At 61.6% G+C, this 57,671-nt stretch carries 45 protein-coding genes, 1 tRNA gene and 1 pseudogene (1 of these 47 cut by a window edge); 20 read left to right on the top strand and 27 right to left on the bottom strand.

Going from position 1 to position 57,671, the window contains the following annotated elements; translation table 11 throughout:
* Positions 1-26: 26 nt before the first annotated feature.
* From VCJ09_RS16800 to VCJ09_RS16770, 7 genes and pseudogenes are all read right to left on the bottom strand, one after another.
* Positions 27-1,400, bottom strand: coding sequence for an IS1182 family transposase (locus VCJ09_RS16800; RefSeq protein WP_324731262.1), 1,374 nt, complete (start codon positions 1,398-1,400; stop codon positions 27-29).
* Positions 1,401-1,456: 56 nt separating this feature from the next.
* Positions 1,457-1,659, bottom strand: a pseudogene (locus tag VCJ09_RS16795) (NUDIX domain-containing protein); the annotation flags it as partial.
* A gap of 135 nt (positions 1,660-1,794) precedes the next feature.
* Complete coding sequence (locus VCJ09_RS16790; RefSeq protein ID WP_324731261.1) at positions 1,795-2,481, bottom strand: GNAT family N-acetyltransferase; 687 nt, start codon at positions 2,479-2,481, stop codon at positions 1,795-1,797.
* Positions 2,482-2,635: 154 nt separating this feature from the next.
* Positions 2,636-4,006 (bottom strand): sensor domain-containing protein, encoded by a 1,371-nt coding sequence (locus VCJ09_RS16785; protein ID WP_324731260.1) that lies wholly within the window; start codon positions 4,004-4,006, stop codon positions 2,636-2,638.
* A 236-nt stretch (positions 4,007-4,242) separates the two neighbouring features.
* Positions 4,243-4,779 (bottom strand): REP-associated tyrosine transposase, encoded by a 537-nt coding sequence (locus VCJ09_RS16780; protein ID WP_324731259.1) that lies wholly within the window; start codon positions 4,777-4,779, stop codon positions 4,243-4,245.
* 208 nt (positions 4,780-4,987) lie between these two features.
* On the bottom strand, positions 4,988-5,290 hold the full coding sequence (locus VCJ09_RS16775) for a type II toxin-antitoxin system RelE/ParE family toxin (protein WP_324731258.1): 303 nt from the start codon (positions 5,288-5,290) through the stop codon (positions 4,988-4,990).
* Positions 5,278-5,535, bottom strand: coding sequence for a type II toxin-antitoxin system Phd/YefM family antitoxin (locus VCJ09_RS16770; protein WP_090448084.1), 258 nt, complete (start codon positions 5,533-5,535; stop codon positions 5,278-5,280). Before VCJ09_RS16770 ends, VCJ09_RS16775 begins: the two co-directional genes overlap by 13 nt.
* Positions 5,536-5,970: 435 nt before the next feature.
* On the opposite strand from VCJ09_RS16770, the gene VCJ09_RS16765 reads away from it, so the two are divergent.
* Positions 5,971-9,549 (top strand): DEAD/DEAH box helicase family protein, encoded by a 3,579-nt coding sequence (locus tag VCJ09_RS16765; RefSeq protein ID WP_324731257.1) that lies wholly within the window; start codon positions 5,971-5,973, stop codon positions 9,547-9,549.
* A gap of 21 nt (positions 9,550-9,570) precedes the next feature.
* Here VCJ09_RS16765 and VCJ09_RS16760 read toward each other — a convergent pair whose 3' ends face one another.
* From VCJ09_RS16760 to VCJ09_RS16730, 7 genes are all read right to left on the bottom strand, one after another.
* Complete coding sequence (locus VCJ09_RS16760; protein WP_324731256.1) at positions 9,571-10,821, bottom strand: type II restriction endonuclease; 1,251 nt, start codon at positions 10,819-10,821, stop codon at positions 9,571-9,573.
* Positions 10,767-11,288, bottom strand: coding sequence for a very short patch repair endonuclease (locus VCJ09_RS16755; protein WP_324731255.1), 522 nt, complete (start codon positions 11,286-11,288; stop codon positions 10,767-10,769). The genes VCJ09_RS16760 and VCJ09_RS16755 overlap by 55 nt, the downstream gene beginning before the upstream one ends.
* On the bottom strand, positions 11,288-11,563 hold the full coding sequence (locus tag VCJ09_RS16750) for a hypothetical protein (RefSeq protein ID WP_324731254.1): 276 nt from the start codon (positions 11,561-11,563) through the stop codon (positions 11,288-11,290). Before VCJ09_RS16750 ends, VCJ09_RS16755 begins: the two co-directional genes overlap by 1 nt.
* A 4-nt stretch (positions 11,564-11,567) precedes the next feature.
* The gene (dcm, locus tag VCJ09_RS16745; protein ID WP_324731253.1) at positions 11,568-12,824 is read right to left on the bottom strand and encodes a DNA (cytosine-5-)-methyltransferase; all 1,257 of its coding nucleotides are present in this window, start codon (positions 12,822-12,824) and stop codon (positions 11,568-11,570) included.
* A 449-nt stretch (positions 12,825-13,273) separates the two neighbouring features.
* The gene (locus VCJ09_RS16740; RefSeq protein ID WP_324731252.1) at positions 13,274-13,570 is read right to left on the bottom strand and encodes a hypothetical protein; all 297 of its coding nucleotides are present in this window, start codon (positions 13,568-13,570) and stop codon (positions 13,274-13,276) included.
* Positions 13,571-13,625: 55 nt separating this feature from the next.
* Positions 13,626-14,876, bottom strand: coding sequence for a ribonucleotide-diphosphate reductase subunit beta (locus VCJ09_RS16735; protein WP_324731251.1), 1,251 nt, complete (start codon positions 14,874-14,876; stop codon positions 13,626-13,628).
* Between the two features lie 307 nt (positions 14,877-15,183).
* Positions 15,184-18,090 (bottom strand): ribonucleoside-diphosphate reductase subunit alpha, encoded by a 2,907-nt coding sequence (locus tag VCJ09_RS16730; protein WP_324731250.1) that lies wholly within the window; start codon positions 18,088-18,090, stop codon positions 15,184-15,186.
* An 888-nt stretch (positions 18,091-18,978) separates the two neighbouring features.
* Between VCJ09_RS16730 and VCJ09_RS16725 the strand changes: the two genes are divergently transcribed.
* Together VCJ09_RS16725 and VCJ09_RS16720 are read left to right on the top strand one after the other, a co-directional pair.
* Positions 18,979-19,704 carry a response regulator gene (locus VCJ09_RS16725; RefSeq protein ID WP_324731249.1) on the top strand — a complete coding sequence of 242 codons (726 nt, stop codon included), beginning with the start codon at positions 18,979-18,981 and terminating at the stop codon, positions 19,702-19,704.
* The gene (locus VCJ09_RS16720; RefSeq protein ID WP_079202675.1) at positions 19,701-21,305 is read left to right on the top strand and encodes an ATP-binding protein; all 1,605 of its coding nucleotides are present in this window, start codon (positions 19,701-19,703) and stop codon (positions 21,303-21,305) included. The genes VCJ09_RS16725 and VCJ09_RS16720 overlap by 4 nt, the downstream gene beginning before the upstream one ends.
* A gap of 79 nt (positions 21,306-21,384) precedes the next feature.
* On the opposite strand, the gene VCJ09_RS16715 is transcribed toward VCJ09_RS16720, so the two are convergent.
* The 4 genes from VCJ09_RS16715 to minC form a co-directional block, all read right to left on the bottom strand.
* A complete protein-coding gene (locus VCJ09_RS16715; RefSeq protein WP_324731248.1) occupies positions 21,385-22,020 on the bottom strand; it encodes an RluA family pseudouridine synthase in 636 nt (211 codons plus the stop codon).
* A 191-nt stretch (positions 22,021-22,211) separates the two neighbouring features.
* Positions 22,212-22,466, bottom strand: a complete 255-nt coding sequence (gene minE, locus VCJ09_RS16710; protein WP_079202673.1) for a cell division topological specificity factor MinE — start codon at positions 22,464-22,466, stop codon at positions 22,212-22,214.
* Positions 22,466-23,278 (bottom strand): septum site-determining protein MinD, encoded by an 813-nt coding sequence (gene minD, locus VCJ09_RS16705; protein WP_079202672.1) that lies wholly within the window; start codon positions 23,276-23,278, stop codon positions 22,466-22,468. Before minD ends, minE begins: the two co-directional genes overlap by 1 nt.
* A 98-nt stretch (positions 23,279-23,376) precedes the next feature.
* On the bottom strand, positions 23,377-24,117 hold the full coding sequence (gene minC / locus VCJ09_RS16700; protein ID WP_324731247.1) for a septum site-determining protein MinC: 741 nt from the start codon (positions 24,115-24,117) through the stop codon (positions 23,377-23,379).
* 155 nt (positions 24,118-24,272) lie between these two features.
* Here minC and VCJ09_RS16695 point away from each other — a divergent pair, with 155 nt between their 5' ends.
* The 10 genes from VCJ09_RS16695 to ltaE all read left to right on the top strand — a co-directional run bounded on the left by VCJ09_RS16695 (position 24,273) and on the right by ltaE (position 36,035).
* Complete coding sequence (locus tag VCJ09_RS16695) at positions 24,273-25,202, top strand: lipid A biosynthesis lauroyl acyltransferase (protein ID WP_324731246.1); 930 nt, start codon at positions 24,273-24,275, stop codon at positions 25,200-25,202.
* 210 nt (positions 25,203-25,412) lie between these two features.
* The gene (locus VCJ09_RS16690; protein WP_324731245.1) at positions 25,413-26,615 is read left to right on the top strand and encodes a patatin-like phospholipase family protein; all 1,203 of its coding nucleotides are present in this window, start codon (positions 25,413-25,415) and stop codon (positions 26,613-26,615) included.
* A 477-nt stretch (positions 26,616-27,092) separates the two neighbouring features.
* Positions 27,093-28,313 (top strand): aspartate aminotransferase family protein, encoded by a 1,221-nt coding sequence (locus tag VCJ09_RS16685; RefSeq protein WP_324731244.1) that lies wholly within the window; start codon positions 27,093-27,095, stop codon positions 28,311-28,313.
* Positions 28,314-28,494: 181 nt separating this feature from the next.
* Positions 28,495-29,511 carry an arginine/ornithine succinyltransferase subunit alpha gene (aruF, locus tag VCJ09_RS16680; protein WP_324731243.1) on the top strand — a complete coding sequence of 339 codons (1,017 nt, stop codon included), beginning with the start codon at positions 28,495-28,497 and terminating at the stop codon, positions 29,509-29,511.
* Positions 29,512-29,522: 11 nt separating this feature from the next.
* Positions 29,523-30,539: an arginine N-succinyltransferase gene (gene astA, locus VCJ09_RS16675; protein WP_079202666.1), complete on the top strand. Its 1,017-nt coding sequence runs from the start codon at positions 29,523-29,525 to the stop codon at positions 30,537-30,539.
* A gap of 96 nt (positions 30,540-30,635) precedes the next feature.
* Positions 30,636-32,099 carry a succinylglutamate-semialdehyde dehydrogenase gene (astD, locus tag VCJ09_RS16670; protein ID WP_324731242.1) on the top strand — a complete coding sequence of 488 codons (1,464 nt, stop codon included), beginning with the start codon at positions 30,636-30,638 and terminating at the stop codon, positions 32,097-32,099.
* A complete protein-coding gene (gene astB, locus VCJ09_RS16665; RefSeq protein WP_324731241.1) occupies positions 32,099-33,445 on the top strand; it encodes an N-succinylarginine dihydrolase in 1,347 nt (448 codons plus the stop codon). Before astD ends, astB begins: the two co-directional genes overlap by 1 nt.
* A gap of 79 nt (positions 33,446-33,524) precedes the next feature.
* Positions 33,525-33,809, top strand: a complete 285-nt coding sequence (locus VCJ09_RS16660) for a topoisomerase II (protein ID WP_079202663.1) — start codon at positions 33,525-33,527, stop codon at positions 33,807-33,809.
* Between the two features lie 10 nt (positions 33,810-33,819).
* Positions 33,820-34,836 (top strand): succinylglutamate desuccinylase, encoded by a 1,017-nt coding sequence (gene astE, locus VCJ09_RS16655; RefSeq protein ID WP_324731240.1) that lies wholly within the window; start codon positions 33,820-33,822, stop codon positions 34,834-34,836.
* A 194-nt stretch (positions 34,837-35,030) separates the two neighbouring features.
* Positions 35,031-36,035 (top strand): low-specificity L-threonine aldolase, encoded by a 1,005-nt coding sequence (gene ltaE, locus VCJ09_RS16650; RefSeq protein ID WP_324731239.1) that lies wholly within the window; start codon positions 35,031-35,033, stop codon positions 36,033-36,035.
* A gap of 325 nt (positions 36,036-36,360) precedes the next feature.
* Here ltaE and VCJ09_RS16645 read toward each other — a convergent pair whose 3' ends face one another.
* The gene (locus VCJ09_RS16645; RefSeq protein WP_324731238.1) at positions 36,361-37,794 is read right to left on the bottom strand and encodes a M48 family metalloprotease; all 1,434 of its coding nucleotides are present in this window, start codon (positions 37,792-37,794) and stop codon (positions 36,361-36,363) included.
* A 106-nt stretch (positions 37,795-37,900) separates the two neighbouring features.
* Between VCJ09_RS16645 and VCJ09_RS16640 the strand changes: the two genes are divergently transcribed.
* Both VCJ09_RS16640 and VCJ09_RS16635 read left to right on the top strand, forming a co-directional pair.
* Positions 37,901-38,152: a sulfurtransferase TusA family protein gene (locus VCJ09_RS16640; RefSeq protein WP_324731237.1), complete on the top strand. Its 252-nt coding sequence runs from the start codon at positions 37,901-37,903 to the stop codon at positions 38,150-38,152.
* 40 nt (positions 38,153-38,192) lie between these two features.
* Positions 38,193-39,260, top strand: coding sequence for an AI-2E family transporter (locus VCJ09_RS16635; RefSeq protein ID WP_324731236.1), 1,068 nt, complete (start codon positions 38,193-38,195; stop codon positions 39,258-39,260).
* 98 nt (positions 39,261-39,358) lie between these two features.
* On the opposite strand, the gene VCJ09_RS16630 is transcribed toward VCJ09_RS16635, so the two are convergent.
* On the bottom strand, positions 39,359-39,832 hold the full coding sequence (locus VCJ09_RS16630) for a peroxiredoxin (RefSeq protein ID WP_324731235.1): 474 nt from the start codon (positions 39,830-39,832) through the stop codon (positions 39,359-39,361).
* Positions 39,833-39,842: 10 nt separating this feature from the next.
* Entirely contained in the window at positions 39,843-40,400 is a 558-nt protein-coding gene (locus VCJ09_RS16625; protein ID WP_079202657.1) for a glycine cleavage system protein R, read from the bottom strand.
* A gap of 227 nt (positions 40,401-40,627) precedes the next feature.
* Here VCJ09_RS16625 and dapA point away from each other — a divergent pair, with 227 nt between their 5' ends.
* The 4 genes from dapA to VCJ09_RS16605 all read left to right on the top strand — a co-directional run bounded on the left by dapA (position 40,628) and on the right by VCJ09_RS16605 (position 43,957).
* Positions 40,628-41,506 carry a 4-hydroxy-tetrahydrodipicolinate synthase gene (gene dapA / locus VCJ09_RS16620; RefSeq protein WP_324731234.1) on the top strand — a complete coding sequence of 293 codons (879 nt, stop codon included), beginning with the start codon at positions 40,628-40,630 and terminating at the stop codon, positions 41,504-41,506.
* A gap of 17 nt (positions 41,507-41,523) precedes the next feature.
* Positions 41,524-42,642, top strand: coding sequence for an outer membrane protein assembly factor BamC (gene bamC, locus VCJ09_RS16615; RefSeq protein ID WP_324731233.1), 1,119 nt, complete (start codon positions 41,524-41,526; stop codon positions 42,640-42,642).
* 86 nt (positions 42,643-42,728) lie between these two features.
* On the top strand, positions 42,729-43,598 hold the full coding sequence (locus VCJ09_RS16610; RefSeq protein WP_324731232.1) for a phosphoribosylaminoimidazolesuccinocarboxamide synthase: 870 nt from the start codon (positions 42,729-42,731) through the stop codon (positions 43,596-43,598).
* Between the two features lie 269 nt (positions 43,599-43,867).
* Positions 43,868-43,957: transfer RNA gene (locus tag VCJ09_RS16605), tRNA-Ser, on the top strand.
* 708 nt (positions 43,958-44,665) lie between these two features.
* On the opposite strand, the gene VCJ09_RS16595 is transcribed toward VCJ09_RS16605, so the two are convergent.
* From VCJ09_RS16595 to VCJ09_RS16570, 6 genes are all read right to left on the bottom strand, one after another.
* On the bottom strand, positions 44,666-47,104 hold the full coding sequence (locus tag VCJ09_RS16595; RefSeq protein ID WP_407692974.1) for an efflux RND transporter permease subunit: 2,439 nt from the start codon (positions 47,102-47,104) through the stop codon (positions 44,666-44,668).
* A 30-nt stretch (positions 47,105-47,134) separates the two neighbouring features.
* On the bottom strand, positions 47,135-48,208 hold the full coding sequence (locus VCJ09_RS16590; protein WP_324731231.1) for a WD40/YVTN/BNR-like repeat-containing protein: 1,074 nt from the start codon (positions 48,206-48,208) through the stop codon (positions 47,135-47,137).
* Positions 48,209-48,304: 96 nt separating this feature from the next.
* A complete protein-coding gene (locus VCJ09_RS16585; protein ID WP_324731230.1) occupies positions 48,305-49,663 on the bottom strand; it encodes a DUF1329 domain-containing protein in 1,359 nt (452 codons plus the stop codon).
* A 37-nt stretch (positions 49,664-49,700) separates the two neighbouring features.
* Positions 49,701-51,674, bottom strand: coding sequence for a DUF1302 domain-containing protein (locus VCJ09_RS16580; RefSeq protein ID WP_324731229.1), 1,974 nt, complete (start codon positions 51,672-51,674; stop codon positions 49,701-49,703).
* Positions 51,675-51,751: 77 nt separating this feature from the next.
* Positions 51,752-52,915, bottom strand: coding sequence for a thiolase C-terminal domain-containing protein (locus tag VCJ09_RS16575; RefSeq protein ID WP_324731228.1), 1,164 nt, complete (start codon positions 52,913-52,915; stop codon positions 51,752-51,754).
* A gap of 185 nt (positions 52,916-53,100) precedes the next feature.
* Positions 53,101-55,758, bottom strand: coding sequence for a LuxR C-terminal-related transcriptional regulator (locus VCJ09_RS16570; protein WP_324734680.1), 2,658 nt, complete (start codon positions 55,756-55,758; stop codon positions 53,101-53,103).
* Positions 55,759-56,154: 396 nt separating this feature from the next.
* Here VCJ09_RS16570 and VCJ09_RS16565 point away from each other — a divergent pair, with 396 nt between their 5' ends.
* Positions 56,155-57,671 carry the 5' portion of an acyl-CoA synthetase gene (locus VCJ09_RS16565; protein ID WP_324731227.1) on the top strand. 118 nt of this gene lie beyond the right edge of the window, so the window shows 1,517 of its 1,635 coding nt (coding positions 1-1,517); it begins with the start codon at positions 56,155-56,157; the stop codon falls past the right edge of the window.

Genomic DNA, 57,671 nt, shown 5'->3' with positions numbered 1-57,671 from the left:
GGAATTCGAGCGGATTTTGCCCCTTTTTACACATGTTGGACGGATTGCGGGCGCAACGCGGCCATGCGTTTCAAGTTCCACGCCAGGCACACCAAGGTCCATTCGGTCTGGACATTCGCCAGCCCGCGCAGCAGGAACTGACGGAAGCCCATCACCGACTTGATGATCCCGAATACCGGCTCCACCGTCTGCTTGCGCAGTGCATAGGTCGCACGCCCGGCCTTAGTCTTGAGCCGGTGCTTCATTTGCTCGACCTGGCTGGCCGGCTCCGCCAGCGCTGTCGGCTCTTCAAAACGCTCGCGCCAGTGCGGATGGTGGGCGTCGCGGCCAACGGCAAGCAATGGCTCGATCCTCGCGGCGTGGCAGATTTCGACATTATTCTCGCTGAAGTAGCCGGTATCGCCCAGGATTTGCCCCGGCTGGTTCAGCCCCGCAGGGAGCGCCTGTAGCTTGGCCAGCATCGGCGCAACCTGTTCCTTGTCGTTGCCCGCCTGGGTCACATGAGGCGCCATGACCAACATGGATTCGCTATCGACCACCGCTTGGGCGTTGTAGCACTGCTCGAAACCGCCACCGGTCACCTTCATGATGCGCGAGTCTTCGTCGGTCAGATTGATCTGTTCGTGCGCGTGCGGGCCGGCCTGCGGCGGTTTCGGCGGCTTGCCGCCGGGCTTCTTGCCGCTGGCCTTGGCCTTGGCCTCACGCGCGGCCAGCTTGGCCTGATACTCGGCCTGCTCCCGCTCGAAGCGTTCCCTGGCCCGCGCTTCGATCTTGGCCTTGGCCTCTGCGATAGCGGTTAGACGGTCTTCGCGCCGCTTGATCTCGTCGGGCAGGCTGACCCCGTCGGGGAGGTCGCTCTGGTCGGCCGCTTCCGCCAGGTCGAGCATCTCCTGGACTTCGGCCTTTAGCTGGGCCTCGATCTTCTCGGCGTGGCCATAGGACAGGGCACTGTGCCGCGAGGCATTGGCGTGGATCTTGGTGCCGTCCAGACTGACCGTGCCAAAACGCGAGATTTGGTTCTCGCGTGCGATTTGCAGCACCTGCACAAAGGTCGCGGCGAACTGCTCGCCGTGGCGGCGGCGGAAACTGGCCAGGGTGTCGTGATCCGGGTGCTGGTCGCAGGCGATAAACCGAAACGCCAGGGAGTCATAGCTGGCTCGCTCGATCTTGCGGCTTGAATACGCACCCGTGGCATAGCCGTAGATCAGCAGCGACAACAGCATCGCCGGATGGTAAGCAACACTGCCACGGCCCGCATAGGCGCGCTCCAGCCTCGACAGATCCAGGCCCTCCACGACCTCCACCACGTAGCGCGCCAAGTGTGACTCGGGCAGCCAGTCTTGCACCGACGGCGGGAGCAGGTAGTCAGTTTCGCGGTTGATCGGTCGAAAGCGGCTCATACAGTCAGATTCCAGGAGCGATGCGCAATTCTACCGGCGACGGGGAAAGTCCGACAGGCTGCTAGCGGGCGCAATGCGTTGGCTGGCAGGCTGAGGTTGAGTTCTTCATTCAGTTCGCGGGTCAATGCGGCTATTGGGTCTTCGCCGGGCTCGGCTTTGCCGCCTGGCAGCATAAAGGCCAGGGTGTTGCGTTTGCGTACCAGCAGTAAGCGGCCGGCATCGTGAGCAGGCAGGCGGCTGCAATGGTCACGATGCACAGGGTGCATAGGTACCTTTGTTCATTTCGTTTTGGTTTTGGTCGTGTAAACACTGTTGGCCGTTCTGCTGGTTGCGTCCCGTTCACTGCCGGGTCACTCGGGGGCTTGCCTAGTCAAGCAACTGAAATTTATAGACATTAATGCAGAATAAGACGCTCGCGTACCAACGCCTGAGCTTGCTGGGCCATCTGGTCGAGCTGACGGTCGCGCTGTTTCTCCGCCTCGCTCATGGCCTTCTTGCCGTGCTGCTTCAGCAAATACGCGTGGATCTGCCGGACTTCCTGGGACTGGTAGATGGGGGCCAGGTCCTGCACTGCGACCATGCCGTCCGAGCCATGATCCTGGGTATTCATCAGCACTTGCGGCCCCCGCGCAGCCAGCACCTGAAAACCCATGGCCTCGAAGTACGGCACTTTGCTTGCCACACAGGCCAGTTCGGCATGGGCATGGCGAGTGATCATGTGCTGCAGCATGGCCCGGGCAATACCGCGCCGGCGGTGGCTGGCCTGGACGGCCATATAAGCCAGGGTGCAGGCTTCGGGGTCATCCTTGGCCGGCAGATAAAGGGCAAAGCCCAGCACCTGGGAAGGGTCCAGATCGTCCAGCGCCAGGATCAACTGCGCGGTGCTATCCAGGGCACTGTTCATGGCCTGTAGATACAGGTGCATCTCGTAGCCAATCACGTATTGGTACAACTGGTAGAGGGGATTGCTGGGCGTCAGCGACACCGGGCTGATGTCGCTGAGGTAATCCACCATCATCTGCAGAATCTGGCTTTTCAGCGACTCGGGTGGCGGGTTGTCCAGGTGTACAAGGGTGAACATCGTGAGTCTGGCTCCGGGGCGTGCCTGATTGGGGGAATCGGCGTTGGCGGCATTGTAACGCCCACCGATCGTTCCCACGTCGAGGCGTCGAACCGTCCGCGTGGGAACGATCTGAAATCCAAGCCATAACTCATCATGAATTGTGGTCGGTTGACTATTCCTTCGCGGGCTTCTCGACAACCACATAACGCTTGCCCCCACTGCGTTTGGCCACGTACATGGCTTCATCCGCGTGGCGAACCAGATGCAGATCACTCTGGCCGTGTTCTGGGTATATCGCGATGCCCAGGCTTGGAGCGCTAAGCAAGGTTTGCCCTTCCAGGAGGTAAGGCGCGCTTAGGCTGACAATGATTTTCTCGGCCACCACGGTGGCATCTTCCTGGCTGCTGATGTTGTCCAAAACAACCGCGAATTCGTCACCGCCTAAACGGCCAACAGTATCGGACTCCCGCACGCACTGCCTCAGGCGCCGAGCGACTTCTCGCAGCAGAAGGTCGCCTGTGGTGTGGCCAAAGGTATCGTTGATGTGCTTGAAGTTGTCCATGTCGAGATAAAGCACCGCCATCCGTAAGGCGTCTCTTTTTGCCCTTTGCAGGGCACTTCGCAAGTGATCCAGGAACAGCGTACGGTTTGATAGCTCAGTCAGTTGGTCGTACTGCGCAAGAAACTCCAGGCGCGAGTGCGTGCGCTTGCGCTCTATCGCAGCCGCTACCTGGCTCGACACAAATTGCAGCAGCTCCCTGTCCTGTTCGTTGTAACGCACGACCCCGGAATAGTTCTGAAGCACCAGCGCGCCGATGGTATGGGGGCCCGATATCAGCGGCACGCCAAGCCAGTCCAGGGCGTGTTTACCTGCCACGGCACCAATTTTTGCAAGCATCTGCTCGGCCGTCTCAGGCGTTAACAACAGGGCTTCAGCGGAGCGTATAACCTCGGCACTGAGGCTGCCGGCGCCCAGCGCCAAGGGTGATGGCGGCGCCTCAAATTGATCAACGTAATACGGGAAACTGAGCTGGTCATGCGTGGCGTCGTATAGCACCACCGAAAAATTCTCGGCGGGCAGCAACGGGCTAATTACCTCGTGCACTCGTTTATAGAGCGACTGCAGATCGCCAATCGCGTGAGCCGCTTCCGATATCGCATACAACGCGGCTTGCATCGCCTCGGCACGCTTACGCTCAGTAATATCGCGCGCCACCCCCACCCGCACCTGCTCGGCCTCAAGCCATTGGGCAGACCACATGATATGAACGACATGACCGTCTTTATGAATATAACGATTCTCATGATCCTGTGAGGGTTGGCCCAAGTTAATGCGCTCTACGAGTGTCCTAATTGCAGCGCGATCGTCCGGGTGCATCATTTCAAAGGTGGTTCGGCCAAGCATTTCTTCGGGCCGATAGCCGAACACGCGCTCGCTGGCCGCGCTGACTGATAGAAAACGACCCTCTTTATCCACTACGCAGACAACGTCCAGCAGCAGATCCAGCAGTTTGTCGTGGGGTAGGTGGGGGTTTGGCGTCATGGCAATAACTATACGGCCCGGCCTGCTGGGTTCGCTAGCGCGATGAGTTAGCTATGGCACGGTGTAAGGCCGAAATCAGTAATAGCTGTTAATGGACGTCTGTTCTCTATCTGCTGAGGTTCTGAAATCTGCCGCAACCCGGTAGGAGCGACCTTGGCCGCGATGCTCTGCTTTGATCGTTCCCACGTCGAGGCGTCGAATCGTCAGCGTGGGAACGCAGCCAGTGACACTCCGCGTCACGTATCCCACCGGTCGACCTCGATCAATCCTGCCTGCCCCGCGTAGTTCCTGGCACTGGAGTAACGCCAATGCTCCGCTCGATCCACGTAGCCTCGTTTGATTGGGTTGTGGTGGATGTAGTCGAGCTTTTCCCGCATCACCTTTGAGCTGTAAACCAGCTCCGCATTTGATCCCTCCTGCCAGAGTTGATGCACACGGTCGTCCTTGTGCGCACGTTTGGTAAAGCGCAGACGCTCCAACACACGTTCCGCGCCTCGGTCTTGCAGGTGATCAATGATCTGGCGTGCCGTGAATGACTTGAAGCCACTGACGCACTTGCTCAGGTCAGGGGCCTGGGCAACGAAGTGCAAATGGTTTTCCAGCACCACATAGCCGTAGAGGCGCAAGCCTTGGTTGGCCTGCTGATAGCGCCAGCAGTCGAGCAGGATTTCGACCAGAGCGGGGCGGGTGAATAGCGGTAGCCACTCCAGCACTGTGCAAGTGAGAAAGTGCGGTTTTTCAGGTTCGGTGATGACGTAGCGGCTGCGGCCCATTGGATTCTTCCTTGAATCGGCTGGCTGTGGATGGAGTAGGGCGGCTTCTCTATCTTCGATGGCTCCCACGCTTCGCGTAGGAGCCTAGCCCGCTGCGTTCTGCGTTGCCACCACAGAGCGGCAGGGTCAACAGCAGTAGGTACGGCTTCATCGGCTCTTCCTTCTCCGCCATGCCGTTACGCGGGGCCGACCCCGAGGTCTTGTATGGTTAGTTGGGGGCCAGCATAAGAGCGCGAAGCTTGCGCTCTTCCCTCATTACGTAAAGGACCAATACCTGATGTCCATCTTCCCGGTAGAACACCCGACACGGAGATACCACAACGTCTCTGTAGACCGAATTGGGCAGCTCCGCAGGTGTGCGCCCCGATTTCGGAAAGTCTTCCAGGCGCTGCGTGTTAGCGAAAACTTCTGCAACGAGCTTGCTCGCAGCAAGCGGATTATCCAGGGCAATGTATTCGGCGACAGCATCCAATTGCTGAAGGGCTGGTTCCGTCCAGATTACTTCAGCCATTTGCTCATTTTCTCCCTGGCCTCTGCTTGGCTGTGCGTCCTGCCTTCAAGTACGGCCCGCTCTCCCCGTGAAAGCCCTTCCAGCAGCTCCAGCCTGCGCTGCATAAATTCGTAGTCCTGCACATCGACGAGGTAGGCCGATGGCTGGCCATGTTCTGTAATCAGCACCGGCTCTTTCGAGGTATGCAGATCCGCCAGGATTTTTGTGGCATGACGCTTGAGGTTCGTAACGAGCTCAACTTTCATGGGGGCAACCCTGAATCGACCGAAAAGTGGCACTAGAGTATCACTTCTCGCTCGGGACGATCTCAGCTCCGAATCCAGGTCATGCCCCGCTGCCAATAATTCCAGCGCGGCTTGATGAGCAAAAGCCGAACCAGCGCTTTGCGCTGTGTATTGCTGTCCTGGTTGCCGGGGGCGTACTCGCCCAGGTAGCTGTTGATGTCCTTCGAAGCCTGCTGCTCCTGTGCGAAAACTTTACCTGTACGCGTAAACACTCTAGATGCGTAACGAAGGACTACATAGCATGAGGTCAGGCATCAAGCGGGAGCCCGGCTGCAGGCGGTGCTGGCCAACTCCGCTGTGTAGCCGGTGGCTGCACCGGGCGGCAATCAAGTACCCTGGCGCCTTGATCCACCCCCTCGATCCCCTGGCATTGGTCGTTGCACAAGGAAGCGAAGTTTGAGCGACACGCAGAGCTACTACGAGCAGAACGCCGAGCAGTTTTTTGCCGATACCATCGACGTGGACATGAGCGCGCTGTATGCGCGCTTTCTCGAATCGATACCCGCTGGCGGATCCATTCTGGATGCCGGCTGCGGTTCCGGGCGCGATGCCAAGGCGTTTGCGCTGTGCGGCTATCGTGTGGCGGCCTTTGATGCCTCGCCGGCGTTGGCGGCGCTGGCCAGCCAGCACCTCGGCCAGCCTGTGCCGGTGCGCAGCTTCGCCGAGGTCGGCGAGCTCAACCGCTACGACGGTATTTGGGCCTGCGCCAGCTTGCTGCATGTGCCACAGCCGCAGATGCCTGATGCGCTCGCCCGCCTGTGGCAAGCGTTGAAGCCGGGCGGGGTCTTCTATTGCAGCTTCAAGCTCGGCGAAGGCGAACGCGAGCATCAGGGCCGCCGCTTCACCGATGCAGACGACGCGCAGATGGACGCCTGGCTGGCGCCATTGGCCGAGGTGGCCGACGTCAGTTACTGGCACACCGCCGACCAGCGCCCTGGGCGTAGCGATGCCTGGCTAAACGTGTTGACCCGGCGCCAGCCGATGCCGTCGGCGCGCCTGGTTACCGGCGGCAAGCTGGACCACTTCCTGCCGCACCTGTGTGCAGCGATCAACGCGGCCAGCGAAGTCGACATGGCGGTGGCCTTTATCAAGAGCACCGGGCTGCGCCTGTTGCTGCCCGACTTGCTGGCGCGGGTGAAGCCGGGCGAGGAGGCTGCGCCGAGCGCCCGGGTGCGGGTGGTCACCAGCGATTACCTCGACGTTACCGACCCCGAAGCGCTGCGCAGCCTGATGTTGCTGCAGGATGAAGGTGCTCAGGTGCGCGTCTATGAAAGCGCCGGCAGCAGCTTCCATATGAAGGCCTACCTGTTCGCCGCGCAGGCCGCGGACGGACAACTGCGAGGGCAGGCGTTCATCGGCTCGAGCAACATCAGCCGGCAGGCGCTGCGCGATGGCTTGGAGTGGAATTACCGCATCGACTATCCCGGCGACGACGGCTTCCTCGAGGCGCGCGGCCGCTTCGAGGAACTGTTCGCCAATCCACGTAGCAAGCCGCTGAGCCATGCCTGGATCGACGACTACGAGGCACGGCGCCAACCGCCGCCGGTCGCCATCGCGCCGGGCAGCCTGGAAGTGGAACCGCCACCGACGCCGACGACTATCCAGGGCGAAGCGCTGCAAGCCCTGCTCCTGACCCGCGAGAACGGTTACCGGCGCGGCCTGGTGGTGCTGGCGACCGGCCTCGGCAAGACCTGGCTCGCCGCTTTCGATGCCAAACAGGCCGGCGCCCGGCGGGTCTTGTTCGTCGCTCACCGCGAGGAAATTCTGCACCAGGCGGCCGAGACCTTCGTGCGAATTCGGCCCGGGCAGCGGGTCGGCTTCTATAGGGGGCAGCAGCGCGACAGCCAGGTCGACGTGCTCTGCGCCTCGGTGCAGACGCTCGGGCGCATCGAGCACCTGGAGCGCTTTTCGCCACGGCATTTCGATTACATCGTCATCGACGAATTCCACCATGCCGCCGCACCCACCTATCACCGCTTGCTCAACTATTTTCTGCCGTCGTTCCTGCTCGGCCTGACCGCGACGCCAGACCGTACCGACTGCTCCAACATCCTCTCGTTGTGCGACGACAACCTGGTGTTCGAGACCAACCTGTTCCGCGGCATCGAAAGCAAGCTGCTGGCGCCGTTCCATTACTACGGCATCTTCGACGACAGCGTGGATTACCAGGCGATTCCCTGGCGCAATGGCCGTTTCGACCCGGAGCAGTTGGCCAACAAACTCGCCACCCTGGGGCGGGCGCGCCACGTGCTGAAGACCTGGCGAGAGCATGCCCAGAGCCGGACGCTGGCGTTTTGCGTATCGATCCGTCATGCCGAATTCATGGCCGAGTTCTTCCGCAAGCAAGGCGTCGAGGCCGCCGCCGTGTATGCCGGCTCGGCCCTGTCGCGGGGCGAGGCGCTGGAACAACTGGACGATGGTCGCCTGCCGCTGATCTTCTCGGTCGACCTGTTCAGCGAAGGCGTCGACCTGCCCGCCATCGACACGGTGATGATGCTGCGACCGACCGAGTCGAAGATTCTCTTTCTGCAGCAACTGGGCCGTGGTCTGCGCAAGGCCAAGGGCAAGGACAAGCTGGTGGTGCTCGACTTTATTGGCAACCACCAAAGCTTCCTGCACAAGCCGCAAGCGTTGATGGGCAACAGCATGAGCCACAGGCAACTGGCCGCGTTTGCCCGCGCCGCCGCAGAGCAGCGGCTGGAGTTACCCGAGGGCTGCTTCGTCAACTACGACCTGCAGTTGCTCGACTTCCTCAAGTCGCTCGACGGTGACGGCGTGCAGAGCCACTACCAGGCCCTGCGCGAGGGACTGAACCGGCGCCCCACCCTGAGCGAGTTCTACCGCTCCGGCGCCAGCCTGCAGCAGATGCGCAAGCAATTCGGTGACTGGTTCTCCCTGTTGGAGCAGATGGGCGACCTGACCGAGACGCAACGGGACTTGGCCTCGGCGCATCGGCCTTTCCTGCGTGAGCTGGAAACCACCGCCATGACCAAGAGCTTCAAGATGATCCTGCTGGAAGCCTTCCAGGAGCTGGACGGCTGGCGCACGGCGCCCAGCGAAGCGGCCTTGGCCGAGCGCTCCTGGCAGCTCCTGCAACGGCGTCGGCCGCTGTTGGCCGACTTGCCGGAGGAACAGGTTCGATTGGCAGACGGCAGCGCGCCGGCCTGGCTGCGCTACTGGCAGAGCAACCCGATCAACGCCTGGATCGGCGGCAACCAGAAGAACGGCGGCAAGCGCTTCTTCGCCGTGGAGCAAGGCTGCTTCGTCCCTCGCCTCCAGATCGCCGCAGCCGAGCGAGAAACCTTTGCCGAGTTGGTGCAGGAGCTGCTGGACTTCCGCTTGGCCTCCTATGCGGTGCGCAGGGCGGTCACGGCAGCGCCGGTGGTCAGCTTGCCGGTCGCCACGCGCAGCGGCACCGAGTTGCCATTCTTCCCCAACCTGAAAATCGCCTGCGGCCACTTCAAGACCGGCACGGCCGACAGCGAGGAATACCGCCTGCTCGGCGAGGGCCATGGCCGCCTGGATAGCTCCAGGCACTTCATCGCCCGCGCCTCCGGCAACTCGATGAATGGCGGCAAGCAGCCAGTGCGGGACGGCGACTACCTGCTGCTGGAGCAGATCAACCCCAAAAGCGCGGGCTCCATCACCGGCACCACCATGGCCATCGAGCGCCAGGACGCCGCCGGTGACAACCAGTACCTGCTGCGGGTGATCCTCAAGGCGGCGGACGGCAGCTACCTGCTGCGCGCCAACAACCCCGACTACGCCGATATCGCCGTCACCGAGGAACTGCGCGAGCAGCTACACACCTTCGCCCGCCTCAAGGCGGTGCTGGACCCGCTGGAGTTGGTGATCGGCGAACGTTTCCAACGCGAAGACATTCCGCCGCTGTTCGGCGTCGAGTTCAACCCCGGCAACTGGAACGTCGGCCACGTGCTGCTGGCTGATGTGAACAGCCCGCAGCAGATGCGGTAGCTGAGGCGTGGAGCAGACCGTTCACCTTTGCTGACGTTTAATAACGGCAATAAAAACTTCCAGCCCGATCAACCACTCGCGTTGATTATCAGCATAGGTGGTTTGTATAGGTGCTGGCACTACAAGCTGTAAGCCATGCGACCGCATTTCCTTTGTTTGGCCCTCACTGATAGCCGCTTCCAGTGTTACCAGATGCTTCCCAGGTATCTTGTCCGCTTCGCTCAGAACCTGCCTCCAGCGATCCTTACAGGTTGTCTTTGCACCCAGCATGGATAGTCGATCAGTCGCAAACGCTGGATTGTGATAATCGGAAAAGCCGGGGAACAAAAAGTCTGGCTTGGCATTATTTTCCGTTACGCGACCTTTGCCGCGTCCTTGCTCAAAGCGTAAGCCGTGTAGCCGAAAAAGCTGATCCAAGTGCCCTTCAAATGCGTGGCCTACCCGAGATTTCCGGCGGTTTTGTACGCTTAGGGAAAAACTGACAAATTCGTCTACATCATCGCCGTTCTCACCAAAGCCCGAGCGCAAACGCTGTTGCACCAAGTGGCGCTCGTAGATGCGAAAAAGTTTCTCTTCATGATCCATCCAGCCAAGAATCGTTTGATCCGGATTTTGAAGTGGATCAATGTTTTCTCCGGCTGTTGCTCTTGCATAGGCCGAGAATATGGATGTTGCAGGGAAGGTCTCTCCACCGAACTGCTCAATCAAGCGGTCCAGCCAGACATCGTCTCCGGTTTCAGTACGGCTGACTTCAATGCCAAGGTCTTCCAGCATCAGCCGAAGGGGTAAAAGCAGCTGTACCGCATTCAGGGTTCCGGCTTGGAAGTCTTCACTAATGCGGTCAAGCCCGAACAATATTCGCAATTGACTTTCAACCGTACTGCCACTGGGTGTGAAAATCATCAGCAAGGAGTCGTCACGCATTTTGGCAACGAGAAGAAAATCACCCTCTGCAAGCAACTCTGTTACAGGGCTCGCATAGTAATAGAGACGATACTCAGGGCTGCGATGGGGCTGTTTTCGACGACAATCGTACCAAGTGACAAGGCCGTCACTGAGCTCAGGCGCTTCAGATTCATCTGCAATATAAATCTGCTTCGCTTTGAAGCGGTATTCTTCTCCTTTACTCGGTTCTCCGAGGTGACGCTTGAAGCCTGCGGAAGGAAGTCCCCCAATTTCGTGTTGATTTGAGCGTTTTGGATTGGCATCCACGGCGCTTAAATATTTGGCGGCAACGCCTTCAAAGTAATCGCTGATTCGGTCGTTGAACATGGCGGAGTTACCAAGGATGATTCGTCTATTTGGATATAACTCCCGCCATTTATCAACCATTTGGCAATTAGGTCAATCAAAGTTCCATTTTTTTGACCGTTCACTGCTCGAACAGCGCATTCCCAGACAACCATGACTCTCCAGCCAAGACCCTGTAGCACCGCTTGCTGGTACTCATCTCTTGATTTGTTTTGCCCGATTTTATTCAGCCAGAAATCTGGGCGTGTCTGTGGTGCCTTGAAGTAGCGACAATCATGACCGTGCCAAAAGCAGCCATGTATAAAAATGACCGCCTTGTATTTTGGGAGTACCAGATCTGGTTTCCCTGGTAGATCATTTACATGCAGCCGAAAACGAAAGCCCTGCGCGTGCAGGGCTTTCCGGATAATGAGCTCAGGTTTGGTGTTCTTGCCACGGATGCCGGACATCATCCGGCTGCGAGTGGCCTTGTCGACAATATCGGCCATCAGGCAGCCGCCAGATTGCAGGCCTCCATGAAGATGGGGTAACAGGCTTCGTACACCTCATCTCCAAGCGCCTCAAACAACTGGATCATGATTGCTCGTACAGCCGTCACCTCGGCAGTGGTGAAAAGCGGTTCGTTCGTTGCGATCAAGGAGATGTCTTGTGGGTCGTCATCCGGGTGGAACAGCAGCCCTGCTTCTTGCATTGCTGCGAACCATTCCCGGGCAGCATTAATGTTGTGGTCTTTCAGTTTGGGTATACGGGAAATGGCTTGCATGGCATTACCTCGTTTGTTCGGCGAAAAGGGCAAGCTCCGGCTCCAAGCGAGCAGGGTCAAGGAATTGCTCCATCAGACGTGCGACATGGGACATGACCCCAACCACCACCGAGTTACCGAATTGCTTGTAAGCGCGGGTATCAGAAACCGGAATGCGGAAAGAGTCCGGGAACCCCATCAGGCGGGCACACTCACGTGGGGTGAGACGTCGAGGGCTCTTGCCATCTTCTTGGTTTACCAGAATCTCTGAACCATCCTTGTAATAACGAGCAGACAGGGTGCGCGTAACGCTTTCTGGCCCGACCAGTCCGAAGCCAAACCCGTTGCCCTTGGCGCGATGTTTCTCTGCATAATTCTGCAGATAATTCCAGAGTCTCGGGGTGAGGGTGTACTTGTCCGGCACGCGGCTGTTCTCATGATCAAAAAAACGTTTGCCATCCCACTCCAGTAATGGCTCGGAGCCATCGGTACGGTGCAAGATATCTTTCAAGGTTTTAGTGCCCTTTGCCGGTAATGGTAAGGCATCCCAATCAAAAGCCACTTGCTCGCGGAACCCGACGATAAGGATTCGTTCACGGTGCTGCGGTGTGAAATGAGCACCGTCAATTACCTTGCAGAAGATGTGGTAGCCCAGCTCTTCTTTCAACGTCTGACGGATCACTTCAAAGGTGCGCCCCTTGTCATGCGACATCAAGTTCTTGACATTTTCCAGCAGGAAAGCGCGCGGCTTCTTGTGGGCAATGATGCGCGCAACATCAAAAAACAAGGTGCCTTGGGTTGCGTCCTCAAAGCCATGGGCACGGCCAAGGGAGTTCTTTTTTGATACACCGGCAATCGAAAACGGCTGGCAAGGGAAACCGGCCAGCAGCACGTCATGATCAGGTACTTCCGACTCTCGGACCTTGGTTATATCGCCATTTAGCTCATGCTGGTCGCGGTGATTGGCCTGATAGGTGCGTTGTGCATAATCATCCCACTCACTGGTAAAAACACACTCTCCACCAATGGATTCGAATGCCAGTCGCAGCCCTCCAATGCCTGCAAACAGGTCAATAAAGGTGAATTTTCCAGGATCCCTGTTTTCATCAAGCGGGATGACCATCTGCTTGAGGCGATCGACCACATAGGGCTTTGGCTTGGTCTCACCGATTTCCCAGCGTCGAACGGTGCCGACGTCTACTTCTAGTGCAGTGGCAAGGTCTCTACGGCTGTACGCCTTGAAGGCCTCATGAAGATATAAATTAACCTGCTCGCAGCCCATAACGGGTTCCTCTGGGAATTTTTTGTGCATTCTGCACAAAAAATTACAACTGTACAAGCAACCAGTTATGGCGAGCATGGTGCTAAATGAGGTCGAAAAAGCTGCCAGCTGGTCACCGCCTGTGTGCCCTTGGTGTCAGGCTAAGCTGCGAATCGAGCGCAGAGCTGCTTGCAAGAAAATCACTCAGCCGAGTTGAAATTTATGACTTGGCCATCATATGGATAGTGTTGTGGTGCCTCATCGGAGTACTCGGCGTTCTTGTCCCATAGCACCGCAGTTTTTCAACCATCAATAAGGAAGAAATAATGTATACAAGGCCAGTTGTATTGAAGCCCGCGTGCATCAAAACGCTTGTTGCGGTGGAGGCTCATCCAGAGCGATCCAATCAGCATGAATTTAATGGTGTAGCAGAGCTAAAGAATGTTTTTGGCAGCGGTAGGGTAGAGTTTCTAGCCACATTTTCGATACGAGGTAGTAACGTTGCCGACACTGCGAATGTTACTTGGTACGACTCCAGAGAGGGTCACCCAACGCGGACGGAATACCGTCTCTACTTTCAAAATAATGCCGTAATGGATCAGGCCAAAGAGGGTGACAATATCCTTATTGGCTTTGACAGCGGGAATACACTGCACTGTATTTTGATTCCTGCCGGCGATGGCGAGAGAAAATTCCCGGGTTGGACGCCCGCTTAATTCTGGTTCATCTGCAGCAACAGAAAAGCCCCGCGTTAGTGGGGCTTTCATTGAGTACAGTCTTAAGATGTCTGTTTTTAGTATGATTTAGATGGGTAGTTTAAAATCAATCCCAGCTCAACGCCCCCCCCGTCTGATACTCAATAACCCGCGTCTCGAAGAAGTTCTTCTCTTTCTTCAGGTCCATGATCTCGCTCATCCACGGGAACGGGTTGGAGGTGCCTGGGTATTCTTCCTTCAAGCCGATCTGGGTCAGGCGGCGGTTGGCGATGAATTTGAGGTAGTCCTCCATCATCGCCGCGTTCATGCCCAGCACGCCGCGTGGCATGGTGTCGCGGGCGTATTCGATTTCCAGTTGGGTGCCTTCCAGAATCATCTGGGTGGCTTCGTCCTTCATCGCGGCATCCCACAGGTGCGGGTTTTCGATCTTGATCTGGTTGATCACGTCGATGCCGAAGTTCAGGTGCATGGATTCGTCGCGCAGGATGTATTGGAACTGCTCAGCCACGCCGGTCATCTTGTTGCGCCGGCCCATGGAGAGGATCTGGGTGAAGCCGCAATAGAAGAAGATGCCTTCCAGTACGCAGTAGTAGGCGATCAGGTTGCGCAGCAGTTCTTTGTCGGTGTCGTCGGTGCCGGTTTCGAACTTCGGATCGGAGATCGAGCGGGTGTACTTGAGGCCCCAGGCGGCCTTTTTCGCGACCGAAGGAATCTCGTGGTACATGTTGAAGATCGCGCCTTCGTCCATGCCCAGCGATTCGATGCAGTACTGGTAGGCGTGGGTGTGGATCGCCTCTTCGAAGGCCTGGCGCAGGATGTACTGGCGGCACTCGGGGTTGGTGATCAGGCGGTAGACGGCCAGCACCAGGTTGTTGGCGACCAGGCTGTCGGCGGTGGAGAAGAAGCCGAGGTTGCGCATGACGATGCGGCGCTCGTCGTCGGTCAGGCCGTCGGGGGTTTTCCACAACGCGATGTCCGCGTTCATGTTCACTTCCTGCGGCATCCAGTGGTTGGCGCAACCATCCAGGTACTTCTGCCAGGCCCAGTCGTACTTGAAGGGTACGAGCTGGTTGAGGTCGGCGCGGCAGTTGATCATGCGCTTCTCGTCGACCGCGACGCGGGCGGAGGCGCCCTCCAGCTCGGCCAGGCCTTCGGCGATGTCGAGCTGATCGAGGGCGGCCTTGGCGCGGGCCACGGCGGCGCTGTCGTCGGCGGCAATGGCGCGCGCTTCGACCGCGGCGGCACCGCCGACCTGGTCGAGCTTGTCGATGTTCATGTCGGCGATTTGCGCGGTGGTGTTGCTGGAAACGGCTGCGTCTGCGCCGTCTTCCTTGTCGAATTCGTCCCAGCTCAGCATGGCTTGGCTCCTGCTTCAGGGCCGGTGAAATAACCGACCTGTGTGGATGTACAGTAAAATACTAGTCTGTTGTCGGGTGCACGCAAACGGCGGGTTATCTGGTGTTATTCGGTTGATGGGTATCGCTGCGCTCAACCCATCCTACGAATCGCGCTTTGGCGCTTCGCCCGACAATCGAGCGTGTAGCTGAGCGAGTAGTCGCTAGGCACCTGCTGGAGTGGAGCCCCTGAGCGTACGCCTGTACGTGATGGGGCCGCTCCGGCAGGTAACGCCGCGAATGCCGCTCAGATCCGCGCGCTGCCAAACCCTATTGGCAGGCCTCGCAGTCTGGCTCGTCGATAGAACAGGCCTTGGGTACCGGTGCCGGGCCTGCCGACATTTCAATCTGCGGAGCCGCCGGAGCAGCAGCGCTGAGGCCATCGTTGCCACCGCTGGATACGGCGTTGAGCTTGCCGGTGTTGACGGTGGATTTCTCGGTGCTGGTCGCAGCCAGGGCGCGGAGGTAGTAGGTGGTTTTCAGGCCACGGTACCAGGCCATGCGGTAGGTCACGTCGAGCTTCTTGCCCGAGGCGCCAGCGATGTACAGGTTCAGCGACTGCGCCTGGTCGATCCACTTCTGGCGGCGGCTGGCGGCGTCGACGATCCACTTGGTGTCGACTTCGAAGGCGGTGGCGTAGAGGTCTTTCAACTCCTGCGGGATGCGATCGATCTGCTGCACGGAACCGTCGTAGTACTTGAGGTCGTTGATCATGACCGAGTCCCACAGGCCGCGGGCTTTCAGGTCGCGGACCAGGTAGGGGTTGATCACGGTGAATTCGCCCGACAGGTTCGATTTCACGTAGAGGTTCTGGTAGGTCGGTTCGATCGACTGCGACACGCCGGTGATGTTGGCGATGGTGGCGGTCGGTGCGATGGCCATGATGTTCGAGTTACGAATGCCTTTCTGCACACGGGCACGGACCGGCGCCCAGTCGAGGGACTCGGTCAGGTCGACGTCGATGTACTTCTGGCCGCGTTGCTCGATGAGGATCTGCTGCGAATCCAGCGGCAGGATGCCTTGGCTCCACAGCGAACCCTGGAAGGTCTGATAGCTGCCGCGCTCGTCGGCCAGGTCACAGGAGGCCTGGATGGCGTAGTAGCTGACCGCTTCCATGGATTTGTCGGCGAAGTCGACTGCTGCGTCCGAGCCGTACGGGATGTGCTGCAGGTACAGGGCGTCCTGGAAGCCCATGATGCCGAGGCCGACCGGACGGTGCTTGAAGTTGGAGTTCTTCGCCTGCGGCACCGAGTAGTAGTTGATGTCGATGACGTTATCGAGCATGCGCACGGCTGTCTTGATGGTGCGCTCGAGCTTGGCGCGGTCGAGCTTGCCGTCCTTGATGTGGTTCGGCAGGTTGACCGAGCCCAGGTTGCACACGGCGATTTCATCGGCGTTGGTGTTCAGGGTGATCTCGGTGCACAGGTTCGAGCTGTGGACCACGCCAACATGCTGCTGCGGGCTGCGCAGGTTGCATGGGTCTTTGAAGGTCAGCCATGGGTGGCCGGTTTCGAACAGCATGGAGAGCATCTTGCGCCACAGGTCTTTGGCCTGGATGGTCTTGAACAGCTTGATCTTGCCGTACTGGGTCAGGGCTTCGTAGTACTCGTAGCGCTCTTCGAAGGCCTTGCCGGTGAGGTCGTGCAGGTCCGGCACTTCGCTCGGGCTGAACAGGGTCCATTGGCCGTCGTCGAACACGCGCTTCATGAACAGGTCCGGGATCCAGTTGGCGGTGTTCATGTCGTGGGTGCGGCGACGGTCGTCACCGGTGTTCTTGCGCAGCTCGATGAACTCTTCGATGTCCATGTGCCAGGTTTCCAGGTAGGCGCAGACCGCGCCCTTGCGCTTGCCGCCCTGGTTGACTGCAACTGCAGTGTCGTTGACCACTTTGAGGAAGGGCACGACGCCCTGGGATTTGCCGTTGGTGCCCTTGATGTAGGCGCCGAGTGAGCGCACCGGGGTCCAGTCGTTGCCCAGGCCGCCGGCGAATTTGCTCAGCAGGGCGTTGTCGCGGATGGCGTCGTAGATGCCGCCCAGGTCGTCCGGCACGGTGGTCAGGTAGCACGACGACAGCTGCGGGCGCAGGGTGCCGGCGTTGAACAGGGTCGGGGTGGACGACATGTAGTCGAACGACGACAGTAGGTTGTAGAACTCGATGGCGCGGTCTTCTTTCTGCTGCTCTTCGATCGCCAGGCCCATGGCCACGCGCATGAAGAAGATCTGCGGCAGTTCGAAGCGGGTGCCGTCCTTGTGGATGAAGTAACGGTCGTACAGGGTCTGCAGGCCCAGGTAGGTGAACTGCTGGTCGCGCTCGTGGTTGATCGCCTGACCGAGTTTTTCCAGGTCGAAGGTTTTCAGTATCGGGTTGAGCAGTTCCAGCTCGACGCCTTTGTCGATGTAGGCCGGCAGGGCCTTGGCGTAGAAGTCGACCATCTCGTGGTGGGTGGCGCTGGTGGCCACACCGAGAAAGCCCAGGCCTTCGGCGCGGATGTTGTCCATCAGCAGGCGCGCGGTGACGTAGCTGTAGTTCGGCTCACGCTCGACCAGGGTGCGGGCGGTCATCACCAGGGCGGTGCTGACGTCGCTCTGGGCCACGCCGTCGTAGAGGTTCTTCAGGGTTTCTTTCTGGATCAACGCGCCGTCGACTTCGGCCAGGCCTTCGCAGGCTTCGGTGACGATGGTGTTGAGGCGGCCCATGTCCAGCGGCGCCACAGTGCCGTCGAGGTGGGTGACGCGCAGGCTCGGGTGCGGCTCGGCGATGCCGTCGGCGACGCCGCGCTTGCGCTCCTGGCTGCGCGATTCACGGTAGATCACGTAGTCGCGGGCGACTTTCTGTTCGCCGGAACGCATCAGGGCCAGTTCGACCTGGTCCTGGATTTCTTCGATGTGGATGGTGCCGCCAGAGGGCATGCGGCGCTTGAAGGTGGCACTGACCTGCTCGGTCAGGCGCTCAACGGTTTCATGGATACGCGACGACGCGGCGGCGCTGCCGCCTTCTACTGCGAGAAACGCTTTGGTGATGGCGACGGTGATCTTGTCATCGGTGTACGGCACCACGGTGCCGTTACGCTTGATCACACGCAACTGGCCCGGCGCGGTGGCGCTCAGTTCCAGGTTGCCATCGGTAGCCTGTGGCGCTTGGGCCTGCGAGTTCTCGCGAGAGGTGTCGGTATGCATGTATGCGTGTCTCCGTGATCTGTAATTTGTCGAGTCGGGCGCTTTGCGATGGATCTACTGCCGTTCATTACCATTTCAACAATGCCTGCACGCAGCCAGAGGCTGGGAGCAGGGGGCTTGCAAACTGGCTGGAAGGGTCTGAGTGAAAGCGCCTTCCTGGCTTCATGTCTTGTGTCGGCCATGGCCGGCACTACTATATGTAGTGGTAGGCGCGCAAAGGCTACCTACCGTTATTCTGGCTCTGGCAGGCAAGTCGCGCTGCTGGAGCAATGGCCGCTGCGCTTGTGCGGTGGCCGCCATCGAGGTTTTTTCGTACACCGATTGGGGTTGAGGTCTAGACCTTTTGGGGGCAATTGTGCTTGTGCCGTTTTTTAGGTCAAAACCCAACATGTAGGTGTTTGCTGCGTTAGAGATACAAGATAGTGCGGTCTTGGGGGGATGGCAAGTCCTCCAACCTGTGGATAAAGCTGTGGGTTAACGTGGGGTAACTTGCGCAAACCCGCGTGCTTGCTGGGATGGGCAGCCATGTGCCGTTCGTCGTTGTTATGGGTTTATTTTTGCGTTCGGACGCGAGTTTTTAAGTCCGCCACAGAAACACAATATGTAGTTTTTTTTGTGGCGTTTTGGCCTGCTCTGTGCAGCTGCCTCGCGGCGCTTTCGACGCGTCAGTGTTCTGTGCGGTTAGTGAATTAATTCACCTTCGGCTGACCGAGGTGCTGAGTCCGAGTCATCGCCGGCTATGGCAAAAAGCCGCATCGCAGTAGCAGAGCCGCAGGCGCCGAAAGTGTGAGCAAACAGGCCACTCACGTCAGACCTGCGCCATGGCGCTCGGCGTTGTTACAATCAGGGTCTTTTTCGTCGTCGTTGATCTGTCCCCCGGAGGCAGCCGTGCAGCAGCAAGACACCTGGCACATCCTTATCGTCGAAGACGACCAGCGTCTGGCCGAGCTGACCCGTGATTACCTGCAGAGCAATGGCCTGGTGGTAAGCATCGAGGGCGACGGCGCGCAGGCGGCCGCGCGCATTATCAAAGAGCAGCCGGATCTGGTGATTCTCGATTTGATGCTGCCGGGCGAAGACGGCCTGACGATCTGCCGCAAGGTGCGCGACCAATACGACGGGCCTATCCTGATGCTCACCGCGCGCACCGACGACATGGACCAGGTGCTCGGCCTGGAAATGGGCGCCGACGATTATGTGTACAAGCCGGTGCGTCCGCGGGTGCTGCTGGCGCGGATCCGGGCGCTGCTGCGGCGCCGTGAGGGCGTCGCGGCGACGGCGGCTGAAGGGGCGCGGCGCCTGGAGTTCGGTCCGCTGGTGATCGACAGTGCGATGCGCGAGGCCTGGCTGGGCGAGCAGAGCATCGAGCTGACCAGCGCCGAGTTCGACCTGCTCTGGCTGCTGACGGCCAACGCCGGGCGGATTCTCTCGCGCGAGGAGATCTTCAATGCCTTGCGCGGGATCGAGTACGACGGCCAGGATCGCTCCATCGACGTGCGTATCTCGCGGATACGGCCGAAGATCGGCGACGATCCGATGCATCCACGCCTGATCAAGACCGTGCGCAGCAAGGGTTATCTATTCGTCGCCGAGGCTGCCGAAGCGCTGCTATGAATTCGATCTTTCTGCGCATTTATGCCGGCATGCTGGCGGTGCTGGTGCTGGTGGCGCTGCTCGGCGTCGGCACCCTGCACCTGGTCAACGAGGTACGCTCGGAGCAATACCGCGAGCGCCTGGCGCGTGGCACCTTCCGCCTGATGGCCGACAACCTGGCGCCGATGAGCGAGCTCGAGCGGCGTCGCTCCGTGGTGCTGTGGTCGCGCCTGCTGGGCATTCCACTGACCATCCAGTCGGTGGCCGAGGCCCCGCTCGATAGCGGTGAGCGCAACCGTCTCAAGCGGGGCCAGGTGTTGGTGCGGCAAACCGGCCCGCATGCGGCGACCGTCTATAGCCAGGTCGACGAACCGCAGCAGCTGCTGCTGAGCGGCGAGGTGCAGCAGATCAGCGAACAGCTGGCGCGGGCGACGGTGTTTCTGCTGATCGACGAGTTGATCCGCTATCCGCTGGCCGAACAGCCGCAGCGATTGGCTGAGATTAAAGAGGCCAAACAGTTCGGTTTCGATCTGCACCTGGTCAGCCTCGAGCAGGCGAATCTGGACGTCGACCAGCGCCGGCGGGTGGACGAGGGCGACACGGTGATGGCGCTGGGCAAGGGCGGCGACAGTATTCATGTGTTCTCTGGTATTTCCGGTTCATCCTGGGTGCTGGAAATCGGCCCGCTGTATCAGATGAGCCCTTACCCGGCGCAGTTGCTGGTGTTGATCGGGGTGCTGGGCTTGAGCCTGATCGGCTTGACGGTCTATCTGCTGGTGCGGCCCCTGGAGCAGCGTCTGGGGGGGCTGGAGGGCGCCGCTACGCGGATCGCCAGTGGTCGCCTGGATGCGCGGGTGCCGAGCCGCGGCACCGATTCGGTGGGGCGGCTGGCGGCGGCGTTTAATGCCATGGCCGAGCACTTGCAGCGCTCCTTGAGCATTCAGCGTGAAATGGTGCAGGCGGTGTCCCATGAGCTGCGCACGCCGGTGGCGCGCCTGCGCTTCGGCCTGGAGATGATCGGCGACGCCGAGAACGAGACGGCGCGGCGCAAATACATGGACGGCATGGACAGCGATATCCAGGATCTCGACAAGCTGGTCGACGAGATGCTGACCTATGCGCGCCTGGAGCAGGGCGCGCCGGCGCTGAACTTCCAGCAGGTCGACCTCGGTCAGCTGATCGACCAGGTAATCGACGAGCTGGCACCGCTGCGCGCCGGGGTGCGGGTCGAACGCGGCCCGGCACTGGATGCCCTGGATGGCAGCGGGGCGCTGGTCGAGGCGGAATTGCGCTACCTGCATCGCGCCTTGCAGAACTTGGTGAGCAATGCCATGCGCCACGCCGAATCGCGGGTACGGGTGAGTTATCAGGTCGGCCAGCAGCGCTGCCGCGTGGATGTCGAGGATGACGGCCCTGGGGTGCCGGATGACGCCTGGGAGCGCATCTTCAACCCCTTCCTGCGTCTGGACGACAGCCGTACCCGCGCCTCCGGCGGACATGGCCTGGGCCTGTCGATCGTGCGCCGGATCATCTACTGGCACGGCGGTCGCGCACAGATCAGCCACAGCGAAGCCCTGGGTGGGGCAAAGTTCAGCCTGGTATGGCCGCGCAAGCAGGAGTGAACGGCATTCCCCGGATTAGCCCGGAGCCCAGCCGGGCTGCGGGTCGGCTGCGTGTATAGGCCGACTCTGGCGCGGATCGCTAGAACGGTGCGGGGCAGTCGAAGCGCAGGCGTTCGCCACTTTGCGGGTGGGTCAGGCCGAGCATGCAGGCGTGCAGGCACAGGCGTGGATAGGCGACCAGGGCTTGCGGGGGGGCGTAGAGGGAGTCACCGAGCAGCGGGTGGCCGATCGACAGCATGTGGACGCGCAGCTGGTGCGAACGGCCGGTGATCGGCGTCAGTTCGACCCGGCAGTAATCGCCACAACGCTCGAGCACGCGCCAGTGGGTCAGGGCGTGTTTGCCCAGTTCATGGTCGACCACATGCCGCGGTTTGCTCGGTGGGTCGTAGCGCAGTGGCAGGTCGATGCTGCCGCTGTCCGCCTCGGGCTGGCCCCAGCACAGGGCGATGTAGGCTTTTTCGGTCTCGCGGTCGTGGAACTGGCGCGACAGTTCGCGGTGGCTGTCGACGTCGCGCGCGAGGACGATGATGCCCGAGGTTTCCCAGTCCAGGCGATGGACGATACGCGCTTCCGGGAAGCCGTTGTCCTGCAGGCGGGTGACCAGGCAATCCTTGTTGTCATCGGCACGACCGGGCACCGAGAGCAGCAGGGTGGGCTTGTTGATCACCAGCAGGGCGGCGTCCTGGTGGAGAATTTCGATTTGGCTGAGCGGCATGGGGCTTCTTGAATAGAGGCTTTGAGGCTAGTGGTAGGAGGGGGCGGGCGGCGTTCCGCTTTAGTCGCGAAGCCTTCGTCTGGTTAAAAGCTTCGCGGCTAAAGCCCCTTCCACAAAGAGTGCAGGCTTCTGGAATGAAATGGCGGCCCTCAAGGACCGCCATTTATACAGGTGTGCCGCAGCAACCGCTGTTAGCGATCCGGCAGGGTGATGTTGAGTTCCAGGATCGAGCAGCTGCCTTGATTTTCCAAGGCGACCTGCACGTTATCCGATTCGATGTTGACGTACTTGCGAATCACCTCGACCAGTTCTTTTTGCAGGGCCGGCAGGTAATCCGGCTGGCTGCGCTGGCCGCGCTCGTGGGCGACGATGATTTGCAGGCGCTCTTTCGCAATGGACGCAGTGGGTTCTTTTTTGCGTTCACGAAAGAAGTCAAAAATATTCATTAGCGAGCTCCAAACAAGCGTTGCATGAGTCCTTTCTTCTGCACATCGAGAAAGCGATGGGCAACTTCCTTGCCGAGCAGACGGTCGACGGCATCGCTGTAGGCCTGACCAGCGTCGCTTTGGTCATCAAGGATGACCGGTACGCCCTGGTTGGACGCTTTCAACACGGCTTGCGATTCCGGGATAACGCCGAGCAGGCGGATGGCGAGGATTTCCTCGACGTCTTCCACACCGAGCATTTCACCACGAGTCACGCGCTCGGGGTTGTAGCGTGTCAGCAGCAGGTGTTCCTTGATCGGCTCTTCGCCTTTCACGGCGCGGCGCGATTTGCTCGCCAGCAGGCCGAGCATGCGGTCGGAGTCACGCACCGAGGAAACTTCGGGGTTGGTCACGACAATGGCTTCATCGGCGAAGTACATCGCCAAGTGCGCGCCTTTTTCGATACCGGCCGGCGAGTCGCAGACCACGTATTCGAAGTTTTCGCGCAGTTCGTTGATGACTTTTTCCACGCCTTCTTCGGTCAGCGCGTCTTTGTCACGGGTCTGGCTGGCAGCCAGCACATAGAGGTTTTCCAAGCGCTTGTCCTTGATCAGCGCCTGGCTCAGTGTGGCTTCGCCGTTGACCACGTTGACGAAGTCATACACCACGCGACGTTCGCAGCCCATGATCAGGTCGAGGTTACGCAAACCGACGTCGAAGTCGACGATGACAGTTTTGTGCCCGCGCAAGGCGAGGCCGGTACCGATGGCGGCGCTGGTGGTGGTTTTACCCACGCCACCCTTGCCGGAAGTGACTACGATGATCTTGGCCAAGGTGATTCACCCCAAATGTGAAGAAAGACGGGAATCCGACAGCCATATGCGGCTTCCAGATGCCTTTTTATGTCCCTGAAAATTGGCGGCAGTATCCGTTAAAGGCGGGTGATGTTCAACACGTCACCCGACAAGCTGACATGCACCGCCTCGCCCCATAAAGGGTCACGGCGCAGGTCTTCGGCGACCTTGTATTGGCCGGCGATGGAGAGCAGTTCCGCGCCCATTTGCTGGCAGAAGATGCGTGCCTTGGTGTTGCCCTTGATGCCGGCCAGGGCGCGGCCGCGCATGGGCGCGTAAACATGGATGTTGCCATCGGCGAGAAGTTCCGCGCCGGAGCTGACCGGCGCCAGGACGATCAGGTCGCCGCCCTGGGCGTAGATCTGCTGGCCGCCGCGCACCGGGCTGGTGATGATCTTGCTCGGCCTGAGCTCAGGCTCTGCGGGCTTTTCCGGTTTTTTCGCTGATGCGCTACCGCCGGTCGGATCGATCGGCCGTTCGCGTGCGCCGGACGGCGGCAGCACCGGTAAATCCAGGGCACTGGCGGCGACGATGTCGTCTTCACGGTGGGCGCGCACGGCCAGGGTACGCAGGCCATGGCGGCGGCACAGGGTCACCAGGGCGCCTAGGTCGAGGCTGCCTTCGCCATCCGGCAACTTGTCCAGAGCCAATATCAGTGGGGTATTGCTGAAGAAGTTCGGCGCCTGGGCGACTTTCGCGGCCAGTTGCTGGTCGAGGCGCACGAGGTCGTTGTGCGCCAGTTCCAGCACGGTGATGGCCAGCATGCTGCCCTTGAGCTGGAATACGGGGTCTTGCTCGAGTAGATCGGCTTGGCTCATGGTCTGCCTGATACGCCTTGTCGGTCGTGACGAAAGTAGCCCGGACTTATAGCGATAACCCCGCTGGGCTGCAAGCCGGGCCGAGTCTTTGCACAACTTATGCTAAAACGCCGGTGCTAGAATGCCGGGCTTTATGCATTGCTACGGAATCGTAGATGGATCGTCCAGTCTTTCGTGCCTATTTCCTGCATCCACGCTTCTGGCTGTTATGGCTGGGACTTGGCCTGCTCTGGCTGCTCGCGCTGTTGCCTTACTCGCTGTTGATGTGGCTGGGGCGTCGGCTTGGCGGTGTGATGTATCACCTGGCCAGTTCGCGCCGGGCGATTGCCGCGCACAACCTGGAGCTGTGTTTCCCCGAATTGTCGGCCAGCGAGCGCGCCAGCTTGTTGCGCGAGAACTTCGCCTCGACCGGCATGACCTTCTTCGAGATGGCGATTAGTTGGTGGTGGCCGGCGGCGCGGCTGGCCAAGCAGGGTCAGGTCGAGGGGCTTGAGCATCTGCGCGCGGCCGAGGCCGAAGGGCAGGGCGTGCTGCTGATGGCTTTGCACTTCACTACCCTGGAAATGGGCGGTGGTCTGCTGGGCATGCAGCAAGATATGTATGGCATGTACCGGCCACACAAGAGCCCCGTGTTTGACTATGTCCAGCGCCGTGGTCGCGAGCAGCGTCTGCAGGGGGTGATCGAGCGCAACGATGTGCGCGGCACGCTCAAGTTGCTGCGCGCCGGCAAGGTGATTTGGTACGCGCCGGATCAGGATTATGGCGCGCAGCGCAGTATTTTCGTGCCGTTGTTTGGCGTGCCGGCCGCGACGGTGACGGCCACCAGCAAGTTCGCCCGCCTGGGCCGGGCGCGGGTGATTCCCTTCACCCAGACACGGCTGGCCGACGGCTCCGGCTATAAGGTGGTGGTGCACCCGCCGCTGACCGATTTCCCTGGGGAGAGCGAGGAGGCCGACTGTTTGCGGGTCAATCAGTGGATCGAGGCGGCGATTCGTCAGCAGCCCGAGCAGTACCTGTGGGCCCACCGTCGCTTCAAGACGCGCCCGGCCGGTGAGGCAAAGATGTACCAGAAGCGCCGCGGTTAGCAGGCCGTTGAAAAGCTACCTACGTTGCCGATACGGCGTTAAAAACAGGCTCGGAATGCTCATTTACAGCTCGTAAACTCCGCTTCCTCGCCTGTTTTTGCCTTGTCTCGGCTGCCTCGCCTACATTTTTCAACGGCCTGTTAGGCGCCTGGATTGCCACCTGCGCGGTTCGCCCCGGCCAACCAATTACACGGAAACTCGGAACTCCCTATGACGTCAAACGCTCCCTCCAGCGAGCCGGTAACCGGGCTGATTCTTTCCGGCGGTGGCGCGCGGGCGGCCTATCAGGTCGGCGTGCTGGCGGCGATTGCAGATTTGTTGCCGGATCCCACGCAGAATCCCTTTCCGGTGATTGTCGGGACCTCGGCGGGGGCGATCAATGCGGTCGGCCTGGCGTGCGGGGCATTGCATTTTTCCGAAGCGGTGCGCCGTCTGACCAGTGTCTGGCAGGGTTTTCATACGCATCAGGTGTATCGCAGCGACTGGTTGGGGGTCTTGCGTCAGGCCAGCCGCTTTATCGGCCACAGCGTGCTCGGCTTGGGGGGGCAGGTGCCGGTGGCGCTGCTCGACAGTTCGCCGCTGCGCGAATTGATCCAGCGCGAGTTGGATTTCTCCGGGATCGCGGCCGCGGTTCGCCAGCGCCAATTGCGCGCAGTGGCGGTGACAGCGTTCGGCTACGAGTCCGGGCATGCCGTGACCTTCTATCAAGGGCGCGCCACCATCGATCCCTGGATGCGCCATCGTCGGGTCGGCGTACCGACCCGTTTGTCCGTCGATCATCTACTGGCCAGCTCTTCCATCCCGCTGCTGTTTCCGGCGGTGAAGATCAACCGCGAATATTTCGGCGACGGCGCCGTGCGTCAGTCCGCCCCTATCAGTCCGGCATTGCACCTGGGCGCTACCCGGGTGTTGGTGGTTGGCGTCAGTCATAACCCCCAGGCGGAACACGGTAGCGCCGTTACGGCTGCGGTACAGGCCGTCAAGCCGCCGAGCCTGGCGCAAATCGGCGGGCATATGCTCAACAGCACCTTTATCGACAGCCTGGAAGGCGATATCGAACTGCTCGAACGGCTCAACCTGATGAGCAAACTGATCCCGCCGGAGCAGCGCCCGCGTGGCTTGGGGCTCAATCCGGTGGAGGTGCTGGTGATTTCGCCGAGCCAGCCGCTGGATGCGATCGCCGCCCGCCATCGCCATGAGATGCCGGCGGCGCTGCGCCTGTTCCTGCGTGGGCCGGGGGCGACCAAGGTCAGCGGTGCGGGTGTGCTCAGCTATCTGCTGTTCGAGGCCGGCTATTGCAACGAGCTGATCGAGCTGGGGTATCAGGATGCGATAGCGCAGAAAGTCGCCTTGAGCGATTTTCTCGGCCTGGCCCGCCCGCCAGTGGTGCAGGGGCAGCTGATAACGGCTTAGCAGGCTGTTGAAAAACTACCTACGTTGCCGATACGGCGTTAAAAACAGGCGCGGCAAGTCGCTTGCGGCTGACGCGCTTTAGCGGGGCCGCCTAGGTGCGACCCCGTAGGGGTAAGCGACGCGAGTCATGCGCATTTACAGCTCGTAAACTCCGCTTCCTCGCCTGTTTTTGCCTTGTCTCGGCTGCCTCGCCTACGTTTTTTCAACGGCCTGCTAGCCCGCGCTGCGTTGAATTAGGCACAAAAACTGGCCGGTCAGCTTGTGAGGAAATTGCCCGAGTTGTGCGCGTGCGTGGCGAACAGCATTTAAACTGCGCCTTCCCGACGCTTTCTGTCGCATTTGCGCAAGCTGCGGTTTTCCTCGGGTTGGCGCTATAAGAAGTTGTCGCATGGCGGCAATGCCAGGCCCGAATCAATCCCTACAATCCTTCCCACCGCCTGCCACTCAATGCAGGTGTTACTCGTCAGGAGAGTTCAGATGTCCGTTCAGCACGATCCGGTGCAACGCGCCGATTTCGACCAAGTGATGGTTCCCAACTATGCCCCGGCCGGCTTCATTCCGGTGCGCGGCGCGGGTTCCCGAGTCTGGGATCAACGGGGTCGCGAGCTGATCGACTTCACCGGCGGCATCGCCGTGAATGCCCTGGGCCATTGCCATCCGGCCCTGGTCACCGCGTTGACCGAGCAGGCCAACACCCTGTGGCACATTTCCAACGTGTTCACCAACGAGCCGGCCCTGCGCCTGGCGCACAAGCTGATCGACGCGACCTTCGCCGAGCGGGTGTTCTTCTGCAACTCCGGCGCCGAAGCCAACGAGGCCGCCTTCAAGCTGGCCCGGCGGGTGGCGTTCGACACGTTCGGCGAAGAGAAATACGAAATCATCGCGGCAACCAACAGTTTCCACGGGCGCACCCTGTTTACCGTCAGTGTCGGCGGGCAGCCCAAGTATTCCGATGGCTTTGGGCCGAAGATCCAGGGCATCAGCCATGTGCCGTACAACGATATCGAGGCGCTGAAAGCCGCGGTTTCCGCCAAGACTTGCGCCGTCGTACTGGAGCCGATCCAGGGTGAAGGCGGCGTAATGCCGGCCGACCTGGCCTATCTGCAGGCGGCCCGTGAGCTGTGCGACCAGCACGACGCGCTGCTGATCTTCGACGAAGTGCAGACCGGCATGGGCCGCAGCGGCTCGCTGTTCGCCTACCAGCATTTCGGTGTGACACCGGACATCCTCTCCAGCGCCAAGAGCCTGGGCGGTGGTTTCCCGATCGGCGCCATGCTCACTACCGAAGCGCTGGCCAAGCACTTGGCCGTCGGCACCCATGGCACCACCTACGGCGGCAATCCGCTGGCCTGTGCGGTAGCCGAGGCGGTGATCGATGTGATCAACACCCCGCAAGTGTTGGCGGGGGTGAAAGCCAAGCAGCAGCGCTTCAAGACCACGCTGGAGAAGCTCGGCGAGCAGTACGGCGTGTTCAGCCAGGTGCGTGGCCTCGGTCTGTTGATCGGTGCAGTGCTGAGCGATGCCTGGAAAGGCAAGGCCAAGGCGATTCTCGATGCCGCCGCGGCGCAAGGTGTGATGGTGCTGCAAGCCGGCCCGGACGTGGTGCGTTTCGCCCCGAGTCTGGTGGTCGAAGATGTCGATATCGAAGAAGGCCTGGCGCGTTTCGAACGTGCGCTGGTCCAGCTGACGCAAGCCTGAGTCGACAGTCCGCTGGCGATCCGCTGGTGATCGCCACGGGCTGCGCTTGCTCGGCTTATGGATAAGCCGAGCTACTTCCAGGGATGACTATCTCCATGTGTGCTGTGGCCTTCGGGTTGCAGTTTCTCCAGGCGGTTCGCGATGAGCGGCTTGGAGTTTTTATTGAGAAAGGAGTGACACCATGCTGGTGATGCGCCCCGCGCAAATGGCCGACCTGAGTGAAGTGCAGCGTCTCGCCGCGGACAGCCCGGTTGGTGTGACTTCGTTGCCGGACGATGCCGATCGCCTGCGCGACAAGATCGCGGCGTCGGATGCCTCGCTGGCCGCCGAGGTGAGCTTCAATGGCGAAGAAAGCTATTTCTTCGTCCTCGAAGACAGCGACAGCGGACGCCTGCTCGGCTGCTCCGGGATTGCCGCCTCGGCCGGTTATTCCGAGCCGTTCTACAGCTTTCGCAACGAAACCTTCGTGCACAACTCCCGTGAGCTGAAGATCCACAACAAGATCCACGTGCTCTCGCTGTGCCATGACCTGACCGGTAACAGCCTGCTGACCAGTTTTTACGTCGAGCGGGCGTTGGTGGGCAGTGTCTGGTCCGAGCTGAACTCGCGTGCACGCTTGTTGTTCGTCGCCAACCACCCGGAGCGCTTCGCCGATGCGGTGGTGGTGGAAATTGTCGGCCACAGCGATGAGCACGGCGATTCGCCGTTCTGGGATGCCGTGGGACGCAATTTCTTCGACATGAACTACGCCGAGGCCGAGCGCCTGTGCGGGCTGAAGAGCCGGACCTTTCTGGCCGAGCTGATGCCGCATTACCCAATCTATGTGCCGCTGCTGCCGGATGCCGCGCAGGAAGCCATGGGCCAGGTGCACCCGCGGGCCCAGGTGACCTTCGACATCCTGATGCGCGAAGGCTTCGAGACCGATCATTACATCGACATTTTCGACGGCGGACCGACCCTGCATGCACGTACCTCAGGGATTCGCTCCATCGCCCAGAGCCGCGTGGTGCCGGTCAGGATCGGCGAGCCGATCAAGGGTGGGCGACCGTATCTGGTGAGCAATGGCCTGCTGCAGGATTTCCGCGCGATTGTCGCGGACCTGGATTGGGTGCCTGGCAAGCCGGTCACCCTCAGTCTTGCAGTTGCCGAAGCACTTGGCGTCGGCGAGGGCGCCAGTGTGCGTCTGGTTGCGGTTTAAGGAGTTAGCGCATGATCGTTCGTCCCGTTCGCACAGCCGATCTTTCGGCCCTGATTGATCTGGCGCGCACTACCGGCGCCGGCTTGACCACCCTGCCAGCCAACGAGGAGCGCCTGGCGCACCGCGTTGGTTGGGCGGAGAAGACCTTCAGCGGCAAGGCCGAGCGCGCCGATGCCGATTACCTGTTCGTGCTGGAAAACGACGCTGGCGAGGTGGTGGGTATCTCCGCCGTGGCCGGCGCGGTTGGCCTGCGTGAGCCCTGGTACAACTACCGCGTGGGTTTGACCGTCAGCGCGTCCCAGGAACTGAAGATTCACCGGCAGATTCCCACCCTGTTTCTGGCCAACGACCTGACCGGCAACTCCGAGCTGTGTTCGCTGTTTCTGCGCGCCGATCACCGCAAGGGGCTCAATGGTCGTCTGTTGTCCAAGGCACGCATGCTGTTCATCGCCGAGTTCCGCGAGTTGTTCGGCGACAAGGTGATCGCCGAGATGCGTGGCATGTCCGACGAGCAGGGCCGTTCGCCATTCTGGGAAAGCCTGGGTCGGCACTTCTTCAAGATGGAGTTCAGCCAGGCGGACTACCTGACCGGGGTCGGCAACAAGGCCTTCATCGCCGAATTGATGCCCAAGTTTCCGCTCTATACCTGCTTCCTCTCCGAAGACGCGCGCAACATCATCGGCCGCGTCCACCCGGATACCGAGCCGGCGCTGGCCATGCTCAAGGGCGAAGGCTTCAGTTATCAGGGCTATGTCGACATCTTCGACGCCGGCCCGGCCATCGAGGCGGAAACCGCGAAAATTCGTGCGGTGCGCGACAGCCAGGCACTGGTGCTGGCCATCGGTACGCCGGGCGATGACGCCACCACCTTCCTGATTCACAACCGTAAGCGCGAAGACTGCCGCATCACCGTCGGGGCCGCACGCCTGGCCGCCGGCACCCTGGTGGTCGATCCGTTGACCGCCAAGCGTTTGCAGTTGGCGGTCGGCGATCAGGTAAGAGCGGTGCCGTTGTCGGCCCGTGGCTGAATACCCGAGCCGCCTGGAGGTGATCCGGGCCGTTCGATCGAATAGCGCACCCGGCGCAACGCCGGGTGATGAAATTGCTGGGAGTGATAAAACAAAATGAGCACTCATTACATCGCCGGTAGCTGGCAGGTTGGTCAGGGCGAAGCCCTGGAATCGTTGAATCCGGTCAGTCAGGCCGTGGTCTGGCGTGGCCAGGCGGCCTCTGTCGCCCAGGTCGAGGCCGCCGTGGTGGCCGCCCGCGCGGCATTTGCGGGCTGGGCCTCGTGCTCCCTGGATGGGCGCATCGCCGTGCTGGAGCGTTTCGCCGTAGTCCTCAAGGCGCATGCCGACGAGCTGGCCCAGGCGATTGGTGAGGAAACCGGCAAGCCGCTGTGGGAGTCGGCCACCGAGGCGGCCAGCATGGTCAACAAGGTCGCCATCTCGGTGCAGAGCTACCGCGAGCGTACCGGCGAGAAGAGTGCACCGCTGGGCGATGCCACGGCCGTGCTGCGGCACAAGCCGCATGGCGTGGTGGCGGTGTTCGGGCCCTACAACTTCCCCGGTCACCTGCCCAACGGTCACATAGTGCCGGCGTTGCTGGCCGGCAATTGCGTGCTGTTCAAGCCCAGCGAGTTGACGCCGAAAGTCGCCGAACTGACGGTCAAGTGCTGGATCGAAGCCGGTCTGCCGGCGGGCGTGCTCAATCTGCTGCAGGGCGCGCGGGAAACCGGCGTGGCCCTGGCCGGCAATCCCGGTATCGACGGGTTGTTCTTCACCGGCTCGAGCCGCACCGGCAACCTGCTGCACAATCAATTCGCCGGGCGCCCGGACAAGATCCTCGCCCTGGAAATGGGCGGCAACAACCCGCTGATCGTCGATCAGGTGGCTGATGTCGATGCGGCGGTCTACACCATCGTGCAGTCGGCATTCATCTCCGCCGGCCAGCGCTGCACCTGTGCGCGCCGCCTGCTGGTGCCGCAGGGCGAGTGGGGCGATGCCCTGCTCGCTCGGCTGGTCCAGGTCGCCGAGCAGATCAAGGTCGGCCGGTATGACGAACAGCCGGCCCCCTTCATGGGCTCGGTGATTTCCCTGGCCGCAGCTGAGCACCTGCTGCAGGCTCAGCAGCAGTTGCTCGGCAAGGGGGCCACGGCGCTGCTGGCGATGACCCAGCCGCTGCCCGGTGCCGCCTTGCTGACCCCGGGCATTCTCGATGTCAGCGCGGTAGCCGAGCGCTCGGACGAAGAGTTTTTCGGCCCGCTGCTGCAGGTCATCCGCTATGCCGATTTCGAGGGTGCGATCGCCGAGGCCAACAACACCCAGTTCGGCCTGGCCGCCGGTTTGCTGTCGGACTCCAAGGCGCGCTACCAGCAGTTCTGGCTGCAGAGTCGTGCCGGCATCGTCAACTGGAACAAGCAGCTCACTGGCGCCGCCAGCACGGCGCCGTTCGGTGGCGTCGGTGCATCCGGCAACCACCGCGCCAGTGCTTATTACGCGGCGGACTACTGCGCCTATCCGGTGGCCTCGCTGGAAAGTGAAAGCCTGAGCCTGCCTGCCAGCCTGACCCCAGGAGTAAGCCTGTAATGTCCGCGCATGAAATGAACTTCGACGGTTTGGTCGGCCCGACCCACAACTACGGTGGCCTGTCCTACGGCAACGTCGCGTCGCAGAGCAACAGTCAGGTCGCCTCCAGCCCGAAAGAGGCCGCCAAGCAAGGGCTGGCGAAAATGAAGGCGCTGATGGAGATGGGCTTCAAGCAGGGCGTGCTGGCTCCGCAGGAACGTCCGGATGTCGCGGTGCTGCGCCGCCTCGGCTTTACCGGCAGCGATACCCAAGTGATCGAGCGGGCAGCGAAAGAAGCCATGCCTTTATTGGTTGCAAGCTGCTCGGCCTCGAGCATGTGGACGGCCAACGCCTGCACCGTCAGCCCCAGTGCCGATACGGCCGATGGCCGGGTGCACTTCACCGCCGCCAACCTCAACTGCAAATTTCACCGCAGCATCGAGCACCCGACTACCAGTCGCGTGCTCGGCGCCATGTTCGCCAACCAACAGCATTTCGCCCATCACCCGGCGCTGCCAGCGGTCACGCAGTTCGGTGACGAGGGCGCGGCCAACCACACGCGCTTCTGTAACGGTTACGGCGAGGCCGGGGTGGAGTTCTTCGTGTTCGGACGCAGCGCCTTCGACAGCCGCTACCCGGCGCCGCAACGCTACCCGGCGCGGCAGACCCTGGAAGCCTCGCAGGCCGTGGTGCGCCTGCATGGATTGAGCGAGGCTGGGGTGGTCTATGCTCAGCAGAACCCGGCGGTGATCGATCAGGGCGTCTTCCACAACGACGTGATCGCGGTGGGCAACGGCGAAGTGCTGTTCTATCACCAGGACGCCTTCCTCGATACCGACAAGGTGCTGGCCGAGCTGGGCGAGAAGCTCGGCCGTCGTGGCGGCAACCTGCAAGCGGTGTGCGTGCCGCGCGATGCGGTCACGGTAGAGGACGCGGTGAAGTCCTACCTGTTCAATAGCCAGTTGTTGTCACGCGCCGCTGGCGGCATGTTGTTGATCGTGCCGGAGGAGTGCCGCAACAACGGCAACGTGTGGAATTACCTGCAGCAGCTCACCAGCGGCAGCGGGCCGATTCGCGAGGTCAAGGTGTTCGATCTCAAGCAAAGCATGCAGAACGGTGGCGGCCCGGCCTGCCTGCGTCTGCGCGTGGCGCTCAAGGACAATGAGCTGGCGGCGGTGAATCCGGGGGTGATCATGACCCCGCAGCTGTATGACACCCTCAACGTCTGGGTCGACAAGCACTACCGCGATAGCCTCCGCGAGAGCGAGTTGGCCGACCCGCAATTGTTGATTGAATGCCGCACGGCATTGGATGAATTGACCCAGATCCTTAAACTGGGTGCGGTTTATCCTTTCCAATTGAACTGAGCAGGCAAGCCCCAGCCTCAAGCGCACGCTTGGCGTTCTAAACTTGCTGCTTGTGGCTTATAGCGTGGAGCTTTGAATAATGTCCGATGTCCTGCAACTGATCCTCGAAGATGAAGATGGCACCCAACTGGAAACGACCTGCACCCGCTTTGCGGTGATGTGGCAGGGCAAGGAAGTCTGGTTTCAGCAGGTGGGTAACGGCCAGTTGATGATCGGCGTGGACGTGGCGGAGGGTGACAGCGAGTACGCCAATCTGCTGCTGCGCCCGCTGGCCACCAATCTGGTCAGCCTGGAACTGGAGATGGAAGCGGCCGAGCCCGGCGACGACGAGCACGTGCATGGCCCTGACTGCAATCACGATTGAGGTAACTCCTATGCTTGCCCTCGGCAAACTGCTTGAATTGACCCTGGCCGGCCACGAACCGGCAGCGAAGATCCAGCTGACGCCAGAGGGCACGCGCTTGCGCTGGCTGGCCGAAGGCGCGCTGGAAGTGACGCCGCCAGTGGCCCGCGACAATGGCCTGGATCTGCTGCTCTCGGCGGGTATCCACGGCAACGAAACCGCCCCCATCGAATTGCTCGACCGCCTGCTGCACGGTATTGCCCGTGGTGAGTTGAAGCCGCGCGCACGGATCCTCTTCCTGTTCGGCAATCCGCCGGCGATCCGCCGTGGCGAGCGTTATATCGAGCAGGACATCAACCGCCTGTTCAACGGCCAGCACGAGCAGCATGCCGGGGCCGAGGCCATGCGTGCCTCTGATCTGGAACACCTGGCTGCCACTTTCTTCAGCAAGCCCGAGCGCACGCGCCTGCACTACGACCTGCATACCGCGATCCGGGCGTCCGAAATCGAGCAGTTCGCCCTCTATCCCTGGCAGGAGGGGCGACCGCGCAGCTTGCGCGAGTTGGCTCGGCTGAATGCCGCGGGGATCGAGGCGGTGTTGCTGCACAACAAAAGCTCGATCACCTTCAGTGCCTACACCTACACGCAGCTGGGTGCAGAATCGTTCACCCTGGAGCTGGGCAAGGCGCGTGCCTTCGGCCAGAACCAGGAGGTCAATCTGGGTCGGCTCGAAGAGCGTCTGCAGCACATCATCGCAGGCTGCGAACCAGAACCGGAGCAGCCAGGCGCCGAGCTGGACGGGCTGCAACTGTTCGCCGTGGCGCGGGAAATCATCAAGCACAGCGACACCTTCAGGCTGCACCTGCCGGCGGATGTGGAGAATTTCAGCAGACTGCCGGTCGGCTACCTGCTTGCCGAGGATCTGGCCGGCACCCGCTGGGTTGTGGAAGAGCCGGGAGCACGGATCATCTTCCCCAATCCCAAGGTGAAAAACGGTCTGCGCGCCGCCATCCTCATTGTCCCCGCCGAAGACGTGCAACTGGCCTGAGAGGCTGTGGGAAAACTGCGACCGCCTGCAAACGCCCGCTAGGGCGTTGCGCTATTTTCACGACCTCTTGGCGCTCATTTGTAGATCCTGTGTTCTCATGCAAGGTCTGCGACTGTACCCGCGGAACTGTACCTTGTGTGCCCGTTGCCGGCGCCTTAGCATCGGGTTTTTCGTCACGTTAAGGAAAACCGCCCATGGCCGTCATCGACCTGCGCAGCGACACTGTCACCCAGCCAACCCCGGGCATGCGCGCGGCCATGCAGGCCACCGAACTGGGCGATGACGTCTACGGCGAGGATCCCTCGGTCAACCGCCTGGAGCAGTACCTGGCGGCCGAACTGGGTTTTGCCAGCGCGCTGTTCGTGCCGACCGGCACCATGAGCAATCTGCTCGGTCTGATGGCCCACTGTGAACGTGGCGACGAGTACATCGTCGGCCAACAGGCGCACACCTATAAATATGAAGGTGGCGGCGCCGCGGTGCTCGGCTCGATCCAGCCGCAACCGATCGAGGGCGAAGCCGATGGCTCGCTGGACCTGGGTAAGATCGAGGCGGCAATCAAGCAGGACGACTTCCACTTTGCCCGCAGCCGCCTGCTGGCGCTGGAAAACACCATGCAGGGCAAGGTCCTGCCGTTGACTTATCTGGCCGCTGCCGGCGAGTTGACCCGCAGGCGTGGCCTGGCCCTGCACCTGGATGGCGCGCGGCTGTACAACGCGGCGGTCAAGCAGGGTGTACCGGCCAGGGAAATCACCCGGCACTTTGATTCGGTCTCGGTCTGTTTGTCCAAGGGCTTGGGCGCGCCAGTGGGGTCGGTGCTGTGTGGCAGCGTTGCGCTGATCGGCAAGGCGCGGCGTTGGCGCAAGATGGTCGGCGGCGGCATGCGCCAGTCCGGCCTGCTGGCTGCGGCCGGACTCTATGCCCTGGAGCATCAGGTGGCGCGCCTAGCTGAGGATCACGCCAATGCCGAACGCCTGGCAGACGGGCTGCGCGGGTTGGGCTACGCGGTCGAGCCGGTGCAGACCAACATGGTCTATGCCCAGGTCGGCGAGCAGGCCGGCGCACTCAAGGCCTTCTGCGCCGAGCGCGGGATCAGGCTGACAGCCGCGCCGCGTTTGCGCATGGTCACGCATCTGGATGTCAGTGCCGAGGACATCGACCAGGTGCTCGAGGCGTTTTCTGCCTTCGCCCGGGCCTGAGAGGTTGTGAAAAAACTCTCGCCTACTGCGGCCGCTTCCAAACGCCCGCCGCGGCGTTGCGCCGCGAACGCCTGGAGACGGTCTCGCTACGACGCTCGATATTTTCACAACCTCTGAGCCGGGTCGCCAGGCCGCTACCATTCTCGAAAATGCGCCCGCCCTTTTTACTGTCTCCCCATCAATGTGGGTCACCAGCTGGCTCTATAGAAATCCAGGGCGGCCTTGTCTACAGCCAAGACCTTCAGGAGGGGTGACCGCCCATCAATCGCCTCGATGGGCGGTCATCTGCGCAGCCGGCCCCAGTCCCGCAATTGTTCCCGTCGGCCTAACGCAGCATCTGTTCGATGATGCGCTGGTCTTCCAGCAGTTCGCGTTGCCGCGCGTCGATGCGTGAGGCGAGCGGGAAGTTGTTGGTCGCACGACGTTTGGCGAAGTCGAGTTGTTCGATCGCCTGATCGTAGTCGCCGACCAGGGCGAAGTACTCCGCGCGCGCCTGGTGCAGGCCGATGGTGTTGCCACTGAGGCCGCGCATTTCGGCGACCTGGTACCAGACATCGGGGTCTTTTGCGCGGCTTTTCAGCAGGTCATCGAGGGCGCGCTCGGCATCCTGGGGGCGTGCCTGTTTCATCAACACGTCGATGCGCGCCTGCTGCAGTGGGTAATTGTTCGGGTAGTTACTCATGAGCCGCTCGATGCGGCTCTGTGCTTCTGGCAGGTGGCTGGAGGCGCTGTCCAGTTCGATCTGGGCCAGGTTGTAGGGGATATTATCGGGTGCCGACTGTAACAAGGGTTGCAGGCTCTCGCGGGCCTTCTGGTGCTGGCCGCTCTTGATCTGCGCCAAAGCCAGGCCGTAGCGGGCGGCCTCCAGTTTTGGGGTTTCATCGAGCAGGGCGCGAAAACGCTTGGCCGCCAGTCCCGGCGTATCTTCGTAGTTCAGTTGCACGCGGGCACGCATCAACTGGTAGCGCGCGCTGTCGGTCACACCGCCGGCCTTGGTTTGTGCGGCGCGGTTGCGGGTGTCGGCGATGCGCGATTCGGATACCGGGTGGGTCAGGAGGAATTCCGGTGGTTTGCGGTCGTAGCGATATTGGCGCATCAGGCGTTCGAACATGCTCGGCATGGCGCGGGGGTCATACCCGGCTTTTTCCAGGTTGACCAGGCCGATGCGGTCGGCTTCCTGCTCGTTCTGCCGGGAGAAGCGCCGCTGCTCCTGAATCGCCGCCGCCTGAGTCGAGGCGATGGCCGCTATGCCGACATCGCCTGCCCCCGCTGCTGCGGCCACGATACCCGCGAGCATTGCCGCCATCAGCGGCAGTTGCATGCGCTGCTGGGCTTCCAGGCCGCGGGCAAAGTGGCGTTGCGACAGGTGGGCGAGTTCGTGGGTCATTACCGAGGCGTATTCGGCTTCGGTCTGGGCATACAGGAACAGGCCGCCGTTGACCCCGATGATCCCGCCTGGCGCGGCGAAGGCGTTGATTTGCGGGCTGTCGAGCAGGACGAATTCCAGGCGCCGATCCTTCAGCTCGCTGGTTTCTCCCAGGCGATAGACACTGCTCTCGACGAAATCCTTGAGCTGCGGGTCCGACAGTTGACGGACCTGGCCGCGCAACAGGCTCAACCAGGCGCGGCCAAGTTGATGTTCTTGCTGTGGCGAGACAATCGCGGAGCTGGCGTCGCCGAGTGACGGTAGATCGCTGGCCAGGCCAGGCTGGGCGGTCAGGCAGGCGAGCGTCAACAGGATGGGGCGCAGAAGATTCATGCACAGAGCTCTTGGCGAACAAAGTCGTTACTGTAGCCGGGCAAGCGCTCACCTGGCCAGGGTTGCACGGTCTTGGGTATCCTTGGCGCTGTTTAGGAGGGCTCGAATGAACGATGGACAAAAATGGGACGGTGCCTGCGACGCCGAGTTGGATGCCAGTGGCTTGAATTGCCCGCTGCCGTTGCTCAAGGCCAAGCTGGAGCTGAATCGCCTGGCAAGCGGCGCGGTGCTCAAGGTCATTGCCACGGATGCCGGCTCGCAACGGGATTTTCGTGCCTTTGCCAGGCTCGCAGGCCACAGCCTGCTGCGTGAAGAGGAAGAGGCGGGTGTGTATCGCTATTGGTTGCGTAAAGCCTGACACGCGTTCTGCGTGGGCTGTTTCGATCTAAGGAATGTTGATGATTAAGGTGTTACGCAACTGGATGCACCGCTATTTTTCCGACGAGCAAGCGGTGGTGCTGGCGGTATTGTTGGTGCTCGGTTTCGCCGCCGTGCTGACCCTCGGTGGCATGCTGGCGCCGGTATTGACCGGGCTGGTGCTGGCGTTTCTGATGCAAGGGCTGGTCAATGCCCTGGAGCGCTTGCGCCTGCCGCAGATCATGGCAGTGGCGCTGGTGTTCCTGTTGTTCATGAGTTCGCTGGTGTTGTTCCTGCTGGTATTGATGCCGCTGATCTGGCGCCAGTTGAGCACCCTGTTCAACGAGTTGCCACGCATGCTCGGTGAGTGGCAGGCGCTGTTTCTGCTGTTACCGGAGCGTTACCCGAATCTGATCAGCGATGCCCAGGTGTTGCAGTTGACCGAGGCGATCAGCGGCGAGGCCGGTAAGTTCGGCCAGTGGGCGCTGTCGTTCTCCCTGTCCAGCCTGCCAATGCTGGCCGGCATCATGATCTACCTGGTACTGGTACCGATCCTGGTGTTTTTCTTCCTCAAGGATCGAGAAATGATCGGTGGCTGGTTTCGCGGTTACCTGCCGCGCGAGCGTGCCCTGATTACCCGGGTGGCTCAGGAAATGAACCAGCAGATCGCCAACTACATTCGTGGCAAGTTCATCGAGATCATCATTTGCGGCGTGGTCACCTACATCGCGTTCGCCGCGCTGGGGCTCAACTATGCGGCGCTGCTGGCGTTGCTGGTGGGGCTGTCGGTGGTAGTGCCGTACATCGGCGCGGTGGTGGTGACGGTGCCGGTGGCGCTGATTGGTATGTTCCAGTGGGGCTTCGGCGATCAGTTTCTCTACCTGATGGTGGTGTATGGGGTGATCCAGGCGCTGGACGGTAACGTGCTGGTGCCACTGCTGTTCTCCGAGGCGGTCAACCTGCACCCGGTGGCGATCATCTGCGCGGTATTGCTGTTCGGCGGCTTGTGGGGCTTCTGGGGGGTGTTCTTCGCCATTCCGTTGGCTACCCTGTTCAAGGCCGTGCTCAATGCCTGGCCGCGCAAGGAGCTGGCAGTACGCGAGGAGTGAGGACGGGGCTCTTGGCCTAGCCGGCCATACATGCTCGATGTAAATAAAAAGGCCGCTTGCGGGTACCCCGGCAAGCGGCCTTTTTTGTCGGTACGGCTTCAGTCGTTGTGCAGATCCTGAGCGGCGGCCAGCACGGCCTCGACATGGCCCGGTACCTTCACGCTACGCCATTCCTTGCGCAATACGCCGTGCTTGTCGATCAGGAAGGTGCTGCGGTCGACGCCCAGGTACTCCTTGCCGTAGAGCTTCTTCAGCTTGATCACGTCGAACAGCTGGCAGAGCTCCTCATCCTTGTCCGCGATCAGCTCGAAGGGGAACTGCTGCTTGCCCTTGAAGTTCTCGTGGGACTTGAGGCTGTCCCGCGATACGCCGAACACCTGGGTGTTGGCGGCCTGGAAGGCCGGGTAGTGATCGCGAAAGCCCTGGCCTTCGGTGGTGCAGCCAGGGGTGCTGTCTTTCGGATAGAAATAGATCACCAGCTGCTGGCCTTGCAGTGCCGACAGCTGAACCTGCTGGCCGCTGGTGGCCGCTGCCTGGAAATCGGCAACCGGGGTGTCGAGTGCTACGGCCATGACAGCTTCCTTATGGGTTTTGTGGGCGCCAGGGTTCGATCAGGGCGTCCAGATTCAAGGCGTCGGAGAAGTCGAGGAACTGATCGCGCAGCCAGCTGATCTGGGTGCCTGCGGGCAGCGTCACGGTCAGCGTCGCATTGAGCATGGTGCCGCCGGTCTGCGGGGCCAGGTAGGTATCGCAGGTCAGGCTTTCCAGTTCGACGTTGTGGTCGATGAAGAACTGGCACAGCTCATTGAGGATGTCGGGCCGGTAGGCCGAGCTGACATAGGCCACGTAGGGCAGGGCCTGGGGGCGATTTTCCGCCGCCGCACTGCGCGTCACGTTGACCGTAAAGGCGTGCTTCTTGGCCAGGGCCGGCAGGCTCGACTCCAGGCGCGCCAGGGCGTCCCAGCTGCCGGAGATCTGCAGCACCAAGGCGCTGAACTCGCCATGCCGGCTCAGGCGGGTGCTGACGACGGCACAGCGGTTTTCATTGCTGGTGCGGCACAGCACATTAGTCAGCTCCATGGCGTTGGGGCCGAGTGCGCTGATGACGAGGAATTGTTCGCGAACTGGGGGGGTGGACATGCAGCATTCCTAGAGCGATGAACGCTCGGCCCACAATGAGTACCGAGCAAAGCCGGAAGGGTAGCGAAAAGCGCAGCTCAGGGGAATGCCAGTAAATGGATGAGTGAAAGGAATGCCGGGTTGCTCGCCCAGTCGCCGCACTTGCCGATCGGCCTTTTCCTTCGCTTGTACAAGGTGCATGGCGCCAGTACCATTACCGCTCTCTTTTTTCCGGCAGGAGTGGTTGCATGATTGCGGGCAGTATGGTGGCACTGGTCACGCCCATGGATGCACAAGGTGGTCTCGATTGGGACAGCCTGAGCAAACTGGTGGATTTCCACCTGCAAGAGGGCACCAACGCCATCGTCGCGGTCGGTACCACCGGCGAGTCGGCCACGTTGGAAGTGTCCGAACACATCGAAGTGATCCGACGTGTGGTCGCTCAAGTTGCCGGGCGCATCCCGGTGATCGCCGGCACGGGTGGCAATTCCACGCGCGAGTCGGTCGAGCTGACGCGCGCCGCCAAGGATGTGGGCGCCGATGCCTGCCTGCTGGTCACGCCTTATTACAATAAGCCGACCCAGGAAGGTCTGTACCTGCACTTCCGGCATATCGCAGAGTCGGTGGCCATCCCGCAGATTCTCTACAACGTGCCGGGTCGCACCGTGTGCGACATGCTGCCGGAAACGGTCGAGCGCCTGGCGAAGATCGCCAACATCATCGGTATCAAGGAAGCCACCGGCGACCTGCAGCGCGGCCAGGAAGTCCTGGATCGGGTGAGCAAGGATTTCCTGGTGTATTCCGGCGATGACGCCACCGCCGTCGAACTGATGCTGATGGGCGGCAAGGGCAACATCTCGGTGACCGCCAACGTCGCGCCACGCGCCATGAGCGACATGTGTGCCGCTGCCATGGCCGGCGATGCCGTGACTGCGCGCGCCATCAATGATCGTCTGATGCCGCTGCACAAGGCCTTGTTTATCGAGTCCAGCCCGATTCCGGTGAAATTTGCCCTGCATGAAATGGGCATGATGCCGGACGGTATCCGTTTGCCGCTGACCTGGCTCAGCCCGCGTTGTCATGAACCGCTGCGTCAGGCCCTGCGCCAGTCCGGCGTTTTGGTTTAATTGAGGAAATACTACGCATGAAGCGACTGGGCGGACTCTCCGCACTTGCTCTGATCATCTCCAGTGCCAGCGGTTGTGGCTGGATCTATGGTGAAGATGGCTATTTCCGTGATCGCGGCAGCGACTACCTCATCGCTCGGCAAACCGCACCCATGCAGTTGCCGGCGAACGTCGAGGCCAAGCGCCTCGATCCGTTGTTGCCGGTGCCGGCTCAGGTTGCCAGCAGCACGGCCGAGGGTGAATTCGAAGTCCCGCGCCCGCAGGCGCTGGTCGTGCGTGCCGATGCTAGCGAGTTCAGTTTGCAGAAAAGCGGCGAGTCACGCTGGCTAGTCGGTCAGCGCGTGCCGGGCGAAGTCTGGCCGATCGCCCGCCAGTTCTTTGAAGACAACGGTTTCAAGATTGCCGAGGAACGTCCGCAGATCGGCGAATTCGTCACCGCATGGCAGCGCGTTGATCAACTGTCTGCAGCCATGGCGCGGCGCCTGAGCAGTCGTGTGTCGGGCTTGGCAGCGGATGCCGAAACCCGCGTGCGGGTGCGTGTCGAACCAGGCGTGCAACGCAATACCAGCGAAGTCTTCGTGCTCAGTGCCGAGCGTCCAGCGGGCAGCACTGCCGATGTGGCCTTCGCCAGCGGCAGTGGCAACGCCAGCCTGGAAGCCGCGCTACTCGACGACATGCTGGTGAGCATGGCGCGCAGTGCCGAGCAGGGCGGTTCTGTATCGCTGCTGGCCGCACGCGACTTCGATGCGCCGAGCCGCGTCAGCCTGTCGGAAGACGGTAACGGCAACCCGGTGTTGAACCTCGGTGCCGACTTCGATCGTGCCTGGTCCGGTGTCGGTCGCTCCCTGGAAACGGCCGATGTGCGCATCGACGACCTCAACCGCAGCCTCGGTGTGTACTACATCAACCTGGCCGAAGGTACGCAGAAGAAGGGCGAGGAACCGGGCTTCTTCTCTAGCCTGTTCGGTGGTAAGCCGGACAAGGAAGAAATCGATGCACGTGCCGAGCGTTACCAGGTACGCCTGACCCCGGTCGGTGACAGCGTTCAGGTCACCGTGGAAAAAGACCTTAATACCGTGGCGCCGGCCGATGTGGCACGTCGCATCCTGGCTCTGATTCAAGAGAGCCTTGGCTAAGCCCTGGTTGTTCCTGCGTCGTAATACCGATAGGCGAAACCCAGTGGGTTTCGCCTGTTTCGTTTGCTAAAGGCGGAAATCCCGATATGACCACTCCTGCAACCCTGAGCCTGAAGAAGATATACTCGGGCAAAGTCCGCGACCTCTACGAAATCGACGACAAGCGCATGCTGATGGTCGCCACTGACCGCCTCTCGGCCTTCGACGTGATCCTTGCCGAGCCGATCCCGGATAAGGGCAAGATCCTCACCGCGATTTCCAACTTCTGGTTCGCCAAGCTGGCCGGCCTGGTACCCAATCACTTCACCGGCGACAAGGTCGAAGATATGGTGCCGGCCGCCGAGTTGCCGCTGGTTGAGGGGCGCGCGGTAGTCGCCAAGCGCCTCAAGCCGGTTGCCGTGGAAGCCATCGTGCGCGGTTACATCGCCGGTTCCGGCTGGAAGGAATACCAGAACAGCGGCACCGTCTGCGGCATCCAGCTGCCAGCCGGGTTGCAGGAAGCCTCCAAGCTGCCGCAACCGATCTTCACCCCGTCGACCAAGGCCGCCGTTGGCGACCACGACGAGAACATCTCCTTCGAGCAGTGCGCCGCGATCATCGGCGGCGAACTGGCCGCCAAGGTGCGTGATACCTCCATCGCCCTGTACAGCGCCGCCGTCGAGTACGCCGCCACCCGTGGCATCATCATCGCCGACACCAAGTTCGAATTCGGCCTGGACGAAAACGGCACCCTGACCCTGATGGACGAAGTGCTGACCCCCGACTCCAGCCGCTTCTGGCCGGCCGACAGCTACGTCGAAGGCAAGAACCCGCCGAGCTTCGACAAGCAGTTCGTGCGCGACTGGCTGGAGTCCACCGGCTGGAACAAAGAGCCACCGGCTCCGGCCGTACCGGCTGAGGTCGCGCAGAAGACCGCCGACAAATACCGCGAAGCCCTGACCCGGCTGACTGCCTGATCGACTGCTGTGCGGCACAGGAGAGGCGCTTAGGCGCCTTTTCTGGTTGGTGGGTGCTGTAAAAGCGTGTTGCATGAGGTATCTGTCTCCCTGTAGGCGCAGAGGGGGCTCCTAGTCTTTATCCGCGAGGCATTGCTCCTCGATAGCGAGCGGGACGTTTCCAGCCATGCGCCCGCAGGGCTCCAGCGCAAGCATCTGAAAGCATGCGAAAAATTCTACCAATTGGGCTTCGCCAAACGCGCTTGTGCTGCTATCATGCGCGCCGCCACGGGAAGATGCCGGAGTGGCCGAACGGGACGGATTCGAAATCCGTTGTGTTAGCGATAGCACCTAGGGTTCAAATCCCTATCTTCCCGCCATATTGAAATACTCTAAGCCCCTGAAATCGTTATAGATTCCAGGGGCTTTTTGTTTGCTGGGTTTGGCATTTGGGCAAAATTTGGGCAAAAATGCCTCACCTTAGTCCGCTCTATACCGCTTCTAACCCTCAAAATCCCATCATCTCAGAGACCGTACGGGCCATACTTTTAGTGTCGCGCGGTATCCAACGTCCATAGTGCTTCTTAACCATGGTGGTATCGGTGTGCCCTAACTGGCGAGCGACCCACTCCATGGGTACAAAACTAGATAGAGCCTGACTAGCAAATGTATGCCTGCTTTGATTGGGTCCCCGGTGAGCGATTCCACAGCGCTTTAAGGTGTGCTTCGAACCAAACGTTAAGGGTTTGGCCGCTCCAGGGAATCCCACTGACTGAGTTGCGGAACAGGAGCGTGATCTGTTTGCCTTGCAGTTGCGCAATTGCCATGGGGAGCTCGCTCGTTGGAATGCCTGTCGGTGAAGTCCGTGGATCAGGTGTTGATTGATTTGATAGAAAGCCATCAGGGCTCGACTTCACTGAGCCTGATGTGCCGATCCGGCGTCTCAGGGACTTTTGCCGTACCGGGCGGCCGTTGCCAGCTATGCCGAAGTGGCCCCCGCCTATGCGCATGCGCTGCAATCCTCGCGTGAGTGCGTTTGGATTCAGGCTTGCGTGCAGGGGGGGGCGTAACATTTCGTCGGCTTGCCGTTACAGCCACTGCTTGCGAAGCAGGAAGTGCGACAGCGCCGGGATCAGGATCAGCGCCCCGAGCATGTTCCACAGGAACATGAAGGCCAGCAGGATGCCCATGTCCGCCTGGAACTTGATCGGCGACCAGGCCCAGGTGATCACGCCGGCGGCCAGGGTGATGCCGACCAGCCCCACCACCCGACCGGTGAAGGACACCGCTTTGCGGTAGGCAGCCGACAGCGACATGCCGTGGCGCTGGAAGTGCAACTGCACGCTGAGCAGGTACAGCGCATAGTCGATGCCGATGCCCACGCCCAGGGCAATCACCGGTAGGGTCGCGACCTTGACGCCGATCCCCATGTACACCATCAGCGCTTCGCAGAGGATCGAGGTGAGCACCAGCGGCAGTACCGCCACCATTGCCGCCCGCCAGCTGCGGAAGGCGATCAGGCAGAAGAGGATCACCGCAGAGTAGACGTAAATCAGCATGGTACGGTTGGCGTCGCGTACCACCATGTTGGTCGCGGCCTCGATACCGGCGCTGCCGGCAGCCAGCAGGAACTGGCGGTCATCGCTGCTGTTCTCGCGGGCAAACTTGTCGGCGACGTCCACCACTTCGTCGAGGGTCTCAGCCTTGTGGTCGGCCAGGTAGGCGATCACCGGCATCAGCGAGCAATCGGCGTTGAACAGCTCCGGCGTGTTGACCGAGGCCTGCTGTGCGGCGTAGTTGAGCATGTCCTGATTGCGCTGGATGCTGTTCAGCTTGGGGTTGCCCTCGAAGGAGCCGGCGGTGATCTGGCGCACCGCGTTAACCAGCGAGGTGGTGGTCTGCACCCCTGGATGCTGCTGCAGCTCCCAAGCTAGGCGGTCGGCCAGTACCAGGGTCTTGTAGTTAAGGCAGCCTTCCGGGTCGGTTTTGATCATCACCACAAACAGGTCGCTGGACAGCGCGTAATGGCTGGTGATGTAGGCGTTGTCGCGGTTGTAGCGCGAGTCTTCGTGCAGCTCCGGTGCGCCGCTGTCGAGGTCGCCGATCTTCAGTTGCAGGCTGACCACGAAACCGCCGATGCCCAGCAGCACGGCGACCAGCACCGTGCCGGTCGCCCACTTGGGCGTGGTGAACAGGTCGAGCAGATCCCACAGTTTGCCTAAGCCGCGATGCTCGGCGGCATGGCTATCGATGACCCGTGCGCGTTCGGCGGCGGTGGCGCTGACGCCGGTATAGGACAGCGCCACCGGCATCATCAGCAGGGTGGTGAAGATCAGCACGGCCACGCCGATGCTGGCGGTGATCGCCAGCTCCTGGATCACCGGGATATCGATCAGCATCAGCACGGCGAAGCCCACCGCATCGGACAGCAGCGCGGTCACCCCGGCGATGAACAGGCGGCGGAAGGTGTAGCGCGCCGCCACCAGCTTGTGGGTGCCCTGGGCGATGTCCTGCATGATGCCGTTCATCTTCTGCGAGGCGTGCGATACGCCGATGGCGAAGATCAGGAAGGGCACCAGAATCGAGTAGGGATCGATGGCATAGCCCAGCCAGGCGACGATGCCCAGCTGCCAGATCACCGCCATCAGCGAACAACCTATCACCAGCAGGGTGCTGCGCAGGCAGCGGGTGTAGAGCAGGATGATGACGAAGGTACTGGCCACGGCCACGGCGAAGAACATCATCACCTGGATCAGGCCGTCGATCAGGTCGCCGATCAGCTTGGCGAAGCCGATCACCCGGATCTTGTACTTGCCGTTGCCTTCCTCGCCGGCCTGGAGCCCGCGGCTGTCGCCGGCCAACTCGTATTTGTCGCGCAGTTGCTCCTCGATGATCTTGGAGAACTGGTGGTAGTTGATGCCCTGGCCGGTGGCCGAGTCCTTGTCGAGCAGCGGCACGATCAACATGCTCGACTTAAAGTCGCTGGCCACCAGGCTGCCGACGATACCGGCGCGGTTGATGTTCTGCCGCAGCAGCTCGATGTCCTCCGGCTGGCCGCTGTAGGTATCGGGCATCACCGGCCCGCCCTGGAAACCTTCCTCAGTGACCTCGGTCCAGCGTACCGCCGGACTCCACAGCGACTTCATCCAGGCGCGATCGACGCCAGCGGTGAGGAACAGTTCGTCGTTGACCTGCCGGAGCACCTCCAGATACTCGGGATCGAAGATGTCGCCCTGGGTGTTCTCCACCACTACCCGCACCGAGTTGCCCACGCCGTGCAGCGAGGCGCGGTTCTCTAGGTAGTTCCGGATGTACGGCTGGCTCTGCGGAATCATCTTCTCGAAGCTGGGGCGCATTTCCAGGCGAGTCACGGCCATGTAACCGAGCAGCACGGTGATCAACGCCATGAGCACGACGAACAGCGGGCGGTGGTTGAACACCACGCGTTCCAGCAGGTTGCCGGTGCTCGTGTCGAAGTCGCGCAAGTCGCGGATCACCGGCATGGTGTCTTGCTTGATTTTGCCCATGTCAGGGTACTCGCTCTTCAAGTTTTCTACTTATTCGACGGGCAGTACGCGCACGCCACGGGTACCCACCAGAACCAGCGAACTGTCTCCGGCCAGGCTGACGCCGGCGACCGGCGACTGACTCTGCTGCGGCACCATTTGCAGGTGCATGCTGCCCTCTTCGCCGAGCAGCATGTGCCCGGCCTGGGTGAACAGACGGTACTCGCCGGTCGCGTCGAGGGTGGCGGCGGTGACGCTGACTTGCAGACCGGTATCCAGCGCAGTCCAGTTGGCGCCCGCATCGGCGCTGCGGAACACATGGCCGCGCAGACCATAGACGAGCAGCTCGCCAGGGGCGCCAATCAGGCCGAAGAAGCTGCCCTGGTAAGGCGTCGGCACGGACGTAAAGCGTTCGAGGAGGTCATCCCACCTGAGCAGCAGGCCATGTTCGCCGACGATGTACAGTGCATCGCCGGTCGAGGCGATGGCGTTGAGGTGAAAGCCCTGCGGGTTGTCGGTGCGATCCTGCAGCGGCGTCCAGCTCTGGCCGCCGTCGCGGGTAGCCAGGATCAGGTTGAACACACCGACCACGTAACCGAGTTGGTCATCGGCGAACCAGACGTCGAGGAACGGCTTGTCGGGCCCCTCATCGAGCAGTCGCCGGCCCTCTGCTGCGAACAGCGGCCACTGCTCATTGGCCGGTTCCGCACTGGCCAGCGCGCCGTAATGCTTGACCAGCAGGGCGCCGATCTCGCGGCCGTCCAGCTGCTTGGTCCAGGTGGCGCCAGCATCGCGGCTGTGCAGGATCACGCCATCGTTGCCCACCGCCCAGCCTTGCTCGGTAGTGGGGAAATGCACGGCATTCAGATCGGAGCTGACCGGCACGGCGGCCTGCTGCCAATGCTCGCCGGCATCGTCGGAATAGAGGATGTGGCCACGTTGGCCAACGGTTACCAGACGCTCACCCGCACGGGTGACGTCCAGCAAGGGACTGTGCTGCGCCAGGGTACTTGGCTGGGCGGGCAGTTCCAGCACGTCAACGTAGCTGGCTGCCTGAGCGACACCCTGCAACAGTGCCAGTGTTGCGTACAGCGCTAGCAGCACGCACTTCTTGAAAGAACACATACAGCGTCCTCTTGGAAAAAATCGCCGGAGTGCATAGGTTGCAGTCCGGCGCAAAGTCTGCCCGGCGTCGGACGGGCAGGCGGAGCAGCTTGAAACCTAGCGGATGCCGGTGCCGGCCAGCGATTCGGGCGACCATTGGCTCTTGGAAAGCGGTTGGCTGTACTTGATGCCACCGTACGGACCGACCAGACCGGTGATGTTGTAACTGCCGCCAACCAAGTCGTAGATCATGTGCGGAGTGGCATCCGGCACCTGCTGGTCGTAGCTCTGGCTGAGGAAGGCGAAGGAGCCACGGTAGAGCTGACCACGGGCGTCATACTGATCGGAGGCCAGAGCGACCCAGCTGTCCTCGTCCAGGTAGAAGCGGCGCTTGTGGTAGATATGGCGGTAGCCTTCCTTGAGGGTGGCTTCGACGACCCATACGCGGTGTTTTTCCCAGCGGACTAAGTCCGGATTTAGATAGTTCGGAGTGGTCAGTGCCTGGGGGTCCGATAGGTAGGTGAGCTTGTAGGTGTTGTACGGCACATACATTTCCTGCTTGCCCACCAGCTTCCACTCGTAGCGATCCAGTGCGCCGAGGAAAACGAAGGCGTCGTCATAGGTGGCGGCACCGGCTGAACCTGGGTTGGGGGTGTCGTAGGCCAGGCTCGGCGCCAGTTTCACTCGACGAACGCCGGGTAGGTACTGCCAGGCACGACGCGCTTGTACCAGCGGGTTGGCTGCGTCGCGCACCAGGATCGCCTCGCCAGCGCGACGTGCCGGCTCGGTGTACAACAGCTTGATCTGGTAGAAGGTGTCCTGGCCCTGAACCAGCTTGGTGACGTCGTTGTAGGACGCGTAGTTGATATAGGCCATACCGGTTGTAGCCAGGGTCGGTACGCCAGCGGAGTCGACGTTCCAGGAGTCGTACTTGGCCTCGACGTTGACCCCCTGGTAGCGCAATAGGTGGTTCCACATGGCCTCGGCGCCCGATTGTGGAATCGGGAAGGGAGCGCCTGGCAGAGCATTTTCGATGGCCTGACCGCCTTCGATTGACTTGGCGTCGGTGGCGTTCTTCAGCGTGTTGTTCAGCACGGCTTGCGGTAACACTACGCTGCGGTGGGTCGGATAGACGTCCAGGCGATAGCTGGGGAAGCGCTTGAGCAGTTCGACAGTGGTAGCCGTCAACATGCCTTGGTACTGATCAGCATTCTTGCCGTCGATGACTTGCACAGGCTGGTCGTCGGCGAACGGGTCGGGGCGCTTGGTGTCGCCAGTCTTGAAACCAGCTGGCGCGGCTGTCAGGCCGCCTGCGTAGGCGGGGATGGAGCCGTCGGCGTTGCCGGCCATCTCGGCGCCGAGAAGGGTCAGTTCGGTGCCGAGCTTGGAGGCTTCGGTCGCGGATACGGCCGCTTGGGCCTGACCGGCGATGGCGATGGCCAGAGAGGTGGCCAGCAGAGTGTGCATCAATTTCATCTGTGTTCTCCTGCTTGCGTCTGACGCAATGCGTAGATCAGAAGGTTGTCTTGAAGGTGAAGGTGACCATGCCGCGGTCTTTCAGCTGCGCCGCAGGACTGTTGAAGGCAGTGGCTTGGCCTTTTACGCAGGCATAGTTGCTGGCTGCGCCAGGCGCTGCCCCGTCGGTTCCGGTCTCACAGGTATCGAAGGGACCGAAGTTATCCACGTACTTGAGGTCGAAGCGGTATTTCGCGTACAGGTCAGCGGCAATGCCCACCGAGTAGCTACCGGCGCCTTCGTTGCCACCTGTTTGCACTGCGGAATTGCCGCTGAGGCCGACGCTGTAGCTGAGGGGCAGGTACATGTCCATGCCCGGCAGCACCTGGTACCAGGTCGGGGTGAAGTTGACACCCAGCACGTAGTTGTTCTTGCTCACCTTGTCGACGCCGCGGTACCAGTCTTCGCCCTTGAACAGGTGCTCGTTCTTGTCCACGCTCAGCCAGCGACTGTAGGCCAGTTCGCCGAGCACGGTGGAGCTGTCCCACAACGCGGTATCGCCGAAGGCGGCAAGGCCGTTGACCACCAGGTGCAGGGTCTTGCCCTTGGCGACTGCATCGTCGCTGTCACCATTGAAGCTGGCGATGAAGCCGGGCATGCCCAAGGCTGCGGCTCCCGGAGAGACGGTGGCAGCCACGCTGTTGAGGGGCATGTTCTCGCGATAGTTCAGATCCACGCCGACTGACACGCCTCCCAGGCTTTTCGACAGGCTGATACCGAAGATATCGATGTCATCGGCGTAGAACTGGTTGTAGGTGCCGGCGTTACCGGTGAGCGCAGCGCTGGGCAGCGGTACGGCATCAGGCAGCGCGGCATTGATCTGGCTCGGCGTGAGCCCAAGACCACTGGCGCAGCCTCCGCCTAGCGCTGCACCACAAAGGTCAGTGGCAACTAGGGTCTGAGCCGTGTTCGGAGTAATCACCAAGTTCGGCAGAACGTCTGAGGCCTTGCGGTAGTAGAAGCCGAGGCTACCGTCCAGCCACAGAGGCGCCCACTTCGCGCTCAGGCCGAAGTCGCCCCTGTCATCCGGGGTATAGGTACGTCCGTTGTAGACTCTCAGGTAGTCAGCGCTCACCGCTCCGGGGATATCTGCGCCCAAGAATGTGTTGGGCAAGACTTGCTGCAAGGGGGTAAATCCAGAGGCACCGAACAATGGGTTAGGCTGCGCAATCAGCGACAGATTATGCCCGCCATGCTGGATGCCATCGTTGAAGCCTAGGTAGGTGCCGGCTTCCGGCAGGCGTGCCTCATCCCAGCCGAAGAAGTATTGGCCGGAGAAGTTCCATTCTTCGTTGAGGTTGAAGTTCACCAGGAGCTGTTCGCGCGGGATAAACAGTTCCTTGGCCTCGGTGCCCGGAACTGCCAGCTGCTTGGACACATCGATGCCAGCCTGGCCGTAGGCGATGCCGTGAGCGACAGCAAACACGGTTTCACCCCAGTAGCTGGTGGTTTTGCCCAGCTTGGAGCTGAGCATGGAACCGTCACCGACCTCGATGCTGCCGAAGACGAAGGCATCGAGAATTTCGGAAGAAGGACCGTTGTAGTAACGCTCGCCATAGCCGCTCAGGCCGCTGGAGGTTGGCGCGCCATTCTCGATGCGGTTGGGCGAATCGTTCTGTGCGCCGATGTCGCCATAGGCATGGTCGTACCAGGAGTTAGCGCTGATCCGGAAGCCCATCTGCTCTTTGAAGACCACATCCAGTTCGGTCAGCACGTCGATGCGCTCGGACACCGCGCTGCCGGATGAGAAGTTACGGTTACCGTCGTTGCTGTTGAAGGTATTGGCCAGCTTCGAGTTCGGGCTTTCCACGCGCTGCGCGTAATTCAGCTTGAGCGTGTTGTCAAAGCGCACGGCCCAGTCGTCACTGCCAGTATCGATTTCGAAGGCTTGGGCAGCTGGCATGCATGCTGCCAGAACGGCCGAGGCGAGCAGGCTCCGCCGCAGGTTGAGGTGGCTGTTGTTGCTCTTCATGGGCTGATGCACCTTTTTGTTTTGTTTTGTTTTTTTGTTGGTTTATGGCTGACATTTCGGGCCGCATGCGACCGCTACTAGGACATCCGTTGCAATATGTTGAGAGATACCGCGCGACCGAGGGCGGTGCCGTGCTGCAGTGCGGTTCTGGCTCTGGTCAGCTGGCGGGAGCCCGCCACGCCACGCAGTTGCCAGACCAACTCGACCAACTGGGCGATGCCGGTGGCGCCCGGTGCATGACCACGGCCGAGCAATCCGCCGGATGGGCAAACCGCCACGCCACCGTCGGCACCGTTATGGCGGCCCTGAGCAAAGGCGGCGAGCTGATCCTCACGGCAGAAGCCCAGCGCGGAACTGTTGATCAGGTAGTCGCCGACGCTTTGGTCATGCAGCTCAACCAGGTCTATATCTTCAGGGCCGAGACTGGCCAGCTCGTAAGCTCGAGTCGACAGGCGCCGGGTAGCGGCGCGGCCCAGCGCGTCGAGCGCGCTGTGCGACTCCTGATCGGCATCGGTATCGCCACCCTGTAGGCTGACCAGGCAGGCGATATCGGCACGTAGTCCGTAACGCCGCACGAACGTCGGCGTACACAGGATCAGGGCGGCGGCACCAGATGCCGGGGCACTCAGGTAAGGTGCAAGCCAGGTGTCGACCTCGTCCAGGTGGTTGAACAGGGCATAGGGGTTGTGGCGTGCCTGGGTTCTGGCACCCATCAAAACCTGTTCAAAGGTGGCCTCCGAGACCCCTAGGCCGGTGAGCAGATGGCTGCTCTGGGCAGCGAACAGCTCCGCCGGATGTTGGCGTCGCTCCAGCTGCTCGAGTGCTTTGTGGTTCTCGACGGTAAGGTCTTGCGGCTTGCCAGCGCGCTCGCCCAGATCGAAGAAGGCCCGGCTGGAAATGCCTGCCGGCATGGCTTCACAGCCCACCACCAGCACGCACTCAGTCTCGCCCGAGAGTAGGCTCTGGCGCGCCAGGTGAAAGGCGCTATGCCCTGAGACGCAGCCATCACGAACATTGATCAGGCTTATCCCGGTCAGCCCGAGAGGCGCCATCAATCGCTCGCCGATGCCCGAGCCGGAGTGCACGCTGGCGAAGAAGGTCTGGTCGATCAGATCGAGATCGAGACCCGTATCGGCCAAGGCTAGGCTCACCGCTGACTTGGTTAGTTCAGCGGCATTGCCACTGCCCAAGGCGGTGAACGGGGTCATGCCAACGCCTGCGATCAGTACCTTGTGCGTCATCGTCTCTGTCCCGAGGCCGGTAGCGCGACGCCGCAATAGGCGTCGCGCGGGATTCACCACGAGCCGTCGACAGGCCTGCTGACGGCTCTTCATGGGCTCGAGACTATTCCCGGCGCGCTACTTTGGCCCCCCCATTGATAGGGGGGCTGTGCTAACGACTAGGGGGGAGGGGGCTTAGTAGTAGGCTAGGGCTGTAGGATGCCCAGCAGGTAGGCGCGATCGATCACATGCTTGCGGGTGCCGGCCTGGAACTTACCGAACAGGTTCTTCATGTGCCATTTCACGGTTTCTTCGCCGACCTCGAGGGCCAGGGCGATCTGCTTGTTCGACAAGTTGCGCGCGAGCAACTGCAGGACCTCGCGCTCCTTGGGGGTGAGCATCCGGCTCGGCGAGACGCTTACCGTCAAGTGCTTGCGCGGCGGGCCGGGCGCAGCGACGGGTGGCTGCACGGCGGCAGCTGGGGCATTGCTCTGTAGCTGGGCTGCCCAGGCAGGCAGATCTGGGTGGGTGTCGGCGAGGATCCGCAGCAGGCCGTATTCCTCGGCCAGACTGACGGCTTCGCGCAGGGCCGGCAGACCGTCTTCGCCGAGGCGCTGGCGGGCCAGTGCCTGGAGCAGGAGTATTTGTACGCTTTCGCGCCCACGCCGCAGGCGCTCGGCCAGTGGTGCGGCCTGTTCCAGCAGCGCCAGAACGCCGCTCCAGTCGTGGCTGGAGACGCAGGCGTAGACATGCCCGAGCTGCGCGCACAGGGCGAGTTCGGGGCCAAGCAGGCCGCGTGATTCGCGGACGAAGTCGGGCAGCAGTTGGTCGAGGCGCTGCCACAGGGCCTGGCAGGTTTCGCTGTGGCCGCGCAGGGCATGCTGGCGAAGCTGTTCGGCCAGCGCGGTGATGCACAGGCGCGGCATCTGCCGGGTCTCGCCGATGGCGAACAGTTCATCGAGCAGGTCGTGGGCGCGGTGGGTCTGTCCCTGCAGGGCCGCCAGGCGGGCCGCGGTGACATAGCCCTGCACGATCGCCTCGGGAGCGGCCAGGCGGGCCAGCACGTCCATGCGATTAGCGAGTACGGTGCTGGCCTCGGTCTGGGCGTCGCGTTCGAGCAGCACGTTGGCTAATGTCGTCGCCATCAGCACGGCGATGCCGCTGCGCCGGCCGATATCCTCGTCGGCCTGGCTCAGGCTGGCGCGCAACGCCCGCTCGGCGCTAAGCATCTGGCCCTCCCAGAAATAGGACAGGCCGAAGTGCCAGTCGCGGTGGCCGCGGACGGCATCCATACCAGAGCTCCATTCATAGCGTGGCGCATGCTGACAATAATGGCGCGCGCGCTCGGTCTGTCCAGACGCCAGGGCCAGGCGAATCCTGAGGTTGCTCAGGATGGCCTGCAGCTTGATGGAAAAGGCGGGAGTCTTGTCTAGCCAGGGTTCGATGAGCAGCAGCGACTGATCGGGGCGGTCGGCGAAGAAGGCGGCGGTCGAGAGAATTGCCACTGCCTCGCACTGCTCTTCTTCGCTGGCGTTCGGATCCTTGCTGACCTGCTCGATCATCTGCATGGCTTGCGTCTGGTGCCCGCTCATGGCCAGCGACCAGGCCGCCGCTAGGCGCAGACGCGGACGCCGCTCGACTTCGCGGCTGGGCAGTTGCTCAATCCATTCCAGCGTCCGGGTAAAATGGCCGTGTAGCATGAGCTCGTACAGGCAGTTCTCGGCCAACGCATAGGCTTGCTTGGTCTGTCCGGCCAGCAGTGCCTGGCGCGCAGCGGCCTCTGTGAGGCCGCTGCCGGCGAGCCATTCGGCGGCGCGCTGGTGCAACAGTTGGCGCTCTGCGTCGGGCAGCGCGGCGAAACGGCTGCGGAGCAACTCCTGCGCCAGTGGGTGGATGCGCAGCCAATCGCTTTCCACGCCTTCGATCAGGATCGGCGTGCTGCTGAGCAGCTCTTGCAGCCAGGCAGCGGCGCGTTCATCCGCGAGCAGGACGACGCACAGTTGCGGATGGACCATCTCGAATAGCGAAATGCGCGTGAGAAAGTCGGTTTGCTGCTTCGAGAGGCGGGACAGCAGCGAGTCGACGAAGAAGTTCTGCCGATTGCCATTGCTGACGGCCAGGCCGCGGATGGCGTTGTGCAGATCGCTGCTGCGCTCGAACGCCGAGATCGCCAGTTGCAGGCCTAGCGGCCAGCCCTCGGTGATTTCGTGCAGATGCGCGCAGTCGTCCAGGTCCAGACGCTGGCCGAAGCGCGCCGCGAGCAGGGCGAGGGTCTCGTCCAGGGTGAAGCGCAGGTCCTCGACGCCCACTACGCCGAAATAACCCTGCGCCAGCAGGTCGGCCATGGGCAGGGCGATACGCCCGCGCGAGGCCATGGCCACGCGCAGGTTGGCGGGTGTGTTACGCAGCAGGTAGGTCAGCGAGTGGCGCGCCGTCTCCTCCGGCAGACTGTGCGCGTCATCGAGAATCAGCAGGGTTTCGGCGCCCAAGTCAGCGATTTCGGCTAGCCAGCAGGTCAGCTCGTCGAGGTCGCCGGCGCCTTTGTCGAGCAGGGTGGTGCCGCTCTGGGGCATCACCGGTCGACCGCTGCCGACCGACTTGGCAACGGCCAGGCCGTGGGCGAGGCGCAAGGGATCATCATGCTCGTCGAGGGTCAGCCAGATCACCACCCCACCCTGCGCCAGCCAGTCGCGGCGCCACTGGGCCAGTAGCTGGGTCTTGCCGAATCCCGCTGGCGCCTGCAGGGCGATCACCGCCTTATCTGCCAGTTCGGCGGAGTCCAGGCTCAGCCGGGTACGCGGTGTGGCTGACTTCTGCACGCGCGGTGGGGTGGCCTTCAGGACCAGTCCGGGTTCGGTACTCACTAGGCTCAAGCGCTTTTCTCACGGCTGACGGGGAGCGGTTTCCAACTGGCGACGGTGCGCCGCTGGAGGTTCTTATTGTCGATCCATTCTGCATCCGTTTCCGCCGGTTGGTGATGGTGCCGGCGTGCGGTGTCATTTTTCATTTGGCCATTGCCTGCGAGCAGAAGTCTAGGCGCTTGTTGCGCTGAGTTCGACCTGCATTCCGGCGCGCCCCCCCATCGAGGGGGGCGAAGCCGAGGTGCGAGCGCCATATGGTGGCAGCGTGGAAGGGTATATCGGACTCCCCCCCCACACCGCCGTAATTGGACAGGTACAGGTACAGGTACAGGTACAGGTGCAGCGCATGCAGCGCGGCGCCATAGCAGTGAACCACGCAGTATTTGAGGAGTGTGTCGCATGAGTCCGTATCGTGCAGGGCTGGACAAGCACCCGGCCAACCACATGGCATTGAGCCCACTGACGTTCATCGAGCGTTCGGCTTACACCTATCCGCAGCGCACGGCGGTGATCCATGGTCGGCGTCGCTATACCTGGGCCGAGACTTATTCGCGCTGCCGTCGACTGGCTTCGGCGCTGGCGGAAGCCGGAGTGGGGCAAGGGGACACCGTGGCCGTGATGCTGGCCAACACCCCGGAAATGTACGAATGCCACTTCGGCGTGCCGATGTGCGGGGGCGTGATCAACACCCTCAACACCCGCCTGGATGCTGAGACCATCGCCTTCATGCTCGAACATGGCGAGGCCAAGGTGCTGATCACCGACCGCGAGTTTGCCCCGACCATCCAGGCTGCGCTGCCCAGGGTCAGTCATGACATTCTGCTCATCAATGTCTGCGACAGCGAATATGACGGCCCCGGCGAGCTGATCGGCAACCGCGAGTACGAGGCGTTCATCGCCACCGGCAACCCGAAATCTGCCTGGCCGTTGCCGGCCGACGAGTGGGACGCCATTGCGCTGAACTACACCTCGGGTACCACCGGCAATCCCAAGGGCGTGGTCTATCACCACCGTGGGGCTTACCTGAATGCGCTGTCCAACATCGTCACCTGGGGCATGCCGCCGCATGCGACTTACCTGTGGACGCTGCCGATGTTTCACTGCAACGGCTGGTGCTTCCCCTGGACCATGGCCGCCAACGCCGGGACCAACGTGTGCCTGCGCAAGATCGACGCCCAGCTGATCTTCCAGGCAATCCGCGAGCACAAGGTCAGCCACTACTGCGGCGCGCCCATCGTGCAGTCGCTGCTGATCAATGCACCGGTCGAGTGGCGCGAGGGCATCCGTCATCGGGTGTCGGCGCTGACCGGCGGCGCCGCACCGCCGGTGGCTATGGTCGAGGGCATGAAGCAGCTGGGCTTCGACCTGACCCACGGCTACGGCCTTACCGAAACCTATGGTCCGGCTGCGGTGTGCGCCAAACATCCCGAGTGGGAGGAGTTGCCGCTCGAGGAGCAGGCTCGCCTGGGTGCCCGTCAGGGCGTGCGTTGCATTTGCCAGGAAGGCATCAGCGTGCGCGATCCGTTGAGCATGCAGGAAGTTCCTTGGGACGGCGAAACCATGGGCGAGATCATGTTCCGCGGCAACCTGGTGATGAAGGGCTACCTGAAGAATCCGCGGGCCACCGAGGAATCCTTCGCCGGTGGCTGGTACCACACCGGTGACCTGGCGGTGATCCAGCCGGACGGCTACGTGAAGATCAAGGATCGCAGCAAGGACATCATCATCTCCGGTGGCGAGAACATCTCATCGATCGAGATCGAGGACGTGCTCTACCGGCATCCCGCGGTGCTGGCTGCGGCGGTGGTCGCCACCTCGGATGAGAAGTGGGGCGAGGTGCCCTGCGCCTTTCTCGAGTTGCGCGAGGGCCATGCACCGACCGCCGAGGAACTGGGCGCGTTCTGCGCCGAACGCCT

This window comes from Pseudomonas paeninsulae, from assembly GCF_035621475.1.
In the GTDB taxonomy this organism is placed as follows: domain Bacteria; phylum Pseudomonadota; class Gammaproteobacteria; order Pseudomonadales; family Pseudomonadaceae; genus Aquipseudomonas; species Aquipseudomonas paeninsulae.
Note: the sequence above shows the minus strand (reverse complement) of the source record. Positions and strands in the feature narration are given on the sequence as shown.

Bases quoted from the DNA above. Each gene is read 5' to 3' on its own strand.
- astD (WP_324731242.1), top strand. From the start codon at position 30,636: ATGAGCACTCATTACATCGCCGGTAGCTGGCAGGTTGGTCAGGGCGAA.
- minC (WP_324731247.1), bottom strand. From the start codon at position 24,117: ATGAGCCAAGCCGATCTACTCGAGCAAGACCCCGTATTCCAGCTCAAG.
- VCJ09_RS16640 (WP_324731237.1), top strand. From the start codon at position 37,901: ATGAACGATGGACAAAAATGGGACGGTGCCTGCGACGCCGAGTTGGAT.
- VCJ09_RS16785 (WP_324731260.1), bottom strand. From the start codon at position 4,006: ATGACGCCAAACCCCCACCTACCCCACGACAAACTGCTGGATCTGCTG.
- VCJ09_RS16770 (WP_090448084.1), bottom strand. From the start codon at position 5,535: ATGAAAGTTGAGCTCGTTACGAACCTCAAGCGTCATGCCACAAAAATC.
- VCJ09_RS16720 (WP_079202675.1), top strand. From the start codon at position 19,701: ATGAATTCGATCTTTCTGCGCATTTATGCCGGCATGCTGGCGGTGCTG.
- VCJ09_RS16780 (WP_324731259.1), bottom strand. From the start codon at position 4,779: ATGGGCCGCAGCCGCTACGTCATCACCGAACCTGAAAAACCGCACTTT.
- VCJ09_RS16645 (WP_324731238.1), bottom strand. From the start codon at position 37,794: ATGAATCTTCTGCGCCCCATCCTGTTGACGCTCGCCTGCCTGACCGCC.
- VCJ09_RS16690 (WP_324731245.1), top strand. From the start codon at position 25,413: ATGACGTCAAACGCTCCCTCCAGCGAGCCGGTAACCGGGCTGATTCTT.
- ltaE (WP_324731239.1), top strand. From the start codon at position 35,031: ATGGCCGTCATCGACCTGCGCAGCGACACTGTCACCCAGCCAACCCCG.
- VCJ09_RS16630 (WP_324731235.1), bottom strand. From the start codon at position 39,832: ATGGCCGTAGCACTCGACACCCCGGTTGCCGATTTCCAGGCAGCGGCC.
- VCJ09_RS16755 (WP_324731255.1), bottom strand. From the start codon at position 11,288: ATGGCCGATATTGTCGACAAGGCCACTCGCAGCCGGATGATGTCCGGC.
- aruF (WP_324731243.1), top strand. From the start codon at position 28,495: ATGCTGGTGATGCGCCCCGCGCAAATGGCCGACCTGAGTGAAGTGCAG.
- VCJ09_RS16695 (WP_324731246.1), top strand. From the start codon at position 24,273: ATGGATCGTCCAGTCTTTCGTGCCTATTTCCTGCATCCACGCTTCTGG.
- dapA (WP_324731234.1), top strand. From the start codon at position 40,628: ATGATTGCGGGCAGTATGGTGGCACTGGTCACGCCCATGGATGCACAA.
- VCJ09_RS16715 (WP_324731248.1), bottom strand. From the start codon at position 22,020: ATGCCGCTCAGCCAAATCGAAATTCTCCACCAGGACGCCGCCCTGCTG.
- VCJ09_RS16625 (WP_079202657.1), bottom strand. From the start codon at position 40,400: ATGTCCACCCCCCCAGTTCGCGAACAATTCCTCGTCATCAGCGCACTC.
- dcm (WP_324731253.1), bottom strand. From the start codon at position 12,824: ATGGGCTGCGAGCAGGTTAATTTATATCTTCATGAGGCCTTCAAGGCG.
- bamC (WP_324731233.1), top strand. From the start codon at position 41,524: ATGAAGCGACTGGGCGGACTCTCCGCACTTGCTCTGATCATCTCCAGT.
- VCJ09_RS16800 (WP_324731262.1), bottom strand. From the start codon at position 1,400: ATGAGCCGCTTTCGACCGATCAACCGCGAAACTGACTACCTGCTCCCG.
- VCJ09_RS16790 (WP_324731261.1), bottom strand. From the start codon at position 2,481: ATGTTCACCCTTGTACACCTGGACAACCCGCCACCCGAGTCGCTGAAA.
- VCJ09_RS16580 (WP_324731229.1), bottom strand. From the start codon at position 51,674: ATGAAGAGCAACAACAGCCACCTCAACCTGCGGCGGAGCCTGCTCGCC.
- VCJ09_RS16750 (WP_324731254.1), bottom strand. From the start codon at position 11,563: ATGCAAGCCATTTCCCGTATACCCAAACTGAAAGACCACAACATTAAT.
- VCJ09_RS16585 (WP_324731230.1), bottom strand. From the start codon at position 49,663: ATGAAATTGATGCACACTCTGCTGGCCACCTCTCTGGCCATCGCCATC.
- VCJ09_RS16775 (WP_324731258.1), bottom strand. From the start codon at position 5,290: ATGGCTGAAGTAATCTGGACGGAACCAGCCCTTCAGCAATTGGATGCT.
- VCJ09_RS16610 (WP_324731232.1), top strand. From the start codon at position 42,729: ATGACCACTCCTGCAACCCTGAGCCTGAAGAAGATATACTCGGGCAAA.
- VCJ09_RS16730 (WP_324731250.1), bottom strand. From the start codon at position 18,090: ATGCATACCGACACCTCTCGCGAGAACTCGCAGGCCCAAGCGCCACAG.
- VCJ09_RS16575 (WP_324731228.1), bottom strand. From the start codon at position 52,915: ATGACGCACAAGGTACTGATCGCAGGCGTTGGCATGACCCCGTTCACC.
- VCJ09_RS16760 (WP_324731256.1), bottom strand. From the start codon at position 10,821: ATGTTCAACGACCGAATCAGCGATTACTTTGAAGGCGTTGCCGCCAAA.
- VCJ09_RS16660 (WP_079202663.1), top strand. From the start codon at position 33,525: ATGTCCGATGTCCTGCAACTGATCCTCGAAGATGAAGATGGCACCCAA.
- VCJ09_RS16635 (WP_324731236.1), top strand. From the start codon at position 38,193: ATGATTAAGGTGTTACGCAACTGGATGCACCGCTATTTTTCCGACGAG.
- astE (WP_324731240.1), top strand. From the start codon at position 33,820: ATGCTTGCCCTCGGCAAACTGCTTGAATTGACCCTGGCCGGCCACGAA.
- VCJ09_RS16590 (WP_324731231.1), bottom strand. From the start codon at position 48,208: ATGTGTTCTTTCAAGAAGTGCGTGCTGCTAGCGCTGTACGCAACACTG.
- VCJ09_RS16595 (WP_407692974.1), bottom strand. From the start codon at position 47,104: ATGGGCAAAATCAAGCAAGACACCATGCCGGTGATCCGCGACTTGCGC.
- VCJ09_RS16740 (WP_324731252.1), bottom strand. From the start codon at position 13,570: ATGAAAGCCCCACTAACGCGGGGCTTTTCTGTTGCTGCAGATGAACCA.
- VCJ09_RS16685 (WP_324731244.1), top strand. From the start codon at position 27,093: ATGTCCGTTCAGCACGATCCGGTGCAACGCGCCGATTTCGACCAAGTG.
- minE (WP_079202673.1), bottom strand. From the start codon at position 22,466: ATGAATATTTTTGACTTCTTTCGTGAACGCAAAAAAGAACCCACTGCG.
- astA (WP_079202666.1), top strand. From the start codon at position 29,523: ATGATCGTTCGTCCCGTTCGCACAGCCGATCTTTCGGCCCTGATTGAT.
- astB (WP_324731241.1), top strand. From the start codon at position 32,099: ATGTCCGCGCATGAAATGAACTTCGACGGTTTGGTCGGCCCGACCCAC.
- VCJ09_RS16735 (WP_324731251.1), bottom strand. From the start codon at position 14,876: ATGCTGAGCTGGGACGAATTCGACAAGGAAGACGGCGCAGACGCAGCC.